We start from the raw sequence: 56,301 nt of genomic DNA, 5'->3' as shown, positions 1-56,301 counted from the left end.
CTGCCAACGACGGTGGTGTGGGATCCAGCCATGACTGCCTACAATTTTGGTCCGGGCCATCCCATGGCTCCGCAGCGGCTGGAACTGACAGCCCGCCTCGCGGAATCGTTGGGACTCTTCGGACACCATCATGTGGCGGTGGAGGCACCCAACGTGGCGACCGACGTCGAACTTCTTTCTGTCCACAGCCCCGGATATGTGGCGGCGGTTCGCCGCGTCAGCGAAGACCCGTCCACTCCGGAGGAAGACCGTGGCCTGGGCACCGAAGACGACCCCGCCTTTTTAGGAATGCATGAAGCCAGCGCCCGCCTGGCCGGAGGATCGCTTCTGGCGGCTGACACCATCCTTTCCGGCCGCGCTGTGCGGGCCGTGAACTTCAGCGGCGGCATGCACCACGCCGCCCGGGAGCGGGCCAGCGGATTCTGCGTTTACAACGATGTCGCCATGGCCATCCAGCGGCTGCTCGACGGCGGTGTGCAGCGCGTGGTGAGCATCGACGTCGACGCCCACCACGGGGACGGCACGCAGGGTATTTTCTGGAACGACCCCCGCGTCATGACCATCAGCCTCCACGAAACAGGCCTCACGCTGTTCCCCGGAACGGGTTTCGCCAACGAAACCGGTGGGCCGGACGCGATCGGAACAGCAGTCAACGTTGCGCTTCCGACGTTCACTGGGGACGCCGCCTGGTTGCGGGCTTTCCATGCTGTGGTTCCGCAGCTGGTGGGAGCCTTCCAACCTGAGGTGATCGTGAGCCAGCACGGCTGCGACTCGCATCGGAACGATCCCCTGACGCACCTCAACCTGAGTATCGACGGACAGCGCGAGGCCGCTTCCGCCGTCGCGAGTCTTGCTGCCCGCTATTGCGACAACCGTTGGATCGCCACCGGGGGAGGCGGCTACGACGTCACCGGCGTTGTGCCGCGCGCGTGGAGCCACCTGATCGGCATGGTGACGCAGCGCCCTGTGCCGCTCAGCACCCCGGTGCCGGAAGCCTGGCGGACCTATGTGAAGGAAACGTACGGAGTGACGGCACCGGAGTCGATGGGTGACGACGTTGACGTCTGGTGGCGCTCCTGGGAGGTTGGCTACGATCCCGCGGACGAGGTTGACCGGACGGTCATAGCGACCCGTAAGGAAATCTTCCCGCTGTATGGATTGGATCCGTGGTTCGACTAAGGCGCGGTTCGTGGGGCCTTAGGCTAGGGCTCGGTCTTCTCCGTTTGGAAGACCACTCCCGCTGCGCCGATGAGCCAGCCCAGCAGGGACAGGGCGAAAGCACCGATCAGATCCGTGGATGCCTGTCCTTTGAATAACCAGACCACCAGGACCAGCATCCCCATGGTCATGTAGACCATGATGGCGAAGATCACCCGGCCAGAGAGTTTCATGGCCACCTCTGACGGGCGGATCACGGGATTCGGGTCGCCGGCCTTCTGGTTCCCGCTCTTGACTTCGGCGATGGTGAAACCCAAGGCCGACGCCGTCAGGGAACTCAGCGAGGTCGCCAGGACTCCCGCCGCGGTCACCAGGGCGCCGTTGAGTTCGGGGGCTTTGGCGCCGCCGGTGGGCACCCAGGTCCCGACCCGCAGCAGCACAGTAGCCCACACGAGGACGAACAAAGCGAGGAAGACTGCGGCGATGATGTTGAAGATGTGCCGCCGAAAGAAGTCAGTCATTGCCACTCACCCCGCGCTCTGGGCGGCCGGGGTCCTGGGAGCCCGGACGGGCCGTGACTCTGTTGTAGCACCAGCCATGGGGAGGGTCAACGAACTGCCGCCGCATCACAACGAAACCCGCCGCATCACAACGAAACAGGGATGCCAATCGGCGTATATGTCGCTAGGGTGTAAGGCATGGTGACTGACGACGTATTTGCCGTCATAGCTGAGGCAACCAGGCGCGACATCCTGGTCTCCCTCCGCTCTGGGGATAAAGCAGTAGGCGAACTGGTGGAGGAACTGGCTGCGAGCCAGCCCACTATCTCCAAGCATCTGAAGGTGCTCCGCGAGGCCGATCTCGTCAGCATGCGCGCCCAGGGCCAGAAGCGCTTCTACGCGCTCAATCCCAAGCCGCTGGCCGGCGTCGCCAATTGGCTCGAAACGTTCGACGTCGGTCCCTCGGTTCCCGCCGCCGTCGCGCCTGCCGCTGCGCCGGCTGCCGTCGAGCCTACAGCCGCCCCGGTTGAGACGCCGACCCTTCCCGAGGCAATCAACCAAGCCGCGAAGGTCCACGCAAGCGGCACGCCCGTCTCACTCGATCCGGCATCCGACGATACCGTTCCCCAGCAAATCGGCCGGACCGTGGGCCGGGCCGCCACCAAGGCTGCTGACCTGTTGGCCAATCTGCCGAATCTGCCCAACCTCCCCAAGTTCGGCCGCAAACGCTGAGAAGCCTCCAGCTAACGTGATCCTCGTCACATTGTGAGTTCTTGTTAACCTTCCCGTTCCTTGATTTATCGGTGATTTTCTACGGTTGTGTTAACTCCATCCGGAGGGTCACATTGGCTCCGGATGGAGATCCTATGTCCTCGGGTGCAACCATGGGCGGGACTGATTCGTCCCGCCGCTGGCCGGCGCACCGAGGTTAGGAAGACGCATGGATTCAAGGCTCGAAGCCGTCCGCGACACTGTTTTGGCGAGGAACCCGGGGGAGAAGGAATTCCACCAGGCCGTCAGTGAGGTCTTCGAAAGCCTTGGCCCGGTGCACGACCGTCATCCCGAGTTCCTGGAGGGTGCCGTCCTGGAACGCCTGTGCGAACCCGAACGCCAGATCATCTTCCGCGTCCCGTGGACCGACGACGCCGGACGCGTCCACGTGAACCGCGGCTTCCGGGTGGAGTTCAACTCCGCGCTCGGACCCTACAAAGGTGGACTCCGCTTCCACCCCTCCGTGTATCTGGGCATCGTCAAGTTCCTCGGTTTCGAGCAGATCTTCAAGAACGCCCTCACGGGCATGCCGATCGGCGGCGGCAAAGGCGGCTCGGACTTCGATCCCCGCGGACGTTCCGACGCCGAAATCATGCGCTTCTGCCAGTCCTTCATGACGGAGCTATACCGTCACATCGGCGAGTACACCGACGTTCCGGCCGGCGATATCGGCGTGGGTGGCCGCGAAATCGGCTACCTCTTTGGCCAGTACAAGCGCATCACCAACCGCTACGAATCGGGCGTCCTCACGGGTAAGGGCATTTCCTGGGGTGGTTCCCTGGTCCGTCCCGAAGCCACCGGGTATGGCACCGTGATTTTCGCCCAGGAGATGCTCAAGACCAAGGGCCAGTCCTTTGACGGCCAGCGTGTGGTGGTCTCCGGGTCGGGCAATGTCGCCATTCACGCCATCGCCAAGGCGCAGTCCCTCGGTGCCACGGTGGTGGCCTGCTCCGATTCGGCCGGCTACATCGTGGACGAGGCGGGGATCGACGTCGCGCTGTTGAGCCAGATCAAGGAGGTCGAGCGCGGGCGCCTCACCGATTACGCTGCCCGGCGGCCGGGTGCCAGCCACGTTGCCGGCGGTTCCGTATGGGATGTGAATGGTACTGTCGCGCTGCCGTGCGCCACCCAGAATGAACTCGACGGCGAGGCCGCAGCCAAGCTGGTCAGCAATGGACTGATCGCCGTGGCCGAGGGCGCCAACATGCCCTCCACGCGTTCGGCCGTATCCGTGTTCCAGGAAGCTGGGATCCTGTTCGGTCCGGGCAAGGCCGCCAACGCCGGCGGTGTTGCGACCTCCGCGCTGGAAATGCAGCAGAACGCCAGCCGTGACTCCTGGTCTTTCGAGCACACCGAGCAGCGCCTCACCGAGATCATGGTGGGTATCCATGACCGTTGCGCCGAGACTGCCGAGGAATACGGGGCGCCTGGAAACTACGTGGTGGGGGCCAATATCGGTGGCTTCGTCAAGGTAGCCGATGCGATGCTTGCGCAGGGCCTGATCTAGCCCCTCCCCAAATCCAAAAGCAGAGGCCGTTTTGAATATTCAAAACGGCCTCTACAGCTTTGTGCTCGGTATGTGCTTGGCTGAACTCAGCGCTGCAGGAGCCGCACGTGGTCCGGGTTCAGGTCCGAGACCTTACTGACGCCCAGGAGTGCCATGGTCCGGGTCATGTCCTTCTCCAGGATCTGGATGGTCCGGTCCACGCCTTCACGGCCCCCGGCCATCAGGCCGTAAAGGTAGGCACGGCCGATCAGTGCGAAGTCGGCGCCCAGGGCCAAGGCGGCCACGATGTCGGCGCCGCTCATGATGCCGGTGTCCAGGATGATTTCGGCCTGGCTGTTGTCTGCCTTCAATGCCGAGGTGACGTCTGGGAGCAGGTGGAAGGGGATCGGCGCGCGGTCCAGTTGCCGTCCGCCGTGGTTGGACAGGATGATTCCGTCGGCGCCGTGGTCCACTACCTTACGGGCGTCTTCAACGGTCTGGATGCCCTTGACCACCAGCTTGCCCTTCCAGGTTTCACGGAGCCAGTCCAGGTCCTCATAGGTGAGGGTGGGGTCGAACATGGAGTTGATGAGGTCAGCAACCGTACCGGTGTAGCGCGACAGCGACGCGAATGTGAGGGGTTCGTGCGTGAGGAAGTTGAACCACCACGCCGGACGGTACGACGCGTCCAGGACCGTTTTCACCGTCAGCGCCGGCGGGATGGTCATGCCGTTGCGGACATCGCGAAGGCGCGCCCCGGCCACAGCAGTGTCCACGGTGACCATGAGGGTGTCGTTTCCTGCCTTGGCGGCACGTTCGATCAGTTCGAGCGAGCGGTCGCGGTCGGTCCACAGGTAAAGCTGGAACCAGTTGCGGCCGTTCGGGGCTGCGGTGGCGACATCCTCGATCGAGGCGGTGCCCATGGTGGACAAGGTGTAGGGAATACCCGCGGCCTCAGCGGCCTGCGAGCCGGCGTATTCGCCCTCGGACTGCATCATGCGCGTGAACCCGGTGGGTGCGATGCCGAAGGGGAGGCGTGATTCCTTGCCGAGAATGTCCGTGCGGAGATCGATCCGCGATACGTCGCGGAGGATGCCCGGGCGGAACTCGATGTCTTGGAAAGCCTGGCGTGCCCGGCGCAGCGTGATTTCTTCTTCGGCGGCACCGTCGGTGTAGTCAAATGGAGCCTTCGGAGTGCGGCGCTTGGCGATGTCCCGCAATTCCCAGATGGTGCTGGCGCGCTTCAGCCGTGCGGTCTTGCTGAATTCCGGCTTCTTGAACTGCATCAGCGGGGCAAGGTCCGAGACTTTGGGGATGCGGCGCTTCAGTGCCGGAGGCTGCACGACGGCGGGTCGCGGCTGGGGCGGGCGGCTCACGTTTTCGTCGCTCCCGGCATTTGCGGGGGCGGCGGTGATCTTGGGATCGAGGGTGTCGGTCATGCGGTTCTCCCTTGAATTCTGTGGTCCTGCCACTGTGGTCTAACCACACTGTAATCCATGTGGTCGGACCACATCAACTAGTATTCCGTTATGCGTACCCACGAACTTGTCCTGCAATGGATCGAGAAGCAGCTCTCCGACGGCGACCTCACGCTCGGAGGGCGCCTGCCCGGCGAGCGGACCATGGCGGAGCAGCTGCAGGTGTCCCGGACTTCCGTCCGGGAAGCAGTCAGGATTCTCGAAGCAATGGGTGTGGTCCGCGCGGGCGTTGGTTCGGGGAAGGACGCCGGGACCGTGGTCATCGCGGAACCGGGCTCTGCGCTGGGATCCACCCTCCGGCTTCATGTGGCCACGCGCCATCTTCCCGTGGCCGATATCGTGGAGACGCGGGTCCTTCTGGAATCCTGGGCGGCGGAGCGCGCCAAGACGGGTGTTCCGGCGCTGGAGGAGGCCGCAGGTCTGCTGGATCAGATGGATTCCGAGCAGGATATCGACGCGTTCCTGGCTCTCGACGCCCGCTTCCACGTTGCCCTCGCCGAGGCGGCGGGAAACGCCGTCGTCAGTGCGATGATGGCGTCGCTGCGGGGCGCGATCGAAAACTATGCGGGTGAGCTGACAGGGAACCTGCCCGACTGGAGTGCCACGTGCGCCAGGCTGAGGGCGGAACACCGCGCCATCCTCGCCGCGGTGAACAACAACGACGGCGGCACGGCGGCTGCGCTGGTGGCGGCCCACATCCAAGGCTTCTACAAAGAAGCCGGAGTGGGCTCGTCCCACGGGTCATAGAGCAACGCGGGGTCACTTATGGCCCATAGAAGCCCCCCGAAAGGGCCATAAGTGACCCCGCGTTGCTTTCTAAGCGGGCTTGAGGGCAGGGGCTGCGGTGCTCTTCCGGATCTCGACCCTGGGCGAGAATTCGTCCTGAGCCTGGACGGGGGCATCGCCGGCCTGCTGGATCTGTTCGCGCATCCTCCGCCAGGCCAGGCTCCCGAGTTCGTTGATGGGCACGGCCGCAGTCGTGAGCGGGGGTGTGGTGTATTTTGCAAACGGAATGTCATCGAAGCCGGTGACCGAAATGTCCTCCGGGATGCGGATTCCGCGCTCGTGCAAGCCACTGAGCAGGCCCATGGCTACGAGGTCGTTGAAGGCCAGGATGCCCGTGGCGCCGCTGGCGATGATGGCATCCGTGGATTCGTGGCCCGAATCGAAGTTCGAACCTCCTGGGAGCATCTGCAGTTCGATCTCCGGGTGCTCCTTCCGGAACTGGTCCAAACCCACCAGCCGCTGCCGGTTTGAAGCGCTGTGCTCGGGCCCGGAAAGGAATACCAGCCTGCGGTGACCCAGGGATACCAGGTGCTGCGCCAGTTCCTGGATGCCCTGGCCATAGTCCACGCTCAGGCTCGGAGTGTTGGTGGCAAAAGTGGTCCGGTTGATGAGTACCAGCGGGTGCAGGGTGGGTGCCAGTTCCTCAAGTTCGGCATCGCCCATGCGGGGCGCGCACAGGACAACGCCATCACAGCGCCGCCGGGCCTCGCCGGCCAGGATCGCTTCTTCGCTGGTGACTTCCGAAGAGTCGGCAATGAGGACACGGTACCCATCCTGGGCTGCTGCGATGCTGAGTCCGCGCAGGATGGCCTGGAAGGTGGGGTTCGCCAGGTCCGGGACCACAATGCCGATGGTGTCGGTTTTCCCGAGTGCCAGGCTTCGGCCCACGGGGTTGGGTTGGTACTTGAGCTCGGCCGCAGCCGCACGGACCCGAGCGGCGATGCCGGGATCAACCGCGGCGTTACCGTTCATGACGCGTGAAACCGTGGCGTGCGAAACGCCGGCCTTCTCCGCGACGTCGGCAATCCCAACGCGCCTGTTGGTGTTCCTGCGTGCCATGTGGCCCCTTCCCTTTTGCCTGCCGCGCGTGTGCTCCGTCGTTGGAGCAGTGGTTGACGTGACCACCTGAGTCTTGATAGAAAGCTTATATCCCTCCGAGAAAACGCTTTCTCAGTTATTCTTCCACACGAACCCGGGCCGTCAAACGGTTCACTCCTGCCTTTTGAAAGGGGCATTCACATGGTCAACGTCGACTCAGCCGAGACCCGTACCCCGGAAGCGGAAACGGCAACCCGGACAGACAGCCGCCAACGGACCAGGATCGCCCTGATTGGAACCGGCGGACGCTCGGAAATGTACATCCGGGCCATTTACGGACAACACGAGGATGTCGCCGAACTCATTGCCCTTTCGGACGTCAACCAGGGCCGGGTGGACTTTTATCGGGAGCTCATCAAGGAACTCGGTGGAACACAGCCGGTGGCGTCCTTCGAGCCGGGCGAGCTGACCGGCTTCATCCAGGCCAACGGCATCGAACGAGTCATTGTCACCACACCCGATTACACCCACGCGGACTACATCGTCGAGGCACTTGAGGCCGGTGCCGACGTCGTGGTTGAAAAGCCGCTGACCATCGACGTTGAGGGCTGCCGCCGCATCACGGAGGCGGTCGCAAAGACCGGCCGCAACGTGGTGGTCACGTTCAACTACCGCTACTCGCCGCGAAACAGCGCGCTCAAGGAAGTCATCCAGAACGGGGTGATCGGCAAGGTCACGTCCATCGACTTCAGCTGGGTCCTGGACACCGTGCACGGCGCTGACTACTTCCGCCGCTGGCACCGTGAAAAGAAGAACTCCGGGGGCCTGCTGATCCACAAGGCCTCGCACCACTTCGACCTCGTCAACTGGTGGATCAACGACGTTCCCGAGCGCGTGTTCGCATCCGGTGGCCTGCGCTTCTACGGCGACAAGAATGCTGCCGAGCGTGGCTTGGGCTCCCGTCCCGAGCGTGGCACCGTTGATGGCCTCGAGCATGACCCCTTCCGTCTGGACATGCGCGAGGACGAACGCCTGAAGGCCCTGTACTACGACAACGAAAAGTTTGACGGCTACCTCCGCGACCAGGACGTCTTCACCGAAGGCATCACCATCGAAGACAACCTCGCACTGGTGGTGGACTACCAGGGCGGCCCCACACTCAGCTACTCGCTGAACGCCCACAGCCCGTGGGAAGGCTACCGCGTCACCGTCAACGGCACTGAAGGCCGGGCGGAACTCGAAGTGGTGGAACGAGCCGCGGTTGAGTCCAGCACCGACAAGAAGACTGTGGTTGACCCGAGCGCGACACCCATCGAGGAAGAGGACGCAGTCCGCCGTAACGGTGAGCGCCTGGTTGTCCAACGACACTGGGAAGCTGCCTACGAGGTCCCCATCATCAATGGCGAGGGTGGTCACGGTGGCGGCGACAACCTGCTGCTCTCGGACCTGTTCAACGGTCCCGGCGAGGACCCGCTGGGCCGCCCGTCCGGCTACATCGACGGGCTTCGCTCGGTGTCCGTGGGAATCGCCGGCAACCAGTCCCTGGACACAGACCTTCCAGTCCGTATCAGCGAGCTTGGCCTTGGGGCTGACCTCAGCCGCAGCCAGGCCTGACCGGTTCACCTACCAACGCAAGGAACAGATCATGAGCAGGATTTTCGTCACCGGTGGTTCCGGCAGGCTCGGCCGCAGCGTTGTGGCCGGTCTCGCCGAAGCAGGCCACGAGGTGATTTCCGTTGACCGGGACGCCATCCCGGCGGAACAGCTGCCGGCCGGAGCCGGGCAATACACCGCAGACCTTCTTGCGCCGGGTGAGGCAGAACGCCTGATCCGGGAAACAGGGCCCGACGCCGTCATCCACCTCGCTGCTATCGCCGTACCCTTCAGCGCACCCGAGGACGTCATCTTCAGCACGAACACGCGGCTCGCCTACGCGGTGATCAGCGCGGCCACCGACGCCGGTGTCCCGAAGATCGTGACAGCAAGCAGCCCCACGGCCCTGGGCTACGGCTCGCCGGCCGGGTGGCTGCCGCCGTCGTTCCCCCTGGACGAGCGGACGCCGCCCAAGCCATGGAACGCCTACGCGCTGTCCAAGTTGATCGCCGAGCAAACGGTGCAGATGTTCGCAGCGGCGCAGGGCGACAAGCTCCGGTACGCGGCCTTCCGTCCGTGCTTCGTGATCTCCCCGGAGGAATGGGAAGGAGCGCCCACGCAGCAAGGCCACACAGTCCGCGAACGCCTGGACGATCCCGCGCTGTCCGCTCCGGCCCTGTTCAACTACGTGGACGCCCGGGATGTCGCCGACTTCCTGGACGTTCTCCTGGACAGGATGGACTCCATCCCAAACGGCGAGGTGTTCTTCGTGGGCGCCAAGGATGCCCTGGCTACAGGGCCCTTGGCGGAACTGTTCCCACGCTTCCTGCCGGGCAGCGGCCCGCTGACCCAACACTTGACCGGCACCAGCCCGGCGTTCTCCATCGACAAAGCCCGCGACCTTTTGGGCTGGGAACCGAAGCGCACCTGGCGCACCGAACTCACCCCGCCCTACGAAGGCCCCGACACTGCCGCAAACCGAGCACCACTCAATGACGAGATCACCGCCGGCCTGGTCCCGGCGGGAGCAACCAAGGAGACACCATGAATTTCGACGGCGTACTGTTCTTCCCCGTCACCCCCTTCGACGAAGACGGCAGCGTTGATGTTGCCCTGCTGAAGGAACACATCAGTTCACGGCTCCCGTTCGGTCCGGGCGGCGTCTTCCCGGCGTGCGGCACCGGCGAGTTCCATGCGCTTTCCCTCGATGAGATCCGCACCGTGGTGACTGCCGCCGTCGAGGCCGTTGCGGGTGCCGTTCCCGTGGTCTCCGGTGCCGGCGGCCCGCTGGGCCATGCCATTGCCGCTGCCAAGGTGGCCGAGGAAGCCGGCGCGGACGCCCTCCTGGTGCTCCCGCCCTACCTGGTGACCGGCCCCACCGACGGCGTGGTGGCCTACGTTGAGGCCATCGCTGCGGCGAGCAGCCTGCCCGTGATCGTCTACCACCGCGGTACCGCGAAGTTCACGGCCGAAGCGATCACCCGCCTCACCGCAAACCCGAAGGTAGTCGGCTTCAAGGACGGCATCGGGGACGTGGGGCTGGCCCAGGAAATTGTCTCGGCCATCAACGCGAGCGGGCGTAAGGACTTCGCGCTCTTCAACGGCCTCCTCACGGCGGAACTGACCCAGGGTGCCTACCGTGGCCTGGGCATCCCGCTGTACTCGTCGGCAGCGTTCGCCATGGCCCCCGAAATCGCCAAGGCCTACTACGACGCCTACATCTCAGGTGACGAAGAACGCCGTCACGCGCTGCTTGAGGGCTTCTATGCGCCGCTGGTCCGCCTGCGCGACCAGACCCCCGGCTTTGGCGTCTCCCTTATCAAGGCCGGCCTGAGGCTCGCCGGATTGCCCGTTGGCCCGGTCCGTCCGCCGTTGGTTGATCCCAGCGAGGAACAGCTCCTGGAACTCAAGGCCATCCTGGCCAAGGGCCACGAGCTGGCCGGCAGCTGATGACCGCCCGCATTACGGGCCTCAGCACCCGGCTGATCACGGTGCCGCTGCTACGCAGTTGGGGCGCGGAGGCGCCCGAGAACCACGTGATTGTCACCGAACTGACCACGGACGACGGCGGCACGGGCCACGGCTTCTCATGGACACCGACCATCGGTCCCCAGGCAGTGAAGGCCCTCCTGGACCACGACATCGCCCCCTTCATCCGGGGCGTCGAGGCGAACCCGGAGATTGTGTGGGACCAGCTGTGGAAGCGGCTGCATGAAGCGGGCGGGGGAGGGCTGACCACCATCGCCATGGCGGGCGTGGACCTTGCCCTGTGGGACTTGAAAGCACGCCAGGCGGGAACGTCTGTCACGGGGCTCCTGGGCCGGCGCCAGGAATCCGTGGAGGTGTACGGCTCCGGAGTGAACCTGCACTACACCCTGGAACAGCTCGTGGAGCAAGCCCAGCGGTGGGTTGCTGCCGGACACAACGCGGTGAAGATCAAAGTGGGCAAGCCCGAGCTCAGGGAGGATGCCGAGCGCGTTGCCGCAGTGCGCCAGGTGATCGGCCCTGACCGGCTGCTCATGATCGACGCCAACCAGCGTTGGGACCTCGCCCACACGTTCCGTGCCTTGGATGTTTTGGGGGAGTACGGACTGGAGTGGCTGGAAGAACCGATTCGTGCCGACGACCTCTGGGCATACCGGCGCCTGCGCAAGCACTCGCCGGTTCCCATTGCCCTGGGTGAGAACGTCCACACCATCTACCGCTTCCGTGACTTCATCGAAGCGGAAGCCGTGGACATCATCCAGCCCAACATTGTCCGGGTGGGCGGCATCACCCCATTCCGCAGGATCGTGGAGTTGGCCCGCACCCACAGCATCAGGGTGGCACCGCACTTGCTACCGGAGCTCTCCGGACAGTTGGCGCTCACCTTGGCTGAGCCGGTCAGCGTGGAGGACGTGGAGGATGCCTCGTTCGGCCAACTCGGGATCCTGGCCGGACCTTCCCCGGTGCGGATCAGCAACACGACAGGCACCATCAGGCTTAGTTCAGCCGGCCTGCCCGGTCTCGGCTTCGAGTTCGCCGGGGCATGGCCGCCGACGCAAGCCACTGACACTTCAGCCCCCGAAAGCAAAGGAAACCGCATTGCGTACAGCAACTCTTGACCTGACCGCCGTCACGGCCGCAGCCACGGCAGCGGCGAAGGTGACCGCAGCAGCTTCCGACGCCGAACGCGCGGCCTGGCTGACCGCCGTCGCCGACGCTTTGGACGCCAACGTCACCGAACTGGTAGCAATCGCCGACTCTGAAACAAGCCTCGGGACCGTCCGGCTCACGGGCGAGGTGGCGAGGACCAGCGGGCAGCTGCGCCTGTTCGCCAACGTCATCACTGAAGGCTCGTACCTCGAAGCCGTCATCGACCACGCTGACCCGTCCGCCACCCCGCCCAAGCCAGACCTGCGCCGCATACTGCGGCCGATCGGTCCCGTGGCCGTGTTCTCGGCATCGAACTTCCCGTTCGCGTTCTCCGTGGCGGGCGGCGATACAGCGTCCGCGCTGGCTGTTGGCTGCCCGGTGGTCGTCAAAGCACACTCGGGCCACCTTCGGCTGTCCCAGAGGACCGCGGAAATCGTCACCGAGGCGCTGGCCAAGGCCGGAGCCCCGGATGGAATCTTCGCGCTGGTCAGCGGACGTGAAGCCGGCACGGCACTGGTCCAGGACCCGGCCATCAAGGCAGTAGGCTTCACCGGCTCCATCCCCGGCGGCCGGGCGCTGTTCGATCTCGCGACCTCCCGCCCGGAGCCCATCCCGTTCTACGGTGAACTGGGCAGCTTGAACCCGGTGGTCATCACTGCGGACGCGCTCGCCGAACGCGGTCAGCAGCTAGCGGCAGGCCTGGCAGGTTCCTTTACCCAGGGCGCCGGCCAGTTCTGCACCAAGCCCGGACTGGTGTTCATCCCGGCGGGATCGGACTTCGCATCGCACCTTGCCGAGGCCAGCAAGGACAAGCCGACAGCCGCCATGCTGACCGAGCGCATCGCGGAAGCCTATCCGGACGGGCTGCGCAACGTTGCTGAGCAGCCGGGAGTCGCCGTCGTCAGCGGCACGGTGGAGCAGGACAGCCTGGCGGACGGCGCTGCGCCTGTGGTGTTCTCCACCAGCGCCGCAAATGTGCTGGAACGCCCTGATGAGTTGCTGGAGGAATGCTTCGGCCCCACCACGCTGCTGATCGAGTACACCTCCCAGGACGAACTGTCCGCCGCGCTCGCCAAGGTTCCCGGAAGCCTCACGGGCACTGTGCACGCACAACCCGGCGAGGACGTTTCTGCACTGGTGGAGCAGCTGAGCACTTTGGCCGGCAGGGTCCTGTTCGACGGTTGGCCCACGGGGGTGGCCGTGAACTGGGCCCAGCAACACGGCGGCCCCTACCCGGCCACGACCTCCTTGTTCACGTCCGTGGGCGCCACTGCAGTCCGCCGCTTCCAGCGCCCCGTGGCCTACCAGGACGCGCCGGAGAGCGTGCTGCACCCGGCGCTGCACGACTCCAACCCGCTGGGGATCCCGCGGCGCGTGGACGGCGTCCTGACGCTCGGCTAACGCACCCAACACGAAAGGGGCGGGGTCACCATCACGGTGACCCCGCCCCTTTTCGCGTTACCTGCAGGGTCAGGGGCGCAGGGTCAGCGAAGCCGGGTCAGGGACGCAGGGTCAGGGGACGACGGCGGCCGTCCACGTCGGTGGTCGGCCACCGCTCGTCTACGGTCAGGACGCGCAGGCGGGAATCCGTGAGCAGCACGGTGTCCTCGATCTTCACTCCGGGCCCGGATGGGTTCCACGTGAAGGGCTGGTTGAGGACGATGGTGTCCGTGACCTCTGCGGTGACCCGGGGGTCGCGGCCCGCGTAGCCTGCGGGACCACCCTGGTGGTGAAGCGTCCACTGATCATCACCGAATCCGTGGCGGGCGTAAGCTGCCTTGATCCCGGTGAAGACCTCGTTGAGCCGTGCTCCCGGGACCGTGGCCCGGAAAATGTCGGCCTCCACTTCTGCGATGCGGGCCTCGGCGTCGAGCTCCTGAGGAGTGCCCGCGTCGAAAGCCACCCACCGGGTCACGTTGGCAACCAGGCCGTTCCGGCGTGCGCACACCACGGCCATGGCACGGCGGCCGATCGGAGAGTGGGTGGCCAGAGGATGCCGGAAGTCGCTGCGGCCGGCACCGTTGCAGAGGAGGACCAGTGGCTCGGCGCCCACTGACACAATGCGGGCGGCCAGCTGCGAGACCAGTTCGAATTCCGTTGTTTCAGGGGTTGCGGCCGTCAGGACGTCGGTCATCGCCCGCGCCGCATCGACCGAAAGCTCGGAGTACCGGGCTGTTTCGGCGGGGAGCAACTGCTGGCGGGCAGCCCGCAGCTCCGCGGTGACGGCTGCTTCCACCAGCGGGTTGCCGTCGAGGGCCAGGGCCGCCGCTGCCGCATGCAACTGCCCGTGCCACGGCACAGTGTCCAGGCTGACGCCCGCTGGCAATTCTTCGGCAGCTATCCGCGCGGCCTCGTTGTTGAACGTGACCAGGTGGTCGCCGCTGCGGTCCACCAGGAGGGCCGCAATGGGGTCTCCTGCCAGGCTGATGTGCACCCGGCTGCCGTCCAGGTACCAGGTGAGGGCGGTGTTGGACGTGAGCAGCAATGAGTCGTGGCCCGCTTTGTCCAGTATGTCCAGGACACGACGACGCTTCACGGCACGGTCTGCAACGTTTCCCGGAGCTGTCGTTGCCGGAACCGCAGCGGATTGAGTAGGTATGGTCATGACTGTTCCCCCAAAGTGGTGATGAGTTGTTCGATGTCCTGTGTCGCGAGGAACCCGTCCGCGATAAGTACTGTCACTCTCCGGTGGACCGGGCGGCCGGGCTTCGTCGCCACGGGCCGGTCCCACGCCAGGGAGAGCCCGACGCCGGGATAGCCGGCGTGCCGGACGAACCAAGGGTCCGGAGCCTGCGGAGCGGCCAGAAAGACGAGTGTGGCGGGGTGTCCCAGCCCGGGATCGCCCGTGGCCTGCGCCGCGCCGGAGGTCCCGGCGTCGAAAGTTCCCGACCACGCCAGCCACGGTGTAACACTGCCGTGCACGGCGTCCTCGCCCCGGGCTTCCGGGGTCCAGATGGTGGCATCGCCAACCTTCGGCAAACGCCAGAAGAAGCCGCCGTAACCGCCCTGTGGCCGCCCGTTGGAACCCGGGCTGCCCAGCAGCACAGGACGGCCGGTGGCGGACTCCAGTGTGAAGTCCAGCGTCAGTTTCCACGCGGAATTCCCGACGGCGGCCCAGCGCCACCTGCGCTGCTCGCGGAGCACAGGTGATCCGTCGGGTCCTACCCAGCTCAGCTGCTCCTGCCTGTACCCGTCGCCCTGTTCCGCGGAATCAAGGACGATCCTGCCGTGGTCCTTCCGCCAGACATAGGCTCCGGCATCACGGGTGTAGGTCCTGCCTCCCCAGAAGTTGACGCCATCCACGTCCTGGAGGGCCACGCCCGCTCCCAGGTGCCACACGTGGTCCTCCGGGATGTGATCGGTCACGACGGTTCCGGCCAGGGTTCGCACAGGGTGGAGGTACGGACGCGGCGAAGATGTTGCCCGGATGAGGGACCCGTCCCGGAGGGTCGCAACAGGGGTTCCGTTGATCTCGAGCGTGGGCCCACCGGACACAGTCCATGGAGCGCCGAGCTCCGCGAAGGTTGATTGGCCCAGTGCTGCCCGTTGGATCAGGGATTCAATGTCGTGGACTACGGGGTGGGCGTCATCGCCGTCGCCCTCCCATGTCACCCGGTCCGGGTGTATCGGCCGTGCCGATTCGGCAGTGCGGATGGCCTCGAGGACCGCCATGTATGCGCCGGCGCCGCTGAGGGGGCTGAGCAGTTCCGCTTCGCTCCGTGCACCCAACAGGTTCTCCAGCAGGTCGGCACGGCCGAAGGTTTCGGTCCGGACCCCCTCTGCGGTGGTGATCTCCACGCGGTCTTCCGTGTAGGAGAGCGTGAGCTGGCCCAGTGTGCCGAACACGGTGACCGACGGCTCGGACTGTACGGGTGCGCAAAGCGTCAGTGCGCAGGTCAGCACAGTGCCGTCCGTTGTCCGCACCCGGACTACGGAGGTGTCGTCGCTTTCGGTGTCGTTTGCCCTGTAGAGGTCCGTGTCCACGGACTGCACATCGGCCACGGTCCGGGCACCTGCAAGTCGCAGCCCGGTTGCCACGGCGTGAGCCAGGGCATTGGTGGCCACGCCGTCCACCACGTCCGTTCCGTTGAGGCTGCGCTTGCCCGCCCAGCGGGAACGCTTGAAGTATGCCTTGTTCCGCAGCCACAACCCCGTGGCACTGATGCCCCGGACCTCGCCGATTCCGCCGGATGCCACCAGGGCTTCGATCGCGGGAAGGGCTTCTGAACCCAGGCTCTGGAACCCCACTTGCACCAGTCGTCCGGCGCTCGCCGCAGCTGCCATCACTTCCTCGTATTGCGCCATGGACGCCACGGGCGGCTTTTCCAGATACACATTGGCCCCGGCCTGGAGGGCAGCGAGTGCCAGGGGCGCGTGCGTCTGGATCGGCGTGGAAACGATGACGACATCGGGGGCCGTCCCTGCTGCGAGGAGCTCGTCGAGGGAAGCGAAAACTTCCACTTCGGGGCCGACAGTTCCGTCGGCCGGCGGCAGCGGATCGGCGACGGCCACCAGTTCAAGGACGCCGTCAGCGCCCAGGCGCCCAAGGTTTTCCAGGTGCCTTTCGCCGAAGCCGTGCACACCCACCAATGCGATGCGGGGAAGCCGGGGGCGGGCGTCCACTGTGACGGTGGTTGAGGGTTGGGTCATGAGTCTGTCCTAGTGCGGTCCGGTAAGGGTGAATTGATGCGGTGCCGGGGCTGCAGGGAGGTGGCGAGGAACGCTGCCGCCTCCTCCTGCATGGCCGGGGTGAAAACGTGTGGTTCCTGCCAGAAGCTGCCGGTGTAAAGACCGCGCGGCAGTTGCCGGGACAGGTGGGCGTGGGCGTCGCGCATTCCCTGCTCGGGGAAGAGGGCATCAGCCATTGCGTACTGGACCAGCACCCGGGCCGGGGACCGCGTGGCCAGGTCCGGCCAGTCCCCGAGCTTGGCGAGGCCGGGGGAGTGCAGCAACCACGAGTGCGCATCCAGGTACGCCGGCAGCAGCGAGGCGAAGGTAGTCATCATGCACGTCACCACATAGCTGCGGATCACAGGGCTCAGGGCAGCAAGCATCAAGGCCCGGCCGCCCCCGCCTGAAAACCCGAGGCAGGCTATCCGGTCCCGGTCCACCCCGGGCAGCGTGGCGAGGATTCCCAACGCCGCCAGATCGTCGTGGGCAACGGTCCCGGCAATGGTGGTTCCCATGAGTGCCGCCGCTTTCGCCACGGTTTCCTCATGGACCGCCGCCGCAGCGTCGTAGCGTTGCTGCGCGGAAGGTTCGACGCCGGCCTCCCGCCAGAGTGCCTGCTGGCCGTCAACTGCGGTAGCCGCCCGCCGCGGCAGGGGATCCAGGACGAACCGGCGGCTGCCCCACATGAAAGCGTCGTGGGCCAGGACAGCGAAACCCTGCTGTGCCAGCCACGTAGCGAGTGCCCGCCCGCCGTAAAGACTGGCCCGGATTTCCAGAGGCGGGATCCCGGCGTCGTGACCGGCGGGCTGACCGGGCTGATTTTGGAGGGCCACCAATCGCTCGGCGCCGTAGAACTTGATCCCGCCATGGCAGTGCAGGGCGAGCACGGCCGGAAGCGGGCCGGTAACTTGTGCAGGGCGCACGAACCAAGCGGCTGTCCGGGGCCCGAAGCCCAACTGCCAGGACAGCGAAGAGGTGATGACGCCGTCGTGCTCCGTCTCCCGGTGAGTCGTGTACGAAATGCCCGAAGCCATTGCGGGCACGCCCAAGATATCGGCCAGGTCCCTGCGCTCCGGGGAGTCCGCCTCATGGCGATGGGATGCCAGGTAGACGGGCCAGTCTTCGTAACCACCCAGCGCGGTGGGGCGGGTGGATGGCCCTGCCACGTCAGTTCGGGTCATGGCAGGCGGGGTCGGTGGGAAACAATGGTGTCCTGCCTTGTCGATGCGGAGGGTATGCGAATGCGCACGCCGGGCTTCTTCAGCGTGGAAAACCGTATTGGGCGAGTTCGCAAGAAAACGCTTTCTCAAAAATTAGCAAAAGGCTGTACATGGGTCAAGAAAACGTTTACTTTGGTACGGAGCCGCTGAAACCGGGACCCGCATCCTGGCACTTCGAAGGGGTAGCGCCAGAGCATCGGCGACGTCCCGGCAGGCAAACACCAACCACACTCGTACTCCGTGGATGGCCACGATGACCAAAGGAGACCACATGGCCGCATACGAATACGCGGGGACGCCGCAAGGCGCCCGCGGGACGGCGAGGGGGAAGCAATGAGCGCTATTGGCGAACTCTCAACCATGACGCGCCGCAAGGGCCCCATGACCAAGGAAGAGAAGAAGGCAAACGGGCGCGACAACAAGGCCGCCTACGTCTTTCTCCTTCCGTGGCTGCTTGGCCTGGCGGTCATCACGGTGGGGCCCATGCTCATGTCGCTCTACCTGTCCTTCACGGACTACAACCTCCTCCAGCCCCCGGAATGGGTGGGCCTGGACAACTTCGTCCGAATGTTCGGCGATGCCCGGTTGCACAACTCGCTACGGGTCACGTTCACCTACGTGCTGGTCGGCGTACCTCTGCAGCTGGCGGTTGCCTTGGTGATCGCCCTCGTCCTGGACAAGGGCCTTCGCGGTTTGCCGTTCTACCGTTCCATCTTCTACTTGCCCTCCCTGCTGGGCGGCTCCGTGGCTGTTGCCATCCTCTGGAAGCAGATCTTCGGCACCACCGGTCTGGTGAACCAGGTCCTGGCGATGATCGGAATAGAAGGGCCGGGCTGGATCTCGGATCCCAATACCGCTCTCGGCTCGATCATCCTGCTCCACGTGTGGACCTTCGGCAGCCCCATGATCATCTTCCTGGCCGGGCTGCGGCAGATTCCGGTGATGTACTACGAGGCAGCCAAGGTGGATGGGGCCACCACGCTCCAGCAGTTCTGGCGGATCACCCTGCCCATGCTGAGCCCCATCATCTTCTTCAACCTGGTGCTGCAGATCATCGGTTCGTTCCAGTCGTTCACCCAGGCGTTCATCGTCTCCGGCGGCAACGGCGGACCGTCCGACTCCACCATGTTCTTCACCCTGTACCTCTACCAAAAGGGCTTCGGCCAGTTTGATATGGGCTACGCCTCAGCGATGGCCTGGTTCCTGCTGGTCATCATCGGTGTCTTCACTGCCATCAACTTCATCGCCTCAAAGTATTGGGTGTTCTACGATGACTAAACTCCAGACCCTCCCCGCCGCTAATGGCGGTTCCGCCGAAAAGTCCGGGAAGAACCCACGCCGGCGTGAATCCCGCGGAAGCCTGGCTTTCAGCCGCAGTGCCCGCGTCAAAGGCCTGATCAAGCACGCGATCCTCATCATTGTGGGCGGCGTGATGATCTACCCCCTGCTGTGGATGGTGATCTCTTCCCTGCGGCCGAATGACCTCATCTTCCGTGAGCCCGGACTGTGGCTGAACAACCTTGAAATGAGCAACTACACGGATGGTTGGTCGGCGCTGACCCACCCGTTCGGTCATTACATGATCAACTCGGCGATCGTGGTCCTGGGCTCGATTGTTGGCAACCTGGTTTCCTGTTCCATGGCTGCCTATGCGTTCGCCCGGCTGCAGTTCACCGGCAAGAAGCTGTTCTTCGGCATCATGCTGCTGACCATCATGCTGCCGTTCCACGTGGTGATCGTTCCGCAGTACATCCTGTTCTCGCAGATCGGCTGGGTAAATACTTTCTGGCCGCTGATTGTGCCCAAGCTGCTCGCCACGGATGCGTTCTTCGTGTTCCTGATGGTCCAGTTCATCCGCGGCATTCCGAAGGACCTTGATGAAGCAGCGCGCATTGACGGCGCAGGGCACCCCAGGATCTTCCTCCGGGTCATCCTTCCGCTGATGGTCCCGGCCTTGGCCACCACCACCATCTTCACCTTCATCTGGACCTGGAACGACTTCTTCGGGGCCCTGATCTACCTGACGGACCCGGACATGTTCACAGTTCCCGTCGCCCTTCGTGCCTTTGTCGATTCGCAGTCGGCCACCAGCTGGGGATCGCTGTTCGCGATGTCCATCGTGTCCCTGCTGCCGGTCTTCCTGGTGTTCCTCTTCGGCCAGAGGTTCCTCATCAAGGGCATCGCCACCACCGGTATCAAGTAGACGTGCCGGTCTCCGTCCGGAGGGGGCGGCCCCCTCCGAGTGAGTGGCCGCCGTCGGACGTCCCGGACACGAACAAAATGACATCTTGTCATACAAGAATGTGACTTGTACCATAAATACCAAACAAGAAAACGCTTTCTCAGTCTTTCCATCGCATCAGGATCAACGAAGATCGGAGACATCAGTGCCCGTACATCCAGAGGGTGAAGCAGTCGCCCCCGCAGCAGCAACGTCAACAGGAGGACCCTTGGTGGCCAAGGCCAAACGCACCAAGCGCAAGCTCCGTGCCTCTGCCCTGATCGCCGCTACGGCCGCCGCGGTCCTTGCACTTACCGCCTGTGGCGGAGGTTCGGAACCCAAGAGTGCCGACGGCAAAGTGGAGCTCCGCTTCTCCTGGTGGGGTGGAGACAAGAGGGCCCAGCTGACGCAGGAAGCCATCAAGGCGTTCGAAGCCGAGAACCCCAACATCACCGTCAAGGCTGAGTTTGGCGACTGGTCCGGATACTGGGACAAGCTCGCGACGCAGGTCGCTGCCAACGACGCTCCGGACATCATTCAGATGGACGAAAAGTACATCACCGAATACTCCACCCGAGGCGCCTTGCTCGACCTCTCCAAGTACGACATCGATACCTCCAAACTCGATGAAGCTGCGCTGAACGCAGGCAAGGGCGAGAAGGGCCTCACGGGCATCGCGGCCGGCATCAATGCAGCGACAATTCTCGCGAACCCGGCAGTCTTCCAGGCAGCCGGCGTCCAACTCCCGGACGACAAGACCTGGACGTGGGAAGACTTCGAGCGCATTGCCGCCGAAGTGACCGCCAAGTCTCCCAAGGGCACTTACGGTGCCGCAGCCTACGGCACGGACGAGGCTTCGCTCGGGGTCTGGCTGCGACAGAACGGCAAGTCGCTCTACACCCAGGACGGCAAGCTTGGCTTCGAGCCCAATGACATCAAGGGCTACTGGGAATTCCTCAAGGAGATGAGCGAGAAGAAGGCAGTCCCGTCGGCGTCGGAAATCGTTGAAGCGGAAGCTGCGCCGCTCGACCAGAGCGGGCTGGCAACCGGCAAGAACGGTATGGCGTTCTGGTGGTCCAACCAGCTCCCCGCCCTTGAGAAGGCAGCGGGCGGCGAACTCCAGATCCTCCGGTTCCCGTCCAAGACGGGCAAGGCTGACGATGCCGGGCTTTGGTATAAGGCCTCACAGTTCTGGTCGGCGTCCTCACGGACCAAGCACCCTGAAGAAGCCGCCAAGTTCATCGACTTCCTGACCAACAACGTCAAGGCCGGCGAGATCCTCCTCGCTGACCGCGGCGTCTACCCGAACTCCGAGGTCCGGGAGGCTATCGCGCCCAAGCTGGCCAAGGCAGACGTCAAGGTGGTTGACTTCATCAGCGCCATCAAGGACGAGCTCGGTGATGCGCCGGCGGCTCCGCCGAAGGGTGCAGGTGCCATCCAGGAAATCATCAAGCGCTACACCTCGGAAGTCATGTTCGACAGGCTTTCGGCAGAAGAAGCAGGCAAGAAGGCAGTGGACGAAATGAAGTCCGCCATCAGTTAGCAACGTCGCAGCAGGAACCGTGCCCCGGGCTGATCATTCGTGATCCGTCCGGGGCACGATCTTTTGCGTGCCGGTCAGCTTTCGGCGATGACTGCGACGTCGCCGGCGGGAACCACTCCACTGAAGCGGGCCCCGCTGAGGAGGTCCTCGCCGTCGGCCTTGACGGTGGCGTCCTCGGTGCTGTGGTTGATGGCAAACAGGAAGGTCCGGCCGTCGTCGGACCGCCGGCGTGACAGCTCGACGCCGACGGAGGCCTCGGTCACCGGCCTCACCCCGGCTTCTTCAACCAGTCGTGCGGTCAGCGCTTCAATCCCGGCGGCGTCCGGGAGGGTGGCGAGGTACCACGCCGATCCCGTCCCGACGCTGCGCCGGGTCAGTGCCGGAACGCCCTCCAGCGGGTAGCCGGTGAACGTCGCCTCCACGTGTGTCGCCGGTTCCGCGTGGACGTGTTCGCTCCAGACCGAAGCGTCAGTGCCGTCGCTCAGGGTGATGGTGGTGCCGGGGAACAGCGGGTGGAATTCCTCGCTGCGGATTCCCAGGAGATCCCGGAAAGCGCCGGGGTAGCCACCCAGGCGCACATGGTCCCTCTCGTCCACGATGCCGCTGAAGTAGCTGATGAGGACAGTGGCTCCACCTGCCGCGGCTGCGGCGATGGAAGCTGCTGCCGCATCTGTCACGGAGTACAACGTGCACACCAGGATCAGCTCGTAGCCGGACAAATCGGCGCCGGGATGGACGAAGTAGGTGCTGATTCCCTGCAGGTAGAGTGCCCGGTGGAAGGCCCGCATGGTGTCCAGATACTTCAGCGAATTGCTCGGATGCGAGTCCAGTTCCGAAGCCCACCAGGCCTCGTAGTCGAACACGATCGCCACCTTGGAGTCCACCCGTGAACCCTTGACCGGTTCCAGTTTGGACAGGGCTTCTCCGAGCTCCACGACGTTCCGCCACACCTGGGTTTCGCGTCCGCCATGGGGGACCATGGCGGAGTGGAACTTCTCTGATCCGGCTTTGCTTTGCCGCCACTGGAAGAACATGACGGCGTCAGCGCCGCGGGCCACGTGGCTGAGTGAGTTGCGCAGCATTTCGCCGGGCATTTTGGGCTGGTTGTGCGGCTGCCAGTTGACCGCTGATGTCGAGTGCTCCATCAGGATCCAGGGCGCACCGCCTGCCACGGCGCGGGTGAGATCGGCACTGAAGGCCAGTTCGATGTGGCGCTCGGGGTCGGCGGCCACCAGGTAGTGGTCGTTTGCCACGACGTCCATGTCTTTGGACCAGTCGAAGTAGTCCAGTGACTTGGTAGCGCTGGACACCATGAAGTTGGTGGTGGCCGGAATGTCAGGTGTGACCTCCCGGATGACTGCCAGCAGTTCGCGGTAGTAGTCGATGAACACCCACGAATTGAACCGGGCAAAATCAAGTTGCTGCCCTGGGTTCAGGGTGGTGGGGGCGGCACCTGGCGGGATGATCTCGTCAAAGGACGCGTAGTGCTGGGACCAGAAGGCCGTTCCCCACGATTCGTTGAGTTCTTCAATGGAGCCGTACCGCCGCTCGAGCCAGGCCCGGAACGCGGCGGCGTCCTCTTCGCCGTGGAACTCGCCCACATGGCAGCCGAGTTCATTGTCGACGTGCCAGAGGGCCAGGGCCGGGTGGTCTTTATAGCGTTCGGCGATGACCCTCGTCATGGTGGTGGCGTACCTGCGGTACACGGCGGACGACGGCGTGTAGTGGCGTCGGGAGCCCCTCTCAAGTCTGGTTCCTTCCGCCGTGACGGGCAGGATTTCGGGGTACTTGCGGGCCAGCCATGCCGGCGGTGATGCGGTAGCTGTGGCCAGGGCAACCTTGATGCCGGCTCCGTGGAGGTTGTCCATGACATCGTCCAGCCAGGCGAAATCGTAGTTGCCCTCGGTGGGTTCAAGCAGGCCCCAGGAGAAGATCCCGACGCTGAGGAGGGTGACGCCCGCTTCCTTCATAAGTCCGATGTCTTCCAAACGGACGTCCTCGGGCCACTGTTCCGGGTTGTAGTCACCGCCGTAAGCGATGCCGTCCAGGCTGCTCCACACGTCGGGGCGGTGGGGTGTTTCGGGGGAGGTCATGGGGACTCCTTGCTCGGGTTGCCGGATTTGGATGGAAGCTGTGTGTGGAAATGGGCGAAACCCACTGTCTTTGGAAAACGCTTGCCCAGATGGTCCATTGAGGATATTGTATCGATTCAGAACGAGTGTAAGCGAGATCACTGCCACGTTGCAGAAACTCGGAAAGCTTGCACCAACTGAGCAAGGAGGCTCTCATGATCGACAGAAGGAAATTCCTCACCACGGTGGCTCTCGGCACTGCATCTGCCGCGTTCCTCTCCGCTTGTGGCCAGTCGTCGTCGTCCAGCGGACAGACCGGTTCCGCGGACAACCCCGTCACCATCACCTACACCTGGTGGGGCAACGACGACCGTGCCGAACGTACCCGCAAGGCCATTGCGTTGTTTGAGTCCAAGAACCCGGACATCAAGGTCAACGGCAACTTCTCGGACTTCGCGGGCTACTGGCAGAAGCGTGCTACGGAGGCCGCCGGCGGTGGCCTGCCGGACGTGATGCAGTGGGACCTGTCCTATCTGCGCGATTACGGGCAGCGGAACCAGCTCCTGGACCTGGGCACCGTAAAGATCAACACGGACGCCTTTGAGAAGTCCCTCCTTCCGTCGGGCCAGATCCGCGGCAAGACCTACGGCATCCCCACCAGCACCAACGCCTTCGCGGTGTACTACGACCCCGCCAAGCTCGCTTCACTGGGCATTGCGGAGCCGGACGGTTCCTGGAACTACAAGGAATTCAACGCGTTCCTGGCTGAGGTTGGCGCCAAGGGTAACGGCACACTGTTCGGCGGCACCGACTACACGGGCATCTGGTGGAACTTCAACATCTGGCTGCGGCAGAACAACATCAAGGCCTTCACCGACGAAGGCAAACTCGGTTTCTCCAAAGACGACCTGAAGAAGTGGTGGAACCTCACCGCGGACCTGCGCGGTACCGGTGCGATTGTGGGCGAAGACAAGGCCACCCAGCTGCTGCCCAAGTCTCCGTTCGGTTCGAATGTCACCGCTACCGAAGTCACCTGGGACAACTTCATGGCCGGGTACCTCGCGGACAGCGGCGCCAAGGAACTCAAGCTGGTGCCGGTCCCATCGGATGATCCGGACAACCTGGGCCTGTTCCTCAAGCCGTCCATGTTGATGGTGGCAAGCGCGAAGACCAAGTACAAGGACGCTGCTGCACGCTTCATCGACTTCATGGTCAACGATCCCGAGGTCGGCCAGATCTTCAAGACCTCCCGCGGTGTACCGGCGTCGAAGACCCAGCGCGACGGAACCACCTTCGAAGGCACCGACAAGCTCGTGGTCGATTACGAGAAGTCCATCGAGAAGTACCTCAAGGACGCACCGGAGCCGCCCATCGTTGGGTTCGGCACCCTCGAGTCCACGTTCAAGCGGGTCACCCAGGACCTGAACTACGGAAAGCTCACCGTGGACGGCGCAGTGGATGCGTGGTTCAAGGAAGCCGAAGACCTCATCAAGCAGAACGCCTGATCCAGACCTTCCGTGTCTGATCCTGGCTTCCCAACTGACGGACTGATCTCGTGACTCAAAGCCCAACCCTGAGCAGGCGCACCGCCTCCGCTCCCTCGCAGCCGCGCAAGTCGCGGCGGCGCGGGGCGGACGCCCGCGCCGGCTACACCTTCCTGCTGCCCTGGCTGCTGGGATTCATCGCCTTGACCGTAGGGCCGATGATTTCCTCGCTGTACCTTTCCTTCACCAACTACAACCTCTTTGATGCCCCCAAATGGATCGGCCTCGATAACTACACCACCCTCTTCCAGGACGAACGCTTCCTGCAGTCGGTAGGTGTGACCCTGCAATACGTTGTCTTCGGTACCCCGCTGAAGCTCGCGGCGGCGTTGGCCATCGCGATGCTGCTCAACAGCAAACGCAAGGGCCAGGGTTTCTACCGGTCCGCGTTCTACGCCCCGTCCCTGATCGGCGCATCGGTGTCCATCGCAATCGTCTGGAAGGCCATGTTCGGCGATTCCGGCCCCGTGGACCAGGGACTGTCCTTCTTCGGAATCAACCTCGGTGGCTGGGTGGGCAACCCCAACATGACCATGGGCATGATGATCCTGCTGACCGTGTGGCAGTTCGGCGCCCCCATGGTGATCTTCCTCGCCGGTCTCAAGCAGATCCCCACGGACCTTTACGAAGCAGCGTCAATGGACGGTGCCGGACCGGTCCGGAAGTTCCTGAACATCACCTGGCCCATGCTGTCCCCGGTGATTTTCTTCAACCTCCTGATGGAAACCATCCACGCGTTCCAGATCTTCGCCTCGGCCTACATCATCTCCAACGGTGAAGGCGGCCCGGCAGGATCCACCCTCTTCTATACCCTTTACCTGTACTTGCGCGGTTTCTCCGATTTCCGGATGGGTTACGCCTCGGCGATGGCCTGGCTCCTTGTGATCGTGGTCGGCATCATCACGCTGATCTTCTTCAAGACCTCCAAGTCCTGGGTCCACTACAGCGGTGATTCAAAATGACAACCACGGCAACGCCCATCCAATCCACGCCAAGCACTCCGGCGCCGGCCTACAACCCGAAGTCCGAATCCGTCATGGCCAAGCGGATCAAGAGCGCCATCTTCCACATTATTGCCCTGGCACTGGTGGCCATGGTTCTCTACCCTGCCCTGTGGATGATCACTTCCGCCTTCAAACCGAACTCCGAAATCGGCGGCGCGAACAACGCGTTGTGGTCGAACAACTTCAGCTTCGACAACTTCGCCACGGCCATGGAAGGCATCGGCGGGGTCTCCACACTGACGTTCTTCACCAACTCGCTGATCCTGGCCGTCGGCGCCGTGGTTGGAACGGTCCTTTCAGCGTCCATCTCCGCCTACGCCTTCGCCCGGATCAACTTCCCCGGCCGCGGACTGTTCTTCGGCATGATGATCGCCACCCTGCTACTGCCTTTCCACGTGGTGATCATTCCGCAGTACATCGTGTTCCAGCAGCTGGGCCTCGTAGACACCTACGTGCCCTTGCTGATCGGCAAGTTCCTGGCAGCGGATGCGTTCTTCGTGTTCCTCATGGTCCAGTTCATGCGCGGACTGCCGGCCGAACTGGACGAAGCAGCGCGCATTGACGGCGCAGGACACGTCCGCATCTTCGGTTCCATCATGCTCCCGCTCATGAAACCGGCCCTGATTTCCACGTCGATCTTCTCCTTCATCTGGAGCTGGAACGACTTCCTGGGGCCGCTGCTCTACTTGAACACACCCGAGAAGTACCCGCTGCCGTTGGCATTGCGGCTCTTTGTGGACCAGACCCAGTCATCGGACTACGGAGCGATGATCGCCATGTCGGTCCTGGCCCTCCTGCCCGTGCTGGTCTTCTTCCTGGTCTTCCAGCGCTACATCGTCGAAGGCGTTTCAACACAAGGCCTCAAGGGCTAGGGGAGAGACAGAAATGAGCACCATGGACGCCACTGGCAAGTCCTCGCCGAAGCCCGGGATTCCGGTCAACCGCTTCGCCCTCTTCGCCGAGACCATCCTGGCGGGAGTCATCGTGCTCCTCCTGTCCATCCCCTTGGTGACGGCGCCGGCTGCCTACGCGGCCGGCGTCGCACACCTGGAGAGGCACCTCAGCGGCAGGGACGATTCGCTCCGCAGCCTGTGGGGGAATTTCCGCCGTGCGCTGCCCGGCAGCTGGAAGATCGGAGCCACGACGGCGGCAGCCGCCGTCGTTCTCGTCCTGAACCTGCTGCTCGCCCTGGTGGGCCAACTGCCCGGCCGGGCAGTCATCCTGCCCGCCACGCTGATCCTGGCTGCGGCCGGCGCCGTGCTGTTCCTTCGGATCGTCGCGAATTGGAGCGGGGGAGTGACCTGGGACGGCGACGCCGACCGGCACCCCGCCGACGTCCCCGGACCACAGCGCTGGGCTGCTGCCTACTCCAGCGCCAAGGCTGATTCGCTCCGTGACTGGAGCGGCTCACTGCTGCTGCTCGCGTCCGTGTTCATGGCAGTGGTGTTCGTCTGGATGTTGCAAGCCTTGTTCGTCATTGTCCCCGGAACCCTGGTCCTGGCCGCTGCGGCCGTCAAAATCCGCTCCCACCACTAGGAGTTTTTGTACAGCTGATGCCCTTAAGAAGCCTTCTTAAAGGCATCAGCTGTACAAAAACTCCCCACCGACCCAGCTGAATCGAGCAGACCCCCAGTGTCGCCGCGCCCCTTTCCACCGCGCCTTTTTCCACGTCGATCCACCCCCACTCAGCTTGCAAGCCCACGGGCCCGCTCGGTCGAGACCTGGCACTATCCGTTGCGGCACCACAACTACCGGATCTTTGTGGCCCTCTCATTAGTGGGCAGCGGCGGGGTCTGGATGCAGCGTTTGGCGCAGGACTGGCTGGTTCTCCAGCTCACGGGCAGCCCGGCCGCCGTGGGTCTTGCCGTCGCGCTCCAATTCTTGCCCATGCTGGTGGTGGGCCCGGTCAGCGGTGTCCTGGTGGACCTATTCCCCAAACGCCGCATTCTCGTTATTTGCCAATCGGTGGCCGCTGCCCTGGCTGCCGGGCTCGCTGTCTGGAACGCGATGGGAGGCAGCGACGTCTGGGTTGTGTACGCCGCGTGCATCGCACTGGGAGTAACCAGCGCCATTGACGGCCCCGCACGGCAGGTTTTCGTCAACGAAGTAGTGGGCGACGCCGGGTTGCCGGCGGCCATCGGACTGAACAGCGCCATCGGCCAACTGGGGGCCATGGCCGGACCCGCGCTGGCAGGCGTTGTCATTGCCCAGGCAGGCCCGGCGGCGGCGTTCGCGGCCAATGCCTGCCTTGGCGTAGCGGTCCTGGTGATGATCGCAGCCATCAGGCCCGGGGAACTCCATCACTCGCCGGTGGTGCCGGATCCTACGGCCCGAAAAGGCCGGGTATTGGCTGGATTCCACTTCGTCCGTGCCCGCCCACGACTCCTCCTCACCATGCTGCTGGCAGGCTTGCTGGGTGCCTTCGGAATGAACGGTCCTGTGGTTCTGGCCGCCTTCGCCGACCGGGTCTGGCACAGCGGTCCCGCGGGCTTCGGTTTGTTCAACACCGTCAGTGCCCTCGGCGCGTTGGCCGGGGCGCTGGTGGCTACCCGGATCAAGCGCTTTGGCCGGAAAGGAATCGTGGCCAGCGCAGGCCTTTTTGGGTTGACACAAGCGATCGCCGCCGTGATGCCAACGCAGGAATGGTTCGTGGCCATGCTCGTGGTGGTTGGCTTCATGACGCTCGTCTTCCTCACCAGCGCGGCCACTGCCGTGCAGCTTGAGGCCGGCGCGCATGTCCGGGGCCGGGTCCTGGCGCTCTACTTTCCGCTGCTACTGGGTGGCCATGCGTTGGGCGGGCTGCTGGCGGGGTGGCTCACCGAAGACTTCGGCGTGCGGACCGGTCTGGTGGTGACCGGTGCCCTGGGCATGGCTTCCGCCGTGGTCATTGGCCTCCTGATGTGGGGCTCAGGGCGTCGTCGCGTCCAGCCGTAACCAAGTCCTCGATCTCCCGTGGATCCAGCAAGCCGTCACTGATCCAGACGGAGTTGGTCCGCGTCAGCGTCTCACCGGCAGCCAACTCGACGGACTCATCCCAAGCCAGAGCCGAGCCAACGGCCGGGTAGCCCCCGCACCTGACGAACCATGGGTCCGCCGACTCCCGGGGTGCGGCGAACACCAAGGTGGCAGGGCCGGCGTCGAACTCTCCCGCCCAGGCCAACCAGGGCGAAACCGAGCCGTGCACGGCGGATTCGCCGTCGGCTGTGGAGGAAAAGACGCGCGGCGAGGCGTTTGCCGGAAGCCGCCAAAAGAATCCGCCGTAGCCGCTGCCGGGGGCACCATGCGATCCCGGGCTCCCCAGCGAGGCGTCGACGACGGCGGTGAGCCGGGTCCGGATGTCCAGTCGCCACGTGCGGGCGGTGATGGAGGTCCGTTCGAAGGTCCGGCGTTCCTGGAGGAGGAGGCTGCCGTCCGAACCGAACCAGTCGAGGTCCAATGCGGTGTGGTCGGCAGCGCGGGCAGCAGCGGCGATCTCGATCCGGCCGTGGTCCATCAGGTCCACGTACTTTCCGGCGCTCCGCCGGTAGCTTCGACCTCCCCAGAAATTGCTCCCGTTGACGTCCTGCAGAGCGAAACCAGCCCCCAGGTGCCAGACGTGGTCCGACGGAAGATGGTCCGTCACCACTGTCCCGGACGGGGTGCTGACGGGGTGCAGGTAGGGGCGGGGCGAGAGCCAGGATTCGAGGCCGCTCCCGTTCCGAAGGACGGTGTCGGACGGTCCGTTCGCGAACAGCGGTTCGGTGTTCGTCGTTGCCTGTCGTGCCCAGGGTAGGCCCAATTCGGCGAAGGTTGCGTGGGCATGCGTCGCACGTTCCACGGCGTCCTGGATGCCCGGAATCACCGCATGGGCCTGCTGGCCTGTACCCACCCACTCCACGAAGTCCGGCGAGATCGGCTGGGGCGGTTCCGCAGTGCGGATGGCTTCCACAACACGCATGAACGCACCGCTGTGCTGGAGTGGACTGATCAGCGGTACGCCGGTGGCCAGGTGCTCTATCAGGTTCCCGGTGAGGTCGTCGCGCCGGAAGACACGGCTGCTTTCGCCCGCCTCCGTGGTGACGGCCACGCGGTCCTCGGTGTAGTGGAAGACAGCTGTTCCATTAGTGCCCTGCAGCGTGATGTATGGTTCCACTGATTCGGCCGAGCAGAGGGTGAGGGCGCAGGTTATCGGTAGGCCGCCGAGGGTCCGGAGGCGGATCACGGAGGTGTCGTCGGCTTCAATGTCGTTCGCGCGGTACAGGTCGGTTTCCACCGAGGCCAGGTCATGTGGTTCGCGTGCCCCGGCGATGCGCAGGGCCGTCGCGATCGCATGGGCCAAGGGGTTGGTAGCCACGCCGTCCACCACGTCGACGCCATCCAGGCTGCGCTTTCCGGCCCAGCGCGAGCGTTTGTAGTAGGCCCGGTCCCGGACCCAACGCCCGGTCGCCGTGATTCCCTTGAGGGTGCCAATGCCGGGGAAGTCCGCCGTGGAGTTGCCGACCGCCAGTTGTTCCAGTGCGGCCAGGGCGTGCGAGCCAAGGCTTTGGAACCCCACCTGGACACTCCGGCCGGTGGCGGATGCCGCTTCCTGGAGCCGCAGGAAATCCGCCATGGACGCCACAGGGGGCTTTTCCAGGTAGAGGTCCGCATGGGAGGCCAGTACGGACAGTGCCAGGGGTGCGTGGGTCTGGATGGGTGTTGCCACGATGATGATGTCCGGGCGGTGGTCCGCGGCAAGCAGTTCATCCAGTGTGCTGTGGACCGCCGTGGTACCCGGCAGGCCTCCTGCAGCAGGGGGATTGGGGTCTGCCACCGCAACAAGTTCCACCATTCCATCGGCGGCGAGCCGCTCAAGGTTGTGGAGGTGGTGAGTGCCGAATCCATGGACTCCTACCAAAGCAACCCGTGCCCGTACCGGCGTGGTTCCCGATGTGCTCTGCAAGGGCCTCGAACCCATGGCGGGCTCGAAAGATGGGGTGTCCATGGCTCTCCTCTGCTGGGGCTGCAACGAAGGCGCGTGACGTCGTCGTCGGAGTCTTTACGGTGTACTGTGCTGGCTAAGACTCTACTTAGCAAGCGCTTTCCAATGGTAGTTACAGATCAGTGTAGCGCGGTGTACGTAGAAATGTAACGATTCAAAATGACCGGCTTTGCCCTGTGGCGTCGCCCTCAAAACCATGACGTAGGATGTCCTCATGCCTCTCTTTGACCTCCCCCTCGAGCAACTCCGCGAGTACGTCTCACCAGCGCTCCCGCCGGCCGACCTGGATCAATTCTGGGACCGGACCATCGCCGAAGCCCGCACGGTTCCGCTCGATGCAGTGTTCGAACCGGTGGACAACTACCTCAGCGTGATCGACACGTTCGATGTCACGTTCTCCGGCTTCGGGGGAGACCGGATCAGAGGCTGGCTGCACGTGCCCGCCCACCTTGAGGCCGGGCAGCAGCTACCCGTAGTGGTGGAATACATCGGCTACTCGGGCGGTCGCGGCCTGGTCAACCAGAACACCCGCTGGGCGCAGGCCGGCTATGCGCACTTCATCATGGACACCCGAGGGCAGGGCTACGGCGGTGTCGCCGGGGATACCCCGGATCCCCACCCGTCAGCCGGCGAGGTCAACTATGCGGGCCTGATGACCCGCGGTGCCGACCACCAGGACAACTACTACTTCCGCCGGGTCTACGTCGACGCCTTCCGCGCGGTAGAGGCGGCACAGAACCATCCCGCCGTCGACCCTTCCGCGGTGGTCCTCACCGGCATAAGCCAAGGCGGCGGCATCACTGTGGCGGCTGCCGGGCTGACGGCCGGAAGGCTCGACGGCGTCATCGCCGCGCTGCCCGACGTCCCCTTCCTGCAGGACTTCCCGCGCGCCATCGACATCGCCCCGCGTGGTCCGTACCCGGAGATCGCCGGTTTCCTGGGCCGCCACCGCGACCGTTACGAGCCCATGCTGGCGGTGCTCAACTACTTCGACGGCGTCCACCTTGGCCGGGCGGCAAGCGTCCCGGCGCTGTTCTCAGCAGCCCAAATGGACGATATCTGCCCGCCGTCCACGGTATTCGCGAGCTACAACAACTACGGCGCTGATTCCCGGGCAAAGGGCAGCAGGCCCGCCAAGGACATCGAGGTGTACCGCTTCAACAACCATGAAGGCGGCCAGGAACACCACTGGATCAAGCAGTTGCAGTTCCTGCGCAAACTTTTGTCATCATGATGAACACGATTTGCCGGGTTTGATCGGGCGCGGTTATGGTGTGGCTATGACAAACCGTTGGTATGCGTATTTTTCGTTGGCTCTGGAGGGGCCCGCGTCTAACTGACACGCATCCAACTTTCCTTCAGAGCCAACAGGGCAGAGATGATTCTCTGCCCTTCGCCATATCCGGCGGGTTCTGAAAAGGGGCCCGCTCCGTATCCCGGACAGGACCCAGACATGACCAGCACCGCCCCCGAATCCATCGAAGCGCTCGATTCCGCAGCCGCTACGGACGCCGCGCAGCCCGCCACCTCCAACCTGCGGGTTGCCCGCTTCGAGCCCCTTCCGGCCCCGCAGGACCTCATCGCCGAATTGCCGCTGGACGCCCGCTCAGCAGCCGTCGTCGACCGTGGCCGTGACCAGGTCCGCGCCATCATGGACGGCGTCGACGACCGCCTGCTGGTGATCGTGGGACCCTGCTCCATCCACGATCCCAAAGCCGGACTTGAATACGCCCGCCGCTTGGTCAGCCAGGCCGAGAAGCACAAGGAAGACCTGCTGATCGTGATGCGTACGTACTTCGAAAAGCCGCGCACCACCGTCGGATGGAAGGGGCTCATCAACGATCCCCACCTGGACGGCAGCCACGACATCGCTGCAGGCCTTCGTGCCGCCCGCGGTTTCCTGAAGCAGGTCACCGCCCTGGGCCTGCCCACAGCCACCGAATTCCTGGAGCCCATCAGCCCGCAGTACATGGCTGACCTGGTCTCGTGGGGTGCCATCGGTGCCCGCACCACCGAGAGCCAAATCCACCGCCAGCTCGCCTCGGGCCTGTCCATGCCGATCGGCTTCAAGAACGGTACCGACGGCGACCTCCAGGTTGCCATCGACGCTTGCGGCGCCTCGGCCGCTGAACAGGCCTTCCTGGGAATCGACGACGACGGCCGGGCGGCCCTCGTGGCGACCTCCGGCAATCCGGACACGCACGTGATTCTCCGCGGCGGACGCAAGGGACCGAACTACTCGCAGGACGATGTAGCAGCGGCTTCCGCCAAACTGGCGGCCAAGGGACTCAACCCGCGCTTGATCGTTGATGCGAGCCATGCCAACAGCGGCAAGAGCCACCACCGCCAGGCAGAGGTTGCCCTGGAGATCGGAGCCCAGCTCGAAGCAGGTGCTTCCTCCCCGATTGCCGGCATCATGCTGGAGAGCTTCCTGGTGGGCGGTGCGCAGAACCTGGATGTTGCCAAGCAGTTGGCCGGTGAACAGGAGCTCGTGTACGGCCAGAGCGTTACTGATGCCTGCATGGAATGGGATGTCACCGCTTCGGTGCTGGAGCAGCTCGCGGCCTCAGCCCGGAAGCGCCGGGAAGTCTCGGGGGAGTAGTATCCCACTTCGTCGAAAGGCTTTCACATAGGCCCCATCAGCCTCTAGAGTATCTAGCACATGGTTGTTTGATGGCTCAGCATCGTCACACCGTTTCCTGGGGGTGTCCTAGTCGGCTGAGAGCAAAGGAATATGGGAAATGTCCGCGGAGACCAACTTCTCGAATGCGCGATTCATGACGGTGGCTGAAGTGGCCGACGTCTTGCGTGTTTCCAAAATGACCGTGTACCGCCTGGTCCACTCAGGGGAAATGCCGGCCGTCAGGTTTGGCCGCTCCTTCCGGGTCCCCGAAGAAGCCGTGGCCCAGTACCTCAAAGGTGCTGTGGTGGACGGACAATCCGAGACCGCCTGAGGCTGCCGGGGTCCGTCCAACGGACCGTGGTCATGGGGTACCCCTTTGAAGCGGTACTCTGTTAAGGAACGTTTTACGTCAATGTAAGAATCTGTCAGTTGTACTTGTCTGCTTCCGCGGATGTGTTCCAACAGACAGGAACTTCTAGTTTGTAAGGAACTTTCGTGGGTTCAGTTATTAAGAAGCGCCGCAAGCGTATGGCCAAGAAGAAGCACCGCAAGCTGCTTCGCAAGACTCGCCACCAGCGCCGCAATAAGAAGTAGAGATACTTCATCAAGCGTGAATGCCCGTTGCCTCTCGAGGTGGCGGGCATTTTTGCATCCCTGACGCTTGCTCACGTTCCGCGGGTTTGGGTGTGGCGCTTGCTCACGTTCCGTGGGTTTGGTGGTGATGCTTGCTCACGTTCCGTGGGTTTGGGTGTGACGCTTGCTCACGTTCCGCGGGTTTGGGTGCGGCGCTTGCTCACGTTCCGCGGGTTTGGGTGTGGCGCTTGCTCACGTTCCGTGGGTTTGGTGGTGATGCTTGCTCACGTCCGGGGCCGTGCGAAGCCGGAACGGACTGCGGGGTCTACCCATCCTTGCCGCAACGCCCTCTTTATCTGCCGGGTAGCCTTTGCGAAATTGTCTGCGAGGTCGTCCTTCCCGAAGATGAGAACCGTCCACCCGGCAGCCTCGAACGCTTTATCCCTGCGCCGATCGCTAAAGATCTGCTCCTCCGTGAGGTGATGGCCGCCGTCGTACTGGATAGCGATCCGACGCTCCCGGTAACCGAGGTCGGCAGAAGGAGAGAGGGGATCGGCCAGCCGGAGCCGAAGTTGCAGTTCGGGTTCCGGAAGACCGTCGTCAAGCATCGCGAGACGAAGCAGCGACTCGGGGGCTGAGTCAGCGCCTACCCGCATCAGGTCGATTGCTTCCCGAGCCCGCACAACACCTTGAAGGTTCTTGTGGAGCTCCACCATCGAGCGGAGGGAAGCAATGGTTGCAAACGCTGTGTCCCGTTGTTCAAATTCGGGCCTGGGTACGCGGATGAGTTGGTCTCCGACGCAGACGAGTTCCTTCAACGGCAATATGCGGGCCAAATCCAGCCAGGTCCGGGACCGGGTGCTGATCCAAAACCCTCGGACCAACTCGACCTCGCTCTCCGCCACTACGACGCTATGCCCGGAGACGCCCTTTCGCCGCACGGCCGGCAGATTTCGAGGCTTGCTCAGGTGCAGCTCATTGGAACCGGCGAGCCACGGAGGGAGCGGCAAGCCGTGCAGCCGGGCGGCAGTGACATGCGAAATCCAGGCGCCTGGACTCGCGACCGAGAGCGATCGGGCAGCTGCTTCAAGTTCGAAGTCCCAATCCGACGGCCGGTAGATACCTTTACTCACTGCTTCAATGCTGACGCGGTTCCAGAGATTGCGGTGCGCGAGACCGGCAGCCTTGGCCTCGTCAAGAGTGAACGGAGCGGATCCCAGTTGGGACGGAACGGGTTTCGGTATCTGCATACGGCATTGTTACCCGGATCCGGCTGTGAGCGCAGAAGTTATCCACAGGCGGGTCTGCCCTCATCCGGGGACGTGAGGGAGGGATTGGTTCAAGCCGTGGGGATGTGAGGGAGGGTTTGGTTCAAGCCGTGGGGATGTGAGGGAGGGTTTGGTTCAAGCCGTGGGGATGTGAGGGAGGGTTTGGTTCAAGCAGTGGGGATGTGAGGGAGGGTTTGGCGACGCTAGAGGCGGGGGCCGCGGAATCGTGAGAAGCCGCGCCACAGGCCGTAGATCGCCCCTCCGACGGTGGCGGCTTTGAGGCCGAGGGTTGCCGCGCGTCGGCCGGACCGGAAGTCGTATACGGGCCAGTTGTTGTCGCGGGCATGGCGTCGCAGCTTGGCGTCAGGATTGATGACGACGGGGTGCCCCACCATTGTCAAAAGCGGGATGTCGTTGGCGGAATCGCTGTAGGCCCAGCAGTGGTCCAGATCCAGGCCCTCCCGGTCGGCGACCAACTGCACGGCGACCGCCTTGGCCGGTCCGTGCAGGATGTCTCCGACCAATTTCCCCGTGTACATGCCCTCATGCACTTCACCCACGGTCCCCAATGCACCGGTGAGCCCGAGCCGGGTGGAAATTACGGTGGCAACCTCGATCGGCGTCGCCGTCACCAGCCAGACCTTACGGCCCACCCTGAGATGTTGCTCTGCGAGAGCCTTCGTTCCGGGCCAAATCCGGGACTCGATCATTTCGTCGTAGACCTCTTCGCCCAGGGCTTTGATGTCATCTACGGTGATGCCGGCCGCCAGGGTCAAGGCCGAGTCGCGAACGGCATGGACGTCCTCCATGTTCTCGCCGCGCATCACGAACTTAAATTGCTTCCAGGCGAACCCGGCCGCTTGCGGCAAGGTAAAGGCTTTGCGTTCATACATTTTGCGTGCGACGTGGAAGAGGCTCGCACCCTTCATCAACGTGTTGTCGACGTCGAAGAAAGCAGCTTCGCCGCTGTGCTTCTGCGCTTGGGCAGCAGCGGCAACGGCGACGTTCTTCTCCTCGGGCATGCCTTGAGTCTAGTCAATGGCGGGTACCCCGCGTTGAGGGCGCACTCGAAGGCCCTTACCTGTGGGGTGTGAGGGAGGGTTGGGTTGAAGGGGGTGGGGTGTGATGGAGGATCGCGGGGCGGTTACCGTTAATCACATGGCTACTCCCGACGTCGTCCTCCTCACCAAAGCTGACTGCCACCTCTGCACGGAGGCCCGCGCCGCCGTCGAACGCGTTACTGCGGGCCTCGGCTTGAGCTGGTCTGAACAGCGGATCGACGCCGACCCCCAACTTCAGGAGCGGTACGCGGACGAGATTCCGGTGGTGCTGGTGAACGGTGTCCAGCGCGATTTTTGGAAGATCGACGAGGCCCGGCTGACCCGCACCTTGAAGAAAGCCCTGGAGGGCTGAGGGTGGCCTTGCCCGTATGTAGCGGCTTTTGTTGAGTCCGGCCGGGGGTCATAGAGTGGAACAACAAAGCGACGCAATGGAGAATACCGTGACTGCGCTGGAACCGTCCGCGGAAGCACTATCCGGGGACAACGAACCTGCGGCAAAGCAGATCCCGCCCGCGGCTGTGGCCCGGATGACCCTCTATTTGCGTGCGCTGAACTCGCTCTTGGCCGAAGGAGTTGAGCGCGTCTCCTCCGAAGCGCTGGCCGAGGCGTCAGGCGTCAGTTCCTCCACGCTCCGCAAGGACCTCTCGTACGTAGGCTCGTATGGCACGCGCGGGGTCGGCTATGAAGTCCAGTACTTGAGCCGTCACATCGCCGCGGCGCTGGGTCTGACCCATGACTGGAAAGTCGCCATCGTCGGTGCCGGCAACCTCGGCAAGGCCCTGGCCCGGTATGGTGGCTTCGAGTCCAGGGGATTCGACGTCGTAGCCATCTTCGACGCGGACCCCATGGTGATAGGCAACGAGGTAGGGTGGCTGCGCGTCAGCGACTCAGCCGAACTTGAGCGGGTCCTGGAGCGAACCCACACGAACATGGTGGTGCTTGCCCTGCCGGCCACGGTGGCGCAGGCAGTGTGTGACCGGGTTATTGCTGCCGGCATCAGGAGCATCCTGAGCTTTGCTCCGGTGCTCCTGCAAGTTCCGCCGCACGTGAATCTGCGGAAAGTGGACATGGCCACGGAGCTGCAGATTCTTGCCTACCACGCACAACGGGCGCAGACCCCGGGCCAGGCTGTTTAGCCTTCGCCGGGTCCGCGCCCGTAGTGGTGTGTTTGGAACCCTGTCGCTTTAGCGTCCGGAGGGAGTCTGGTACGGGTTTCCGAACTGCGGTGTCTTGCGGAAGTACGGAGCCGACGCCGGCAGGTACAGCAGGACGATCGCTACGATTCCGAGCAGTGCTGAAAGCGTCGCCAGGCTGAGCGGCACGAGGGCAAAGATCGAGAGCGCGGCGAGGACCGTGCCGAGGATGCGAGCCCAGTTCTTGCCCTTGCGGACGTTGATGGCAACGAGTGCGTACAGGCCGGCACCAATGACACCGAGTGCAATCATGACGCCGACGATGAAGCCCTGGACGTCTTCAAAGCGGACATCCGCGGCGCCGCCGGCCGACATCTGGTCTTCGAACATGCTCCTGAAGGAGGGGTCGTTCAGTGCCGCCATGGAAATAAGGATGGAGATCAGCCAGATTGCGCCTGCGCCGACAATCAACCAGAAGGCGATGTTGACCATTTGCGGGACTGTGGCAGGACCCGGCTGCTGGCTCGGCCAGTTGGTGTCCTGACCGTACTGGGGCGCCTGGCCATAGGGCGAAGCGCCGGTCTGGCCGTACTGCGGGGCCGCTGGCGGCTGGGACTGCTGGCCGTACTGTGGTGCTGCAGGCTGGCCATATTGCGGAGCTGCCGGCGGTGGGGACTGCTGGCCGTACTGTGGTGCAGCGGGCTGCGTGCCCGGCTGCTCAGGCTGGTTGGAGTCGCCCGGGTTCGACTGCAGGTACGGCCGCCGGGATCAGCAAAGTGACCCTGCCCCCAGCGTGGTTCTGCTTCCACCGTACCCCCAGGGTCCCGCGCCGCTGCATACCACACGCAGGAATTTCAAGAGGGCAGGGAAAATCATCATGTTGGCGTACGTCTTCATGATGAAGGCCGCGGGAATCCCAGGGGATCCGGCCGCGGCCTTCATGCTCAGCAAGTGCTAAACGAAGTGTTTCTGCGATTCCGGGAGCCACATCATGATTGCTGCGGCAACAGCGGCCGCAGAACTGAGCAGCCCGAGGTTGAAAGTGATCAGGAGGAACAGCAGGGAGAAGACCGCGAAGCCGCCCAAAATGGAGAGGACCAGCCGGGCCCACCGGGCGCCCTCCTTCATGCGGATGGCGATGAAGGCGTAGACGGCGGCCATGATGATGCTGAAGACGAAGTTGAAGATCCCCGTCCCGATGGCCAGGGCTCCGAAGTAGTCGCGGTAGATGAAGATATTGGCGAAGTTGGCGATGACGCCCAGTGCCGCTGCGGCAATCCACAGCCAGTAGGACGTGGTGAGGGTCTTAGGGACGCCCGTGGTGTCACGGAATCTCTGGGCGATGTTGTTGAAGTCCAAACCGAAGACGTTCCGCGGAGGCGCGTTATAGCCGAGTCCGGCGGGCGGTGCGGGGTTCGGGCCGGCCGGTGCTGTGTAGGCGGGTTGTCCCGGCTGCTGGTAGGCAGGGGGAGGTTGGTAACCTTGCTGCCCTTGGTAGCCACCTGGCGGAACAGATCCGCTTTGGGGAGGCTGGTAACCGCCGGGAGGTTGGTAGCCCGCAGGAGGAACATTGCCTGGCTGCGGTGGCTGGGGGCCGGGCTGCTGTGGCTGAGGTGCTTCATCTGGGGTACTCATGGCATCACTGTAGACCGCAGGTTGAAGGTTGCATAGGAAATTCCGAGCCAACTCGCAGCTAAATACAGGGTGTTTGCCGAACAATGGCCGGGTGACTCATGTTTATGCGAAACGGCGCCCCTGCAGCGCGAAGCTGGGCAGGGACGCCGTCCGGGATGTTCTGGAATCAGGCTGCGGCTGGAGCGATGAACGCGAGTTCGAGGTTGATGACGACCTTGTCGCTGACCAAGACGCCACCGGCTTCGAGGACTGCGTTCCAGGTAAGGCCGAAGTCCTTGCGGCTGATGGTGGTTTCGCCCGAGACGCCTGCGCGGGTGTTGCCGAACGGGTCTACTGCAACGCCGTTGAATTCGGTCTCGATGGAGACCTCCTTGGTGACGCCCTTGATTGTGAGATCGCCCACGAGGTCGAAGCTGTTTCCGTTGGCCTTGACGTGGCGGGACACGAAGGTGATTTCCGGGAACTTCTCGACGTCGAAGAAGTCTTCGCCCTTGACGTGGCCATCGCGGTTGACATCGCCGGAGTCGAAGCTGGCGGTCTGGATGGTTGCGGAGACCTTGGAGTCCGTCAGGGTTTCGCCGACCTCCAAAGTGGCCGAAGCGTCCTTGAACTGGCCGCGGACCTTGCTGATGCCTGCGTGGCGGACGGTGAAGCCGATCTCGCTGTGGGAAGCGTCGAGGGTCCAGGTGCCGGTGGTGACGGAAGCGGGGAGGGTCATCATGGTTGTTGCTCCTATAGGTAGTGGAAGGTACTGCGTGCTTGCCCGGTTGAACCAATTGCTTGAAGCGTCAACCGAGCTTCGTGTCTAGTATAAACATGCATATGCATCTTTTATTCCAACTCCACGGAACATTTACGGAAAACTTTGAGTTCTACTTGCGGTAGAAGATTTCGGATCGCCCCGCTTCTTTGAGAAACTGGTAAACATGCCCCAAGCAACTGTCCATCTGCTTCGCCATGGCGAGGTCCACAATCCCGACGGCGTCCTCTACGGTCGCCTGCCGGAGTTCCACCTCTCCGAGCGTGGCCGGGAGATGGCCCGTATGCTGGCCGACCACTTTGTTGCCCGCGCCGCCGAGGGTGCGAAGATAGTCCATCTGGTGGCCTCTCCGTTGACGCGTGCCCAGGAGACGGCCATGCCGACGGCGGAAGCACTGAACCTCGAAATCACGGTCGAGCCGCGCATCATCGAAGCCGAGAACCACTTCCAGGGACTCCACCCCACCAAGAGCGAGTTCCTGAAGCCCAAGCACTGGTTCTACTTCCGGAATCCGATGCGGCCCTCCTGGGGCGAGCCGTACAAGGAGCAGGCAGCCCGCGTGCTGGCTGCAGTTGAGGATGCCCGCGTCAAGGCAATCGAACTTGGCGGGGACGGCGCCGAAGCCATCCTGGTCAGCCACCAGCTGCCGATCTGGTCGACACGGCTCACGGCTGAGGGCCGTCGCCTGGCGCACGATCCCCGCAAACGTGAATGCACTTTGACGTCGCTTACGTCCCTGACGCTCGACGACGACGGCCGGATTATCCGGGTTGAGTACAGCGAACCTGCCGCCGCGCTGCTTCCCGGTGCGGCCAGCACTCCGGGGGCATAGGAAGACATGGACAACAACCTTTCACGTCGAGGCGTTCTTACCGCCGGCGGTGTCCTGCTGGCGGGACTGACCATGGGGCTTTCCGCATGCGCCCAGAAGGACTCCCTTGCGGAGCAGGCAAAGGCGGGCGACAACAAGAACTATGTGGCCGGCGACGGCTCGGTGACGGAATTCGCCAAAGCCGACCGCGCAGCGCCCGTAGCCCTCAAGGGCACCCTGTTCAACGGAAATGAAGTCAAGCCCGAGGACCTCAAGGGCAAGGTCACGGTCCTGAACTTCTGGTTTGCTGCGTGCGCTCCCTGCCGGATCGAAGCGCCGCAGCTTGAAGCGCTGCACCAGGAATTCAAGGACCAGGGCGTCCAGTTCTTCGGCGTGAACCTCCGCGATGAAAAGGCCACCGCTGAGGCCTTCGACAAGACGTTCAACCTCACCTACCCGAGCTTCAACGACAAGGACGGGTCCGTGCTGCTGTCCGTGTCCGGCATCGTCCCGCCCGGTGCCGTCCCCACAACCCTGGTCCTTGATAAGGAAGGCAAAGTTGCCTCCCGCGTGCTTGGCGAGATTGAAAAGAGCACCTTGAAGGCCCTCATCACCTCAGCCGTGGGCGAGTAGTCGCCGTGAACAGTCCTTTCGCCGAGACCATCCTCAACGGTTCCCTGCTGCTGGCCGTGCCGGTCGCATTGCTGGCCGGGCTGGTTTCGTTCCTCTCGCCGTGCGTGCTGCCGTTGGTACCCGGGTACCTGGGGTACGTCACCGGGCTGACCGGCGTCGACCTGCAAAAGCAGCGGCGTGGCCGGATGTTGGCGGGGATCGGGCTGTTTGTCCTTGGATTCTCCGTAATTTTCGTGCTCCTGGGCGGCGCCTTCGGCCAGCTCGGGACGCTGCTGACGGGCCCGCAGAACGCCTGGATCACGCAGCTGCTGGGCCTTCTGGTGATCGTCATGGGCGTCGTGTTCATGGGCGGCTTCGGCTGGCTTCAGCGTGATGCCAAGATCCACGCCAAACCGCCGGCCGGACTGTGGGGTGCGCCGCTGCTTGGACTCACGTTCGGTTTGGGCTGGGCACCATGCATTGGCCCGACCTACTCCGCGGTACAGTTACTGAGCTTGTCCGGCGGATCGTCGGCGGCCAAAGGTGCACTCCTGGCGTTCATCTACAGCCTTGGCCTGGGCATCCCGTTCCTCCTGATCGCTCTGGCCGTCCGCCGGGGGATGGGCGTCATGTCCTTCTTCCGCAAGCACCGTTTGGCCATCCAGCGGATCGGCGGAGGCATCCTGATTTTGCTCGGGATCCTGATGACCACCGGTGTGTGGGGCCAGTGGGTGACCGGGTTGCAGTACTGGTTCCAAAATGACGTGAAGTTGCCAATCTGATGAGCGAGTCCGTGAAAGCCAAGAAGAAGTCACCATCCGCTGAAGGCGCCACCACAGCGGAAGGAAAACTCCAGCAGGCCAAGTCTGAGGCCGCGGTACCCGTGCTCGGATTCAAGGGCATGCTCAGGTGGGCCTGGACCCAGTTGACGAGCATGCGTACAGCGCTGTTCCTGCTGCTCCTGCTGGCCGTGGGTGCAGTGCCGGGTTCGCTGTTCCCGCAGCGCGCCGCCAACCCTGTCACGGTCACTGAGTGGATCAAGAACAACCCTGCAACCGGGCCGTTCCTGGATGCCCTCCAGATGTTCGACGTCTATTCATCCGCCTGGTTCTCGGCCATCTACATTCTGCTGTTCATTTCGCTGATCGGCTGCGTGACCCCCCGCGCCATTGCGCACTACAAAGCCATGAAGTCACAGCCGCCGCGCACTCCCAAGCGCCTTTCACGGCTTCCGGAGTACGGCACCCTGGCGCTGCCCGCCGACGCCGGGATCCCGGCGTCGAAAGCCATCAACGATGCCGCCGGGCTGCTCAAGAAGCGCGGTTACCGCGTCGACGTACGCGACGCCGACGGCGCCCTGCCGTCCCTGGGTGCCGAGCGTGGCTTCCTGAAGGAAGTCGGTAACCTGGTGTTCCACACCTCGTTGATCGGCGTGCTGGTGTCCGTGGCCATCGGCGGCCTGTTCGGATACAGCGGCCAGCGCATCCTGGTCGAAGGCGAAACTTTCGTCAACACCCTGGTTGGCTATGACCAGTTCACCCCGGGCACCAACTTCCAAAGCAGCTCGCTGCAGCCGTACTCGGTCCGTTTGGACAAGTTCCAGGCAACGTTCGACCGGGAGTCGCCAAAGAAGACCGGCCAGCCGATCGACTACACGGCCGAGGTCACCACCAAGGAAGACCCAGGCGCGCCCGAACAGAAGGAAGTGCTGAAGGTCAACGACCCCATTTCCCTGGGCGGAACAAGCCTGTACCTCACGGGCAACGGCTATGCACCCGTGGTCACGGTCCGGGACGGCGACGGCAACGTGGCTTTCCAGGGTCCGGTGACTGCGAAGGTCCAGGGAGCCAACTACTACTCGTCCGTGGTCATCAAGGTCCCGGACGGCACTCCCGACCAGCTTGGCTTCAACGGCTTCTTCCTGCCGACCGCCTTCGAGTCGGAACAAGGAATCTCCTTCAGTGCCGACCCCGCTTTGGCCAACCCGCAGTTGAACCTGGATTCCTACTACGGCGACCTGGGCCTGGATGAGGGAACGCCCCAGAATGTCTTTGAGCTGGACGTCAAGAACCTTACCCAGCTGAACGGGCGCAAGCTCGAGGCCGGCGGCATCGTGCTCGGTTTGGGCCAGACCGCAACTCTGCCCGAAGGTAAGGGAAGCATCACCTTCGACAGTGTCAAGAAGTACATCGGCGTTGACATCCACCACAACCCCGGCCAGCTGTACGCCCTTATCTTCGGCCTGCTGGCGGTGGGTGGCCTGATGGTTTCCCTCTACGTCAACCGCCGCCGGGTCTGGGTCCGCACCGGAACCCACCAGGACGGGCGCACCATGGTGGAGTACGGCTTGCTGGCACGCGGTGAAGACCACCGCCTCGCCGGAGAAGCCGCAGCACTGCGTGAAATCTTTGCCCGCGAATGGAACCTCCCGGAATCACCGGAGCCTCCCGCACCTCGAACCGTCTCTTCCTCAACCTCGAAGGACCAGTAATGCCAGCCATCAACGAAACCCTGGGCCAGTACAGCGAGCTGTTCATGCTGTTGGCCGCCGGCACGTACACCGTGGCGTTCATCGCCTTTGCCTGGGATCTGGCGAAGAGCAGCAAGACCTTCCAGGCAGTGGATTTGAAGGCAGCAGCCAGGTCCACCAGCGAAAAGGTCAGCGTTGCAGCCGGTCGCGTTGGGGCTGCCCTGTCAGGTCCCGACGCCGGCGGGCCGGCCGGCCGGGCCGAGCGTCCGACGTCGGGCCCCACCCATGCAGGCGGGACTGCGGCAGGCGACATGCGGTACACGGCCGAACGGCGCGTTCCCGCTCGCGTGGCAGTGGCCTTGACGGTGCTTGGCGTGCTGATTCACGGCGCAGGAGTGGTGACCCGGGCATTGGGCGCCGGCCGCGTGCCGTGGGGCAACATGTATGAATTCCTCACCACGGGCGCTTTCGTTGCCGTGGCCGTCTTCCTGATCACGCTGATCCGCCGCGACCTGCGGTTCCTCGGCACGTTCGTGCTGGGCTTGGCTATCATCATGCTGGTGGCTGCGTCGGTGTCCTTCTGGACCCCGGTTGGCCACCTGGTCCCCGCATTGCAGAGCTACTGGCTCATCATCCACGTCTCCATCGCGGTCCTGTCATCCGCTTTGTTCACCCTGACCTTCGCCATGTCCGTCCTGCAGTTGCTGCAGTCGTACCGGCAGAAGAACCTGGCGGCCGGCCGCGCAGACAACCTGGCCTTCATGCGCGTGGTTCCCAACGCCCTGAGCCTGGAGAACCTGTCCTACCGCATCAACGCGATCGCGTTCATTGGCTGGACGTTCACGCTCATGTTCGGCGCGATCTGGGCCGAGAAGGCCTGGGGCCGGTTCTGGGGCTGGGATCCCAAGGAAGTCTGGACCTTCGTGATCTGGGTTGTCTACGCAGGCTACCTGCACGCCCGTGCCACCCGTGGTTGGACAGGCACCCGTGCAGCGTGGTTGTCAATCGTCGGATACGCCTGCGTCATCATCAACTTCACGTTGGTAAATACCGTTTTCAACGGCTTGCATTCCTACTCCGGCCTCTAAGGTCCAATCCGGCGCTGAGCAGGAGCTTTACTTCAATAGTCATCAGCGGCCTCGGGAAATTGACAATTCGGTGTAGCAATTAAGCCTTTTGCGTGTCCGGAGCAGGTGCTAACTTGTTCAAGACCCGCTAGTGAAGCAGCTCGCTTGCGTCGTGCCATGTGAACTTTCGAGGTACCCATGAGCTATGTTCTCGCCATTGATGTCGGGACAAGTTACACCGCCGCAGCTCTTATCAATCCTGGGCGGAGCGCCGCACCCACGCCTGAAATCCTGCCCCTTGGGATCCATGGAAGCACTGTGCCCTCGGTGCTTTTCTACGCGGACGACGGCCGGATATTGGTGGGCGAGGCGGCTGAACGCCGGGGCCTGGACGATCCCCGGCGGATGGTCAGGGAATTCAAGCGCCGTATAGGCGACTCCGTTCCACTCGCTGTGGGTGAGGGCTGGATGTCGCCCGAGGACGTGTACGCCACCATGGCCCGATGGGTGGTGGACAGGGCCGAAGAGCGGGAGGGGAGTCTGCCGTCGTCGATCATCATGACGCACCCCGCAGCGTGGGGCGCGCACCGTACCTCGACGGTCCTCGCCGCCTTGAACGTTGCGGGCCTGCACGATGTCACCCTGATCAGCGAACCAGTTGCCGCCGCCCTGCACTACGCCACCCAAACCCGCGTGGAGGACGGCAGCACCATCGCCGTGTATGACCTTGGCGGCGGAACGTTCGATACCGCGGTCCTGCGCAAGGCGGGCGCCGGCAGCTTCGAACTCCTGGGCCGTCCCGACGGCATTGAAACCCTTGGCGGCGCCGATTTCGACGCCGCCGTTCTGCGCCACGTCATGGGTCACCTCGGGGACGCCTTGGAGGGACTCGAGCCGGAGGCGCCGGAAAGCAAGGCAGCGTTATCCAGGCTGCGGCGGGAGTGCCGCGAAGCCAAGGAAGCGCTGTCCATGGACAGCGAGGCCAGTATCGCCGTCGCGCTGCCGGGAACCCAGCGGACCCTGCGGCTGGTGCGGTCCGAGTTCGAGGCCCTGATCGAGGCGTCCATCCGGGAAACCGTGCACGCTCTCGAGCGGAGCCTGCGCAGCATCCACCTTGAGCCCGGGGACCTGAGTACCGTGCTGCTCATCGGCGGCTCGTCCCGCATTCCCTTGGTGGCGGAAATGATTTCGGTGGAACTGGACCGTCCGATCGCCGTCGATGCCGATCCCAAGTCGTCCATCTGCCTTGGCGCCGCTGTCGCGGGTCTGGGTACCGCAACTGCAGCAGATCTGGAAGCGGCCGAAGCTGAGGCTGCCCCGGCGACGGTGATGGAAGGACGTGGCGTTGCCAAGCGGGCGAAGACTGCGCGGCCGCACGTCGCCGGCTCCAGGCCCCACCTCGGTGCCGTCAAAGCCGCGGTCGCTCCCGGGGGCGCACACCGCTCCCACGTCCGCCTGGCCGCAGCGGCGGTTGCAGCAGCAACTGCGCTGACCATTGCCACCGCCACGGCGGCGCAGAGCCCTGAAGGCAGCGGCATTCTGGCGTCCATGTTCGGAAACCAGGCTGCCGACGTCATGCGCGGCGACGGCTCGCCGGTTGCCGCAGCCCAAGCCAACGGCGGGGGCGGTGCCGCCCCGGGTGCGGCACCGGCGGTGGGAGGTCCGACGGCGGGACTTGAGGCCAGTGCCCGCGCAGGAGTGACGCGAGCGGGGACCGGGACCGGAAAGAGCCCGGCACGGTCGGGAAGCACGGGAAGCGGCTCAGGTGCGGGACCGGGGGCCGCCCAAGGCCAGACAGCCGGTACCGGCGGAGCAGGCAGTGCGGCCGGGACAGGCGGTGCGGTCGGGACAGGCGGTGCGGCCGGGACAGGCAGTGCAGCCGGGACAGGCGGGGCTGCCACTACAGGCGGGGCTGCCACTGGAACCACGACGCCGGGGACTCCCGGAAGCGGCTCCAGCAACCCTCCGGCGGCGACGCCCACCCCGGAGCCTACAGGTGGGGCCGCCAGCGGACCCACACCACCACCGGCAACGACGCCACCCACTGTGCCGCCGCCGGTAACCGATCCTTCCACGCCACCTGTCATACCGACGGACCCGGTTACCCCATCGCCGGTACCCACGGTGCCGCAGCCAGAACCCACAGTGACCCAGGACCCTGCTCCACCGTCGCCTGAACCAACAGTGCAGCCTGAGCCCACCATCCCGCCGGCCACTGTCGCCCCGGAGCCCCTGCCAACAGAGACAAGTCCGGCCCCGGATCCAGCACTGACTCCGGCGGTCTGACCCATGACGGGACAGGACCACCGGCCGCGGCATTTTCCGCCCGGGCGGGATGAGCAGCCGTCCGGCCTCCCGGCCGACGCCCCGGGGGAGGCGCCGGGCCCTGAACTGTCCGGTCAGCCCGCCGCAGTCCAGGAGTTGCTGCTGGCGCTGTCCTTGGGTTTTTCCCTCCACTCCCTTCTGCCCGGCAGCCTTGAACACCGCGAAGACCTGGACTCGGTCATCCACGTGGCAAGGGACGCCGGGCTGATATCGCCTGATGGATCAGTGGTTGGGACCGTCCACTATGCCTTGCTCTCGAGCACAGCGCCGGCGCGCATCCGGGCCCTGCAGAGGGAACTGGTGGACAGGACCGCGGCAGAGGGCCGTCCTTTGGGCGACGTTGCCCGGCAGCTTGCGCAGAACGGGTTCCAGGATCCACGGATCGTCGCGGAGCTGGAGCGTGCCGCGGAGGGGGTTCTGGACTCCGAGCCCGGCCTGGCGGCCGAACTCTATGCAGAAGCACTTCTCGCCGGAGGACAGGAGACCACCACCGCGGCCAGGCGGGCGCAGGCAGCGGCGGCCTTGGGCGATCTGGACACTGCCGGCAGGATAGTGGACCGGCTCCTGGCAACGCCGGAGGCGCCTCACATCCGCCTGGGAGTTGACGTTGCTGCGGCTGTTTGGGCACAGCGGGGCATGCTCTCCCGGAGCGCGGACACGTACACCTGGCTGGGGCGGGACAGGATCGACGGGTCGGCGCCCCTTGCAGCCGTGGCCATGATTGGTTCAGGCAACGTTGCGGGCGCCGGTCAGTTGGCGGCTGCTGCCTCGCCGGAGGGCTCACCTACACTCCTGGCTGTGGCTCTGTCATTGACCCAGCAGGGACTTCGTCAAACACTGGGACCCACGCCGCAAATCGCACTGCCCGAGCTCATCAGGGCCTCCGACATGATGAACGCGGCCGGCACGTCGATTCCCCTTGTGGAGACACCGGCGGCCCTTGCCGCGCTGTGCGCCCTCCACACCGGGGAAGCCGGCATCGCCGATATGGTCCTCAAGGCAGCGCTTGCCGCCGGGCAGGGCGGCAATACTGCCCGTCCCAGGCTGTTCCTGTTGCAGGCCTGGACCGCCATGCAGCAGGACAACCCGGACGAAGCCCGCTTGGCCATCAACGAAGCAGTGAAAGCGAACCACTGGCCCCTGGCGCCGAGGGATGATTTCCTGCTGGCTGCATTGGATGTCGGTTTGGCACGACGCGGCAGCGAAGTCCACGAGCTGCTGCTGGCGTGGGAGCGGGCCCGCGAGGCAATGATGCACGTGTCAGTGGACCTGTTCAGTCTCCTGCCCTGGGGAGAGCTCATGATCGCCGCCGCACGGTTGCGGGAGACCCGCCGGGTGGGGCATTACCTGGACGGTGTCTGGCACTTCCTTGGCCGGCTGGGGGATGCCCCATTATGGTCGGTACCCCTGCATTGGGCTGGAGTGCAGGCAGCCCTTCTTAGCGAGAGCCCGGCCGAACTCGCTCCCCACGCTGCTGCGCTGGTGCGTGCCTCCGAACACAGCCACCTGGCGTCCGTGCTCGCCGCAGCGGGCAAAGCCTGGGTTTCGGTCCTGGCCGCACGGTTTGAAGCGTCCGACGTCGAAACCGCCGCCCGTGGTTTGGCCTCGGTCGGATTGCCCTGGGAAGGCGCACGGCTGGCCGGCCATGCCGCTGCGCACGCCGAAGAGCGGCGGGACATGGTGCGGCTCCTTGCCTGTGCCCGGGACATCCACCCCCAAGGGGTTTCCCCATCGGCCCCGCCTCAGGAGCTGGCCGGCGCTTCACAAGCTGACGTCTCCTTGCATGCACTTGCCGGGGAGTACGGGAGTCCGGGGGTTCAGGATTCATCCGGGCTCAGCCCCAGGGAGCGCGAGGTCGCCCGGCTCATCCTGGAAGGCAAGACCTACCGCGAGATCGGCGAGGCCATCTACATCTCGCCCCGCACCGCGGAACACCATGTGGCGCGCATGCGGCGTCGCTTGGGAGCGGAAAACCGTTCAGAGCTGCTGGTCCGCCTGCGCCTGGCGTTGGGGGAGGGGTACCCCCCTCCGTAAGCGGGACCCCCTCAGCCCCCTAACGGAAAACCCGGCAATCCCCTAACGGCAGGGCATGGGGTAGGGGGACCACCCCCGATGCCCGGTCTTCGGTCCCGGCAATACGTTGAATGCAAGCCCGGCAAAGGCGCCGGGCCAATTTCGAAAAACCACAGAATTTGAGGGAGCACTCCAATGCCAACACTCGCACAACAGCTCGTGCAGTTCCTGATGAGCCTGTTCAACGATCCTGACGCCGCAGAAGACTTTGTACGCGATCCCGAAGCGGCCCTCGCCGCTGCGGGCCTGCGGGATGTCTCCTCCGCAGATGTCGACGCCGTCCGCCCCGTGGTCCTCGACTACGCACCCATCAATGCCCGGTCGTCCTTCGACCGTGAATACAACACCGGAGGAAACCACGCTACGACCGGCGGCGGACGGCCCGAGCACGATGGCGGCGGCTGGAGTGGCGGCGGACGCCCGGAGCACGATGACGATCACGGCGGCGGCGGCGGTGCCGGCGGTGGTTGGGATGGCGGGCATGACGGTCATGACCACGACCATGACCACGACGACGATCACGGCGGCGGTGGCGGTGCCGGCGGTGGTTGGGATGGCGGGCACGACGGTCATGACCACGACGACGATCACGGCGGCGGCGGTGGCGGTGCCGGCGGTGGTTGGGGCGGCGGGCACGACGACCATGCACATGCGGTCCAGCAACTCGTCCACGTGGTGAACAACTACTCCTACACCACCACCATCGATGACCGCGACACGATCACGGACCAGTCGGTGAACCAGAACATCTGGGCCAACGGAGATGTCTCCCAGATGTTCAACCAGGACGCCGTGATCGCCTCCGGTGATGGTGCCATTGCCGCCGGCGACGATGTCACGAATTCCGGAAACACCACGACCACAACCACCACCACGAACAACGATGACCACACCGTGGACAACTCGGTCAACGTCAACACCAGCGGCAACAACAACGATGTCTCGGTGGGCAACGACTACTCGGATCATTCGGTGACCAAGGACTCGTACAACACCGACGATTCCTACAACACCGAGGATTCGTACAACACCGATGTTGACGTGGACGTGGAGATCGAGGATTCGTTCAACGAGGACAACTCCAACCACACAACGAATACCACCAACACAACGAACACGACCACCACAACCAACACCACCAACACGGCCACGGACTCGTTCAACGACAACTCCACGGACGTGGATGTCGATCTGGAGGACGTACAAGTGGTGAACGACTCCGTGGTGGTCCAGGACAACGAACTGGACCTGGAATACTCGCCGGACTACTCCACCAACGTGGAAGTGGACGACGTCAACGTCATCAACGATTCCATCGTTGTGGCCGACAACGAGTTGACCTACACCGAGGACAACTCCACCACCGTAGGCGACGTCGACGTTGACTACACCAACGTCGAGGACAACGTTGTTGTGGCGGATAACGAACTCGATGTCGAGTACAACGACATTGATGATTCGGTGGTGGTTGCCAAGAACGACGTCGACATCGACTGAGGCAGCACCCTCCGCGCAGGAGTTGCAAGCACAAGCGCGAAACCCCAGCAGTGCCCGGCAGGTGGACCCCCTCCTGCCGGGCACTTCGTGGCCCCCGGACAAGGGGCGGCATGTGAGCAAAGGAAGAACCGTGGCGGAAACAGTACGCATGACCACCCTTGTGGAGCACGGGATAGCACTGGCAGGTGAGCGGAACGACCTCAGGCGGCGCTTGGACAACACGCTCCGACGCCTCCAGGACCCCAGCGTCAGGGTGATTGTGGTGGGCGAGTTCAAACAAGGGAAGAGCCAGCTCATCAACGCTTTGGTCAACGCCCCTGTGTGCCCGGTGGATGACGACATCGCCACCACCGTTCCCACGCTGGTAAGGCAAGGTGATCCGGCGTCGGCGGTTGTCCTCGTCCCTGCGGCCGATCCCCCCGGGCCGGACAGCTTTACGGACATCGACGGCGGTGAATCGCGCCTTGAGCGCAAGCCCGTGCCGTTGGCCGAATTGTCGGACTTCGTCTCCGAGAAGGGCAACCCGGGAAATGCCAGGAACATCGTTGCAGCGGAGGTCGCCCTTCCCAGGAAGCTCCTGTCAGGCGGGCTCTGCATTGTGGATTCCCCGGGAGTGGGAGGACTTGGCTCAAGCCACACCCTGACCACGCTCACGGCATTGCCCTCGGCACATGCCATGCTGTTTGTCTCCGATGCGTCCCAGGAGTACACAGAACCGGAAATGCGCTTCCTCCGGCAAGCCATGCGCGTGAGTCCCAACGTAGCCTGCGTGCTGTCCAAAACAGACCTCTATCCGGCATGGCGCCAGATCGCTGAGCTGGACAAGGGCCACCTGGCCGACGTCGGGCCGGACATCCCCCTGTTTCCTGTCTCTTCGGAGCTGCGGCTCGAGGCCGCGAGGCTCCAGGACGCCGAATTGAACAACGAATCCGGATTCCCGGAGCTGGTCTCCTACCTGCGAAACGCCATTGTTGCTGAGGCGGCCCTCATCCAGCGCCGGTCCGTAGGCAACGACCTGGTGTCGGTTACGGGGAACCTCATGCTGGCGTTGCGGTCGGAACTTGGGGCCTTGGAAAATCCCGAAGACACACCGCAGATGATCGCGGGCCTGAAAGCGGCCAAGGACGATGCCGACGCGCTCCGGAAGAAGTCCGCCCGATGGCAGACCACCCTGAATGACGGCATTGGCGATCTCATCGCGGACATGGAATATGACCTCAAGGACCGTCTTCGGCGAATACAACGCGAAGCCGAGGCGGCCATTGACCAGGGCGATCCCGGTCCCGCGTGGGAACAGTTCGCCAAGTGGCTTGAACAAAGCGTTGCCGCCGCCGTGTCCGACACTTTCGTGTGGACCAGCGAGCGGGCACAGTGGCTGGCCGGACAGGTGGCAGAGCATTTTTCCGAAGACGAAGTGGCTTTGCCTGCCCTCCACGTTGCCGACACCGGCGGAGTGCTTGACCCCGTGGCAGAAATCCAGGACATGGAAGATGGCCGTATGGGACCTGTGCAGAAGGTTCTGATCGGCATGCGCGGGTCCTACGGCGGGGTGCTGATGTTTGGCCTCTTGACGGGTTTGTTTGGCTTGGCCCTGATCAACCCGCTGTCTGTGGGGGCCGGGCTCATGCTGGGCCGGAAAGCGTATCGGGAGGAGCAGGAAGCACGGCTGAAACGTCGGCAGGCAGAGGCCAAACTCCTGGTGCGGAAGCAGGTGGACGACGTCGTGTTCCAGGTGGGCAAGCAACTCAAGGACCGGTTGCGGCTGGTTCAGCGGGCCACCCGGGATCACTTCACCGACATCGCAGAGGAACACCACCGTTCCCTCACCGAATCCGTGGCTGCGGCGCAGAAGGCGGCAGCCACCTACGCTGCCGAGCGGGACCTGCGGATCAAGGAGATCAAGAACCAGCTCAAAGCCGTGGAAACCTTGCACGCGGTTGCCCGGCAACTTCAGGAAGAAGGGGCCGGAGGACAGCACGCCGTTCCGGCGTCGTCCGCGGTTCCGGCGGGATGATCGAATCGGGAATCGCCGGCGCAGCGGAGCTGCTCCGGCAAGCGCGGGAGGTCTTCCAGGGGGACCCGGCTGCCCTGGCTGTCCTGGACGACCTCGACCAACGCCTTGCCGGGCCGTTGCGCATTGCGGTGGCCGGAATGGTCAAAGCCGGAAAGTCCACCCTTCTCAATGCCATCATCGGCGAGGAGATCGCTCCTACCGACGCCGGTGAGTGCACGAAGATCGTCACGTGGTACCGCTACGGGCACGCTCCCCGTATCACCCTGCACCCCTCGGTAGGCGGGCCGCAGGCGCTGCCAGTGCGCCGTGAAGATGGCCACTTGGTGTTTTCATTGGGGGAATTCCAGGCGGAGGACGTGGAAAAGCTCGTGGTTGATTGGCCGGCAGCCAGCCTCCGGGATCTCACCTTGATCGACACCCCTGGCATCGCTTCCCTGTCCAAGGATGTATCCGGGAGGTCCACGGCCTTCCTGCTTCCCGAAGACGCTCCCACCGCTGCGGACGCCGTCATCTACCTGATGCGTCATTTGCACGCCTCGGATGTCCGGTTCCTCGAATCCTTCAAGGACACCGCCGCCGGGAAGTCCGGGACGGTCAATGCCCTCGCTGTCCTGTCACGCGCGGATGAGATAGGTGCCGGCAGGATAGATTCGCTCATTTCCGCTGCCGTGATTGCCGACAGATACAGCCGGGACGAAAACCTCAAACCGCTCGCACTGGGAGTGGTACCCGTGGCGGGACTGCTGGCGCAGAGCTCCAGGACCATGCGCCAGGGCGACGTGGACGCCCTCATGCTCCTGGCGCGCATGGACCGGAACCAGCGCGAAAGGATGATGCTCTCTGTTGACCGCTTTGTCCGCGCGGCCGGACCGGAAGGCATGGAGCCCGGCCTGAAGGCTTCCCTGGTTCAACGGTTCGGGCTGTTCGGGATCAGGCTGGCAGTGGCCCTGATCCGGGGCGGAATCACCAACCCGACGGAACTGGCGCACGAACTCGCGCGACGCAGCGGACTCGGCCGCCTGCTGGACACAGTGGCCTCCTTGTTCCAAACGCGGGCCGACGCACTCAAGGCGCGTGCCGCCGTCGTGGGTTTGGAGTCACTGCTGCGCGGCTCCCAACCCGGCCAGTCAGCAGTCCTCGAACCGGCGCTGGAGGAGTTGCTCGCCGGCGCGCACGAATTCCGCGAACTCAAGCTCTTGGGCTCGCTGCGGACAGGTGGTATGGTCCTGCCACCCGGGCAGGCAGAGGACGCGGAACGACTGGTGGGCGGCCGCGGCAACCTTCCGTTCCAGAGGCTGGGACTTCCCCCGGACGCGGACGCGGAGGAGATCGCGCGCGAAACCCGCAGGGCCCTTGACCGTTGGCGGCAGATCGCGGAAAACCCGTTGTTGGTCGAGCCTTCGGCGGTGGAAGCCTGCCGGGTTGTCCTGCGCAGTTGCGAAGGTATCCTGGCGGCTATGCCCGCCGCCCGCTGAGCAGCCAGGCTGTCGTCGACGGCAGGAAAAGCAGAATCAGGCCGGCTGCAGCGAGGATGAATTGCGCGGCGAGAAGCACCATGGCCATGACGCCGTCATTGCCCGGAGCCACCACATAATCAGCGGTGATCACGGTGACGACGGCGTGGAGGAGGAGCAGGGGAGCCAAGGCCCAACGGGGCCACGTGCGTCGCCTGAAAAGGATCGCCAAGAGGACTACTTCCATCGCGACCACCACGGCGATCATGGCCAGGCTGCCGAGGAATACGACGGCGGCGGCCCCCTCGACGGAGTTGGCGTCGCCGTCCGGGACCATGGACTGGATAACGCCCTTCAAGCGTTCAAAGTGGGCGTCGCGGCCAAGGAACCCCGTGAAGACCACAGCGATGCCGGCCACGAAACTTGCCAGCCACAGAGAACGGGACAACCGGGCCGGGCCGGGAGGCTTTACCGCTGCAGGGATGGGCGGCGGAGAGGAAAGGGACATGCCCGGGCGCTGGGGTGGCGCCGGTGGCCCGCTGACTGATGGCGTGGAGGGTGACTGCCGTGAACCATCAGCTTGCTGGGCCATGTTTGCCTACTTCAGCTCGTCGGTATCATGCGTATCCGGCTCACCGCGTTGGGCATCGTCCGTGCCTGATGACGTGTCCCGGAGTTTGCGTTCCTTGGCTTCGAGATCCGCCTTGAGCTTCTTCAGGCGGTCCTCTTCGGCTTGGTTGCGACGGCGGGTCTCCAGATTGCGGAGGAACTCGGGGTCGTCGTCCGGTGCGGTGGGGTGGCGCCTTACGGGGGTGGCCGTGGGCTTGTTGTAGGGACGGCCGAAAATGAACCACAGAACGGCACCCAGCAACGGCAGGACGATCATCACGATGATCCACGCGGTCTTCGAAATGCCGCGGGTCTGGTGCCGGTCAGTGCGTATGACATCCACCAGGGCATAGACGAAGACAACAAGAACGACGACGACGCCTATAACGCGGAGCATGCATCAAGTCTAGTGCCCGGAAGCCGTTCGCTGGACGCCCTCTTTGGGCCGTGACCAGAGTGCAACCATTCGGGCGGCTAAACTTGGATGGTGGCTTTCCTGAAGTATTCCCTCATCCGCCTGGCGCTGTTCGTGCCGTTGTTCATCATCTTCGCCCTTTTGCAGGTGGGTCTGCTGCCTGCGGCCATCTTCGCAGGGCTCATGGCCTTCGCCATCAGCTACCTGTTCTTCCAGAAGCAGCGCGACGAAGCCACGGCGGCGATGCGCGAGCGTTTCTCCGGGCGCGCCAAGCCCATCCGCACCGCCGGCGAGGTTGAAGACGCCGAAGCTGAGGACAGCCTGGTGGAGAAGAACCCGGACATTGCCGTCAATAACGACAAGCGCCCCGGCGCGGCCTAAGAATTGAAACAGCGAACGCCCCTCAGCACATTGCCGGGGGCGTTCGCTTTTTGTGGAGCCTAGAAGCCGCGGCTCAGAATGAGCCCGAGCGAGAACAACAGGCTGTAGCCGAGGTTGATCAGGCCGGTCTGCTTGAGCACCGGGATGAGGCTCTTGCGCTTCTTGCCGTTGACCATCAGCCATGCAGGCATGAGGCAGGCGGGGATCAGCAGGAGCACGATCAACATCCAGGGCTTCGTGGGCGCCAGGACGATCACCAGCAGGATGGACACGGCCAGCATCAGCACGTAGCTTTCGCGGGCATGACGGTCACCCAGGCGGACTGCCAGTGTCCGCTTTC

Annotated in this window: 50 protein-coding genes (2 of these 50 only partly in view); 34 read left to right on the top strand and 16 right to left on the bottom strand. The window is 64.1% G+C overall.

Features of this window, described 5'->3' with window-relative positions:
• A protein-coding gene (locus tag ACNAOU_RS17885; RefSeq protein WP_189075403.1) for an acetoin utilization protein AcuC crosses the window boundary here: on the top strand, positions 1-1,179 show its 3' portion. 48 nt of this gene lie to the left of the window's left edge; 1,179 of the gene's 1,227 nt are visible here — the last part of the coding sequence; the start codon falls outside the window, past its left edge; its stop codon occupies positions 1,177-1,179.
• 23 nt (positions 1,180-1,202) lie between these two features.
• Here the strand turns inward: ACNAOU_RS17885 and ACNAOU_RS17880 are convergent, their stop codons facing one another.
• Entirely contained in the window at positions 1,203-1,679 is a 477-nt protein-coding gene (locus ACNAOU_RS17880) for a hypothetical protein (protein ID WP_422757405.1), read from the bottom strand.
• Positions 1,680-1,856: 177 nt separating this feature from the next.
• Here ACNAOU_RS17880 and ACNAOU_RS17875 point away from each other — a divergent pair, with 177 nt between their 5' ends.
• Positions 1,857-2,390, top strand: coding sequence for an ArsR/SmtB family transcription factor (locus ACNAOU_RS17875; RefSeq protein WP_422757403.1), 534 nt, complete (start codon positions 1,857-1,859; stop codon positions 2,388-2,390).
• A gap of 208 nt (positions 2,391-2,598) precedes the next feature.
• Entirely contained in the window at positions 2,599-3,936 is a 1,338-nt protein-coding gene (gene gdhA / locus ACNAOU_RS17870) for an NADP-specific glutamate dehydrogenase (protein WP_055971149.1), read from the top strand.
• Positions 3,937-4,022: 86 nt separating this feature from the next.
• Here gdhA and ACNAOU_RS17865 read toward each other — a convergent pair whose 3' ends face one another.
• Positions 4,023-5,354: an alpha-hydroxy acid oxidase gene (locus ACNAOU_RS17865; RefSeq protein ID WP_018777007.1), complete on the bottom strand. Its 1,332-nt coding sequence runs from the start codon at positions 5,352-5,354 to the stop codon at positions 4,023-4,025.
• A gap of 90 nt (positions 5,355-5,444) precedes the next feature.
• Here ACNAOU_RS17865 and ACNAOU_RS17860 point away from each other — a divergent pair, with 90 nt between their 5' ends.
• Entirely contained in the window at positions 5,445-6,140 is a 696-nt protein-coding gene (locus ACNAOU_RS17860; RefSeq protein WP_018777006.1) for a FadR/GntR family transcriptional regulator, read from the top strand.
• Positions 6,141-6,209: 69 nt separating this feature from the next.
• On the opposite strand, the gene ACNAOU_RS17855 is transcribed toward ACNAOU_RS17860, so the two are convergent.
• Positions 6,210-7,238 carry a LacI family DNA-binding transcriptional regulator gene (locus ACNAOU_RS17855; protein ID WP_422757402.1) on the bottom strand — a complete coding sequence of 343 codons (1,029 nt, stop codon included), beginning with the start codon at positions 7,236-7,238 and terminating at the stop codon, positions 6,210-6,212.
• 180 nt (positions 7,239-7,418) lie between these two features.
• Here ACNAOU_RS17855 and ACNAOU_RS17850 point away from each other — a divergent pair, with 180 nt between their 5' ends.
• The 5 genes from ACNAOU_RS17850 to ACNAOU_RS17830 are packed head-to-tail and all read left to right on the top strand — an operon-like array spanning position 7,419 to position 13,346.
• Positions 7,419-8,831: a Gfo/Idh/MocA family protein gene (locus ACNAOU_RS17850; RefSeq protein WP_422757401.1), complete on the top strand. Its 1,413-nt coding sequence runs from the start codon at positions 7,419-7,421 to the stop codon at positions 8,829-8,831.
• Positions 8,832-8,862: 31 nt separating this feature from the next.
• The gene (locus ACNAOU_RS17845) at positions 8,863-9,858 is read left to right on the top strand and encodes an NAD-dependent epimerase/dehydratase family protein (protein WP_422757400.1); all 996 of its coding nucleotides are present in this window, start codon (positions 8,863-8,865) and stop codon (positions 9,856-9,858) included.
• Positions 9,855-10,760, top strand: a complete 906-nt coding sequence (locus ACNAOU_RS17840) for a 5-dehydro-4-deoxyglucarate dehydratase (RefSeq protein ID WP_018777002.1) — start codon at positions 9,855-9,857, stop codon at positions 10,758-10,760. The genes ACNAOU_RS17845 and ACNAOU_RS17840 overlap by 4 nt, the downstream gene beginning before the upstream one ends.
• The gene (locus ACNAOU_RS17835; protein WP_422757399.1) at positions 10,760-11,914 is read left to right on the top strand and encodes a mandelate racemase/muconate lactonizing enzyme family protein; all 1,155 of its coding nucleotides are present in this window, start codon (positions 10,760-10,762) and stop codon (positions 11,912-11,914) included. The genes ACNAOU_RS17840 and ACNAOU_RS17835 overlap by 1 nt, the downstream gene beginning before the upstream one ends.
• Complete coding sequence (locus ACNAOU_RS17830) at positions 11,895-13,346, top strand: aldehyde dehydrogenase (NADP(+)) (protein WP_422757398.1); 1,452 nt, start codon at positions 11,895-11,897, stop codon at positions 13,344-13,346. Before ACNAOU_RS17835 ends, ACNAOU_RS17830 begins: the two co-directional genes overlap by 20 nt.
• A 97-nt stretch (positions 13,347-13,443) precedes the next feature.
• On the opposite strand, the gene ACNAOU_RS17825 is transcribed toward ACNAOU_RS17830, so the two are convergent.
• Genes ACNAOU_RS17825 through ACNAOU_RS17815 form a run of 3 tightly spaced genes read right to left on the bottom strand, consistent with a single transcriptional unit; the run spans position 13,444 to position 17,797 of the window.
• Positions 13,444-14,550 (bottom strand): M24 family metallopeptidase, encoded by a 1,107-nt coding sequence (locus tag ACNAOU_RS17825; RefSeq protein WP_422757397.1) that lies wholly within the window; start codon positions 14,548-14,550, stop codon positions 13,444-13,446.
• Positions 14,547-16,595 carry a DUF6807 family protein gene (locus ACNAOU_RS17820; protein WP_422757396.1) on the bottom strand — a complete coding sequence of 683 codons (2,049 nt, stop codon included), beginning with the start codon at positions 16,593-16,595 and terminating at the stop codon, positions 14,547-14,549. The genes ACNAOU_RS17825 and ACNAOU_RS17820 overlap by 4 nt, the downstream gene beginning before the upstream one ends.
• Positions 16,592-17,797 (bottom strand): dienelactone hydrolase family protein, encoded by a 1,206-nt coding sequence (locus ACNAOU_RS17815; protein ID WP_422757395.1) that lies wholly within the window; start codon positions 17,795-17,797, stop codon positions 16,592-16,594. Before ACNAOU_RS17815 ends, ACNAOU_RS17820 begins: the two co-directional genes overlap by 4 nt.
• A 372-nt stretch (positions 17,798-18,169) precedes the next feature.
• Between ACNAOU_RS17815 and ACNAOU_RS17810 the strand changes: the two genes are divergently transcribed.
• The 3 genes from ACNAOU_RS17810 (at position 18,170) to ACNAOU_RS17800 (ending at position 21,600) form a co-directional block, all read left to right on the top strand.
• Positions 18,170-19,114: a carbohydrate ABC transporter permease gene (locus tag ACNAOU_RS17810; protein ID WP_026267057.1), complete on the top strand. Its 945-nt coding sequence runs from the start codon at positions 18,170-18,172 to the stop codon at positions 19,112-19,114.
• A complete protein-coding gene (locus tag ACNAOU_RS17805; RefSeq protein ID WP_018776995.1) occupies positions 19,107-20,039 on the top strand; it encodes a carbohydrate ABC transporter permease in 933 nt (310 codons plus the stop codon). Before ACNAOU_RS17810 ends, ACNAOU_RS17805 begins: the two co-directional genes overlap by 8 nt.
• Positions 20,040-20,223: 184 nt before the next feature.
• Positions 20,224-21,600, top strand: a complete 1,377-nt coding sequence (locus tag ACNAOU_RS17800; protein ID WP_055971174.1) for an ABC transporter substrate-binding protein — start codon at positions 20,224-20,226, stop codon at positions 21,598-21,600.
• Positions 21,601-21,674: 74 nt separating this feature from the next.
• Here ACNAOU_RS17800 and ACNAOU_RS17795 read toward each other — a convergent pair whose 3' ends face one another.
• Complete coding sequence (locus ACNAOU_RS17795; protein WP_422757393.1) at positions 21,675-23,693, bottom strand: beta-galactosidase; 2,019 nt, start codon at positions 23,691-23,693, stop codon at positions 21,675-21,677.
• 194 nt (positions 23,694-23,887) lie between these two features.
• Between ACNAOU_RS17795 and ACNAOU_RS17790 the strand changes: the two genes are divergently transcribed.
• The 5 genes from ACNAOU_RS17790 (at position 23,888) to ACNAOU_RS17770 (ending at position 29,154) form a co-directional block, all read left to right on the top strand.
• Entirely contained in the window at positions 23,888-25,177 is a 1,290-nt protein-coding gene (locus ACNAOU_RS17790) for an ABC transporter substrate-binding protein (RefSeq protein WP_018776992.1), read from the top strand.
• Between the two features lie 50 nt (positions 25,178-25,227).
• Positions 25,228-26,178 carry a carbohydrate ABC transporter permease gene (locus tag ACNAOU_RS17785; protein ID WP_354627068.1) on the top strand — a complete coding sequence of 317 codons (951 nt, stop codon included), beginning with the start codon at positions 25,228-25,230 and terminating at the stop codon, positions 26,176-26,178.
• Complete coding sequence (locus tag ACNAOU_RS17780) at positions 26,175-27,092, top strand: carbohydrate ABC transporter permease (RefSeq protein ID WP_018776990.1); 918 nt, start codon at positions 26,175-26,177, stop codon at positions 27,090-27,092. The genes ACNAOU_RS17785 and ACNAOU_RS17780 overlap by 4 nt, the downstream gene beginning before the upstream one ends.
• A gap of 13 nt (positions 27,093-27,105) precedes the next feature.
• Positions 27,106-27,756, top strand: a complete 651-nt coding sequence (locus ACNAOU_RS17775) for a Poxvirus protein I5 (RefSeq protein ID WP_422757392.1) — start codon at positions 27,106-27,108, stop codon at positions 27,754-27,756.
• A 96-nt stretch (positions 27,757-27,852) separates the two neighbouring features.
• On the top strand, positions 27,853-29,154 hold the full coding sequence (locus ACNAOU_RS17770; RefSeq protein WP_422757391.1) for an MFS transporter: 1,302 nt from the start codon (positions 27,853-27,855) through the stop codon (positions 29,152-29,154).
• Here the strand turns inward: ACNAOU_RS17770 and ACNAOU_RS17765 are convergent.
• Complete coding sequence (locus tag ACNAOU_RS17765; protein ID WP_422757390.1) at positions 29,105-31,183, bottom strand: DUF6807 family protein; 2,079 nt, start codon at positions 31,181-31,183, stop codon at positions 29,105-29,107. The genes ACNAOU_RS17770 and ACNAOU_RS17765 overlap by 50 nt on opposite strands.
• Positions 31,184-31,394: 211 nt before the next feature.
• Between ACNAOU_RS17765 and ACNAOU_RS17760 the strand changes: the two genes are divergently transcribed.
• The 4 genes from ACNAOU_RS17760 to ACNAOU_RS17745 all read left to right on the top strand — a co-directional run bounded on the left by ACNAOU_RS17760 (position 31,395) and on the right by ACNAOU_RS17745 (position 34,397).
• Positions 31,395-32,414 (top strand): acetylxylan esterase, encoded by a 1,020-nt coding sequence (locus ACNAOU_RS17760; RefSeq protein WP_422757389.1) that lies wholly within the window; start codon positions 31,395-31,397, stop codon positions 32,412-32,414.
• 219 nt (positions 32,415-32,633) lie between these two features.
• Positions 32,634-33,782, top strand: a complete 1,149-nt coding sequence (locus ACNAOU_RS17755; protein ID WP_039242783.1) for a 3-deoxy-7-phosphoheptulonate synthase — start codon at positions 32,634-32,636, stop codon at positions 33,780-33,782.
• A 139-nt stretch (positions 33,783-33,921) separates the two neighbouring features.
• Positions 33,922-34,134, top strand: a complete 213-nt coding sequence (locus ACNAOU_RS17750) for a helix-turn-helix domain-containing protein (RefSeq protein ID WP_017199160.1) — start codon at positions 33,922-33,924, stop codon at positions 34,132-34,134.
• 164 nt (positions 34,135-34,298) lie between these two features.
• Entirely contained in the window at positions 34,299-34,397 is a 99-nt protein-coding gene (locus tag ACNAOU_RS17745; RefSeq protein ID WP_003792170.1) for a 30S ribosomal protein bS22, read from the top strand.
• 263 nt (positions 34,398-34,660) lie between these two features.
• On the opposite strand, the gene ACNAOU_RS17740 is transcribed toward ACNAOU_RS17745, so the two are convergent.
• A complete protein-coding gene (locus ACNAOU_RS17740; RefSeq protein ID WP_422757388.1) occupies positions 34,661-35,626 on the bottom strand; it encodes a DUF559 domain-containing protein in 966 nt (321 codons plus the stop codon).
• A gap of 221 nt (positions 35,627-35,847) precedes the next feature.
• Entirely contained in the window at positions 35,848-36,666 is an 819-nt protein-coding gene (locus tag ACNAOU_RS17735) for an HAD family hydrolase (RefSeq protein WP_018776983.1), read from the bottom strand.
• 136 nt (positions 36,667-36,802) lie between these two features.
• Between ACNAOU_RS17735 and ACNAOU_RS17730 the strand changes: the two genes are divergently transcribed.
• The gene (locus ACNAOU_RS17730) at positions 36,803-37,057 is read left to right on the top strand and encodes a glutaredoxin family protein (RefSeq protein WP_422757386.1); all 255 of its coding nucleotides are present in this window, start codon (positions 36,803-36,805) and stop codon (positions 37,055-37,057) included.
• Between the two features lie 76 nt (positions 37,058-37,133).
• A complete protein-coding gene (locus tag ACNAOU_RS17725) occupies positions 37,134-37,841 on the top strand; it encodes a redox-sensing transcriptional repressor Rex (RefSeq protein WP_039242779.1) in 708 nt (235 codons plus the stop codon).
• A 48-nt stretch (positions 37,842-37,889) separates the two neighbouring features.
• Here ACNAOU_RS17725 and ACNAOU_RS17720 read toward each other — a convergent pair whose 3' ends face one another.
• The 3 genes from ACNAOU_RS17720 to ACNAOU_RS17710 all read right to left on the bottom strand — a co-directional run bounded on the left by ACNAOU_RS17720 (position 37,890) and on the right by ACNAOU_RS17710 (position 40,191).
• On the bottom strand, positions 37,890-38,330 hold the full coding sequence (locus ACNAOU_RS17720) for a hypothetical protein (RefSeq protein ID WP_422757385.1): 441 nt from the start codon (positions 38,328-38,330) through the stop codon (positions 37,890-37,892).
• A gap of 462 nt (positions 38,331-38,792) precedes the next feature.
• Complete coding sequence (locus ACNAOU_RS17715) at positions 38,793-39,473, bottom strand: hypothetical protein (RefSeq protein ID WP_422757384.1); 681 nt, start codon at positions 39,471-39,473, stop codon at positions 38,793-38,795.
• 166 nt (positions 39,474-39,639) lie between these two features.
• A complete protein-coding gene (locus ACNAOU_RS17710; RefSeq protein ID WP_026267054.1) occupies positions 39,640-40,191 on the bottom strand; it encodes a YceI family protein in 552 nt (183 codons plus the stop codon).
• A 208-nt stretch (positions 40,192-40,399) separates the two neighbouring features.
• Between ACNAOU_RS17710 and ACNAOU_RS17705 the strand changes: the two genes are divergently transcribed.
• From ACNAOU_RS17705 to ACNAOU_RS17660, 10 genes are all read left to right on the top strand, one after another.
• Entirely contained in the window at positions 40,400-41,065 is a 666-nt protein-coding gene (locus tag ACNAOU_RS17705; RefSeq protein WP_026267053.1) for a histidine phosphatase family protein, read from the top strand.
• Between the two features lie 6 nt (positions 41,066-41,071).
• Positions 41,072-41,677 (top strand): TlpA family protein disulfide reductase, encoded by a 606-nt coding sequence (locus tag ACNAOU_RS17700; RefSeq protein WP_018776974.1) that lies wholly within the window; start codon positions 41,072-41,074, stop codon positions 41,675-41,677.
• 5 nt (positions 41,678-41,682) lie between these two features.
• Positions 41,683-42,438 carry a cytochrome c biogenesis CcdA family protein gene (locus ACNAOU_RS17695; protein ID WP_422757383.1) on the top strand — a complete coding sequence of 252 codons (756 nt, stop codon included), beginning with the start codon at positions 41,683-41,685 and terminating at the stop codon, positions 42,436-42,438.
• Entirely contained in the window at positions 42,438-44,147 is a 1,710-nt protein-coding gene (gene resB / locus ACNAOU_RS17690; RefSeq protein WP_079580939.1) for a cytochrome c biogenesis protein ResB, read from the top strand. Before ACNAOU_RS17695 ends, resB begins: the two co-directional genes overlap by 1 nt.
• Positions 44,147-45,214 (top strand): c-type cytochrome biogenesis protein CcsB, encoded by a 1,068-nt coding sequence (gene ccsB, locus ACNAOU_RS17685; protein ID WP_018776971.1) that lies wholly within the window; start codon positions 44,147-44,149, stop codon positions 45,212-45,214. The genes resB and ccsB overlap by 1 nt, the downstream gene beginning before the upstream one ends.
• A gap of 177 nt (positions 45,215-45,391) precedes the next feature.
• Positions 45,392-47,479: an Hsp70 family protein gene (locus tag ACNAOU_RS17680; RefSeq protein WP_422757382.1), complete on the top strand. Its 2,088-nt coding sequence runs from the start codon at positions 45,392-45,394 to the stop codon at positions 47,477-47,479.
• A 3-nt stretch (positions 47,480-47,482) separates the two neighbouring features.
• Positions 47,483-49,552 carry a LuxR C-terminal-related transcriptional regulator gene (locus ACNAOU_RS17675; RefSeq protein WP_422757381.1) on the top strand — a complete coding sequence of 690 codons (2,070 nt, stop codon included), beginning with the start codon at positions 47,483-47,485 and terminating at the stop codon, positions 49,550-49,552.
• 174 nt (positions 49,553-49,726) lie between these two features.
• Entirely contained in the window at positions 49,727-51,088 is a 1,362-nt protein-coding gene (locus tag ACNAOU_RS17670) for an IniB N-terminal domain-containing protein (RefSeq protein ID WP_422757380.1), read from the top strand.
• A 130-nt stretch (positions 51,089-51,218) separates the two neighbouring features.
• The gene (locus ACNAOU_RS17665; RefSeq protein WP_413303694.1) at positions 51,219-53,102 is read left to right on the top strand and encodes a dynamin family protein; all 1,884 of its coding nucleotides are present in this window, start codon (positions 51,219-51,221) and stop codon (positions 53,100-53,102) included.
• The gene (locus tag ACNAOU_RS17660) at positions 53,099-54,577 is read left to right on the top strand and encodes a dynamin family protein (RefSeq protein WP_422757379.1); all 1,479 of its coding nucleotides are present in this window, start codon (positions 53,099-53,101) and stop codon (positions 54,575-54,577) included. Before ACNAOU_RS17665 ends, ACNAOU_RS17660 begins: the two co-directional genes overlap by 4 nt.
• On the opposite strand, the gene ACNAOU_RS17655 is transcribed toward ACNAOU_RS17660, so the two are convergent.
• The gene (locus ACNAOU_RS17655) at positions 54,558-55,148 is read right to left on the bottom strand and encodes a hypothetical protein (protein ID WP_422757377.1); all 591 of its coding nucleotides are present in this window, start codon (positions 55,146-55,148) and stop codon (positions 54,558-54,560) included. The two genes, ACNAOU_RS17660 and ACNAOU_RS17655, sit on opposite strands and share 20 nt — an antisense overlap.
• Before the next feature lie 6 nt (positions 55,149-55,154).
• Positions 55,155-55,562, bottom strand: coding sequence for a PLD nuclease N-terminal domain-containing protein (locus ACNAOU_RS17650; protein ID WP_275776036.1), 408 nt, complete (start codon positions 55,560-55,562; stop codon positions 55,155-55,157).
• Positions 55,563-55,649: 87 nt separating this feature from the next.
• Here ACNAOU_RS17650 and ACNAOU_RS17645 point away from each other — a divergent pair, with 87 nt between their 5' ends.
• Positions 55,650-55,961, top strand: a complete 312-nt coding sequence (locus tag ACNAOU_RS17645; RefSeq protein ID WP_018776963.1) for a DUF4229 domain-containing protein — start codon at positions 55,650-55,652, stop codon at positions 55,959-55,961.
• A gap of 59 nt (positions 55,962-56,020) precedes the next feature.
• On the opposite strand, the gene ACNAOU_RS17640 is transcribed toward ACNAOU_RS17645, so the two are convergent.
• On the bottom strand, positions 56,021-56,301 hold the end of the coding sequence (locus ACNAOU_RS17640) for a 1,4-dihydroxy-2-naphthoate polyprenyltransferase (protein WP_018776962.1). 601 nt of this gene lie beyond the right edge of the window; only the last 281 of its 882 coding nucleotides appear in the window; the start codon falls outside the window, past its right edge; the stop codon is at positions 56,021-56,023.

Origin of the sequence: Paenarthrobacter sp. C1 (assembly GCF_049315185.1) — a bacterium.
Classification (GTDB): domain Bacteria; phylum Actinomycetota; class Actinomycetes; order Actinomycetales; family Micrococcaceae; genus Arthrobacter; species Arthrobacter nicotinovorans.
The sequence above is the reverse complement of the archived record's forward strand: the minus strand, read 5'-3'. Positions and strand labels throughout refer to the sequence as shown.

What these genes read in the sequence shown, in the direction of transcription:
- ACNAOU_RS17880 (WP_422757405.1), bottom strand. Translation starts at nt 1,679, where the DNA reads ATGACTGACTTCTTTCGGCGGCACATCTTCAACATCATCGCCGCAGTC.
- ACNAOU_RS17875 (WP_422757403.1), top strand. Translation starts at nt 1,857, where the DNA reads ATGGTGACTGACGACGTATTTGCCGTCATAGCTGAGGCAACCAGGCGC.
- gdhA (WP_055971149.1), top strand. Translation starts at nt 2,599, where the DNA reads ATGGATTCAAGGCTCGAAGCCGTCCGCGACACTGTTTTGGCGAGGAAC.
- ACNAOU_RS17865 (WP_018777007.1), bottom strand. Translation starts at nt 5,354, where the DNA reads ATGACCGACACCCTCGATCCCAAGATCACCGCCGCCCCCGCAAATGCC.
- ACNAOU_RS17860 (WP_018777006.1), top strand. Translation starts at nt 5,445, where the DNA reads ATGCGTACCCACGAACTTGTCCTGCAATGGATCGAGAAGCAGCTCTCC.
- ACNAOU_RS17855 (WP_422757402.1), bottom strand. Translation starts at nt 7,238, where the DNA reads ATGGCACGCAGGAACACCAACAGGCGCGTTGGGATTGCCGACGTCGCG.
- ACNAOU_RS17850 (WP_422757401.1), top strand. Translation starts at nt 7,419, where the DNA reads ATGGTCAACGTCGACTCAGCCGAGACCCGTACCCCGGAAGCGGAAACG.
- ACNAOU_RS17845 (WP_422757400.1), top strand. Translation starts at nt 8,863, where the DNA reads ATGAGCAGGATTTTCGTCACCGGTGGTTCCGGCAGGCTCGGCCGCAGC.
- ACNAOU_RS17840 (WP_018777002.1), top strand. Translation starts at nt 9,855, where the DNA reads ATGAATTTCGACGGCGTACTGTTCTTCCCCGTCACCCCCTTCGACGAA.
- ACNAOU_RS17835 (WP_422757399.1), top strand. Translation starts at nt 10,760, where the DNA reads ATGACCGCCCGCATTACGGGCCTCAGCACCCGGCTGATCACGGTGCCG.
- ACNAOU_RS17825 (WP_422757397.1), bottom strand. Translation starts at nt 14,550, where the DNA reads ATGACCATACCTACTCAATCCGCTGCGGTTCCGGCAACGACAGCTCCG.
- ACNAOU_RS17820 (WP_422757396.1), bottom strand. Translation starts at nt 16,595, where the DNA reads ATGACCCAACCCTCAACCACCGTCACAGTGGACGCCCGCCCCCGGCTT.
- ACNAOU_RS17815 (WP_422757395.1), bottom strand. Translation starts at nt 17,797, where the DNA reads ATGACCCGAACTGACGTGGCAGGGCCATCCACCCGCCCCACCGCGCTG.
- ACNAOU_RS17810 (WP_026267057.1), top strand. Translation starts at nt 18,170, where the DNA reads ATGAGCGCTATTGGCGAACTCTCAACCATGACGCGCCGCAAGGGCCCC.
- ACNAOU_RS17805 (WP_018776995.1), top strand. Translation starts at nt 19,107, where the DNA reads ATGACTAAACTCCAGACCCTCCCCGCCGCTAATGGCGGTTCCGCCGAA.
- ACNAOU_RS17795 (WP_422757393.1), bottom strand. Translation starts at nt 23,693, where the DNA reads ATGACCTCCCCCGAAACACCCCACCGCCCCGACGTGTGGAGCAGCCTG.
- ACNAOU_RS17790 (WP_018776992.1), top strand. Translation starts at nt 23,888, where the DNA reads ATGATCGACAGAAGGAAATTCCTCACCACGGTGGCTCTCGGCACTGCA.
- ACNAOU_RS17780 (WP_018776990.1), top strand. Translation starts at nt 26,175, where the DNA reads ATGACAACCACGGCAACGCCCATCCAATCCACGCCAAGCACTCCGGCG.
- ACNAOU_RS17775 (WP_422757392.1), top strand. Translation starts at nt 27,106, where the DNA reads ATGAGCACCATGGACGCCACTGGCAAGTCCTCGCCGAAGCCCGGGATT.
- ACNAOU_RS17765 (WP_422757390.1), bottom strand. Translation starts at nt 31,183, where the DNA reads ATGGACACCCCATCTTTCGAGCCCGCCATGGGTTCGAGGCCCTTGCAG.
- ACNAOU_RS17760 (WP_422757389.1), top strand. Translation starts at nt 31,395, where the DNA reads ATGCCTCTCTTTGACCTCCCCCTCGAGCAACTCCGCGAGTACGTCTCA.
- ACNAOU_RS17755 (WP_039242783.1), top strand. Translation starts at nt 32,634, where the DNA reads ATGACCAGCACCGCCCCCGAATCCATCGAAGCGCTCGATTCCGCAGCC.
- ACNAOU_RS17750 (WP_017199160.1), top strand. Translation starts at nt 33,922, where the DNA reads ATGTCCGCGGAGACCAACTTCTCGAATGCGCGATTCATGACGGTGGCT.
- ACNAOU_RS17740 (WP_422757388.1), bottom strand. Translation starts at nt 35,626, where the DNA reads ATGCAGATACCGAAACCCGTTCCGTCCCAACTGGGATCCGCTCCGTTC.
- ACNAOU_RS17735 (WP_018776983.1), bottom strand. Translation starts at nt 36,666, where the DNA reads ATGCCCGAGGAGAAGAACGTCGCCGTTGCCGCTGCTGCCCAAGCGCAG.
- ACNAOU_RS17730 (WP_422757386.1), top strand. Translation starts at nt 36,803, where the DNA reads ATGGCTACTCCCGACGTCGTCCTCCTCACCAAAGCTGACTGCCACCTC.
- ACNAOU_RS17725 (WP_039242779.1), top strand. Translation starts at nt 37,134, where the DNA reads ATGGAGAATACCGTGACTGCGCTGGAACCGTCCGCGGAAGCACTATCC.
- ACNAOU_RS17720 (WP_422757385.1), bottom strand. Translation starts at nt 38,330, where the DNA reads ATGGTCAACATCGCCTTCTGGTTGATTGTCGGCGCAGGCGCAATCTGG.
- ACNAOU_RS17715 (WP_422757384.1), bottom strand. Translation starts at nt 39,473, where the DNA reads ATGAGTACCCCAGATGAAGCACCTCAGCCACAGCAGCCCGGCCCCCAG.
- ACNAOU_RS17710 (WP_026267054.1), bottom strand. Translation starts at nt 40,191, where the DNA reads ATGACCCTCCCCGCTTCCGTCACCACCGGCACCTGGACCCTCGACGCT.
- ACNAOU_RS17705 (WP_026267053.1), top strand. Translation starts at nt 40,400, where the DNA reads ATGCCCCAAGCAACTGTCCATCTGCTTCGCCATGGCGAGGTCCACAAT.
- ACNAOU_RS17700 (WP_018776974.1), top strand. Translation starts at nt 41,072, where the DNA reads ATGGACAACAACCTTTCACGTCGAGGCGTTCTTACCGCCGGCGGTGTC.
- resB (WP_079580939.1), top strand. Translation starts at nt 42,438, where the DNA reads ATGAGCGAGTCCGTGAAAGCCAAGAAGAAGTCACCATCCGCTGAAGGC.
- ccsB (WP_018776971.1), top strand. Translation starts at nt 44,147, where the DNA reads ATGCCAGCCATCAACGAAACCCTGGGCCAGTACAGCGAGCTGTTCATG.
- ACNAOU_RS17680 (WP_422757382.1), top strand. Translation starts at nt 45,392, where the DNA reads ATGAGCTATGTTCTCGCCATTGATGTCGGGACAAGTTACACCGCCGCA.
- ACNAOU_RS17675 (WP_422757381.1), top strand. Translation starts at nt 47,483, where the DNA reads ATGACGGGACAGGACCACCGGCCGCGGCATTTTCCGCCCGGGCGGGAT.
- ACNAOU_RS17670 (WP_422757380.1), top strand. Translation starts at nt 49,727, where the DNA reads ATGCCAACACTCGCACAACAGCTCGTGCAGTTCCTGATGAGCCTGTTC.
- ACNAOU_RS17660 (WP_422757379.1), top strand. Translation starts at nt 53,099, where the DNA reads ATGATCGAATCGGGAATCGCCGGCGCAGCGGAGCTGCTCCGGCAAGCG.
- ACNAOU_RS17655 (WP_422757377.1), bottom strand. Translation starts at nt 55,148, where the DNA reads ATGGCCCAGCAAGCTGATGGTTCACGGCAGTCACCCTCCACGCCATCA.
- ACNAOU_RS17650 (WP_275776036.1), bottom strand. Translation starts at nt 55,562, where the DNA reads ATGCTCCGCGTTATAGGCGTCGTCGTCGTTCTTGTTGTCTTCGTCTAT.
- ACNAOU_RS17645 (WP_018776963.1), top strand. Translation starts at nt 55,650, where the DNA reads ATGGTGGCTTTCCTGAAGTATTCCCTCATCCGCCTGGCGCTGTTCGTG.